60 protein-coding genes and 1 tRNA gene (1 of these 61 cut by a window edge) are annotated in these 55605 nt (G+C 64.6%); 39 read left to right on the top strand and 22 right to left on the bottom strand.

What is annotated here, in order from left to right; genetic code table 11:
* The 7 genes from ribD to NLM25_RS25980 form a co-directional block, all read left to right on the top strand.
* Positions 1-945, top strand: the 3' portion of a protein-coding gene (gene ribD, locus NLM25_RS26010) for a bifunctional diaminohydroxyphosphoribosylaminopyrimidine deaminase/5-amino-6-(5-phosphoribosylamino)uracil reductase RibD (RefSeq protein WP_254138885.1). Its footprint begins 204 nt before the window's first position; 945 of the gene's 1149 nt are visible here — the last part of the coding sequence; its start codon lies off the left edge, out of view; its stop codon occupies positions 943-945.
* The gene (locus NLM25_RS26005; RefSeq protein ID WP_254138884.1) at positions 945-1553 is read left to right on the top strand and encodes a riboflavin synthase; all 609 of its coding nucleotides are present in this window, start codon (positions 945-947) and stop codon (positions 1551-1553) included. The genes ribD and NLM25_RS26005 overlap by 1 nt, the downstream gene beginning before the upstream one ends.
* Before the next feature lie 90 nt (positions 1554-1643).
* Positions 1644-2135, top strand: coding sequence for a 6,7-dimethyl-8-ribityllumazine synthase (ribH, locus tag NLM25_RS26000; RefSeq protein WP_254120216.1), 492 nt, complete (start codon positions 1644-1646; stop codon positions 2133-2135).
* Positions 2136-2138: 3 nt separating this feature from the next.
* On the top strand, positions 2139-2639 hold the full coding sequence (gene nusB, locus NLM25_RS25995; protein WP_254120215.1) for a transcription antitermination factor NusB: 501 nt from the start codon (positions 2139-2141) through the stop codon (positions 2637-2639).
* A 175-nt stretch (positions 2640-2814) separates the two neighbouring features.
* A complete protein-coding gene (thiL, locus tag NLM25_RS25990) occupies positions 2815-3813 on the top strand; it encodes a thiamine-phosphate kinase (RefSeq protein ID WP_254138883.1) in 999 nt (332 codons plus the stop codon).
* A gap of 87 nt (positions 3814-3900) precedes the next feature.
* Complete coding sequence (locus NLM25_RS25985) at positions 3901-4548, top strand: hypothetical protein (protein WP_254120213.1); 648 nt, start codon at positions 3901-3903, stop codon at positions 4546-4548.
* Between the two features lie 285 nt (positions 4549-4833).
* Positions 4834-6954 (top strand): sodium-translocating pyrophosphatase, encoded by a 2121-nt coding sequence (locus tag NLM25_RS25980; RefSeq protein ID WP_254120212.1) that lies wholly within the window; start codon positions 4834-4836, stop codon positions 6952-6954.
* Between the two features lie 108 nt (positions 6955-7062).
* Here the strand turns inward: NLM25_RS25980 and NLM25_RS25975 are convergent, their stop codons facing one another.
* The 4 genes from NLM25_RS25975 to NLM25_RS25960 all read right to left on the bottom strand — a co-directional run bounded on the left by NLM25_RS25975 (position 7063) and on the right by NLM25_RS25960 (position 9567).
* Positions 7063-7479, bottom strand: coding sequence for a carboxymuconolactone decarboxylase family protein (locus tag NLM25_RS25975; protein ID WP_254124406.1), 417 nt, complete (start codon positions 7477-7479; stop codon positions 7063-7065).
* Positions 7418-7846 (bottom strand): MerR family transcriptional regulator, encoded by a 429-nt coding sequence (locus tag NLM25_RS25970; RefSeq protein WP_254120211.1) that lies wholly within the window; start codon positions 7844-7846, stop codon positions 7418-7420. Before NLM25_RS25970 ends, NLM25_RS25975 begins: the two co-directional genes overlap by 62 nt.
* A 137-nt stretch (positions 7847-7983) precedes the next feature.
* The gene (locus NLM25_RS25965) at positions 7984-8985 is read right to left on the bottom strand and encodes a tripartite tricarboxylate transporter substrate binding protein (RefSeq protein ID WP_254120210.1); all 1002 of its coding nucleotides are present in this window, start codon (positions 8983-8985) and stop codon (positions 7984-7986) included.
* A 96-nt stretch (positions 8986-9081) separates the two neighbouring features.
* Positions 9082-9567 (bottom strand): outer membrane protein assembly factor BamE, encoded by a 486-nt coding sequence (locus NLM25_RS25960; RefSeq protein ID WP_254120209.1) that lies wholly within the window; start codon positions 9565-9567, stop codon positions 9082-9084.
* A 98-nt stretch (positions 9568-9665) separates the two neighbouring features.
* Between NLM25_RS25960 and NLM25_RS25955 the strand changes: the two genes are divergently transcribed.
* The 8 genes from NLM25_RS25955 (at position 9666) to NLM25_RS25920 (ending at position 15207) form a co-directional block, all read left to right on the top strand.
* Entirely contained in the window at positions 9666-10217 is a 552-nt protein-coding gene (locus NLM25_RS25955) for a ubiquinol-cytochrome C chaperone family protein (RefSeq protein WP_254138882.1), read from the top strand.
* On the top strand, positions 10214-10783 hold the full coding sequence (locus tag NLM25_RS25950; RefSeq protein ID WP_254120207.1) for a DUF177 domain-containing protein: 570 nt from the start codon (positions 10214-10216) through the stop codon (positions 10781-10783). Before NLM25_RS25955 ends, NLM25_RS25950 begins: the two co-directional genes overlap by 4 nt.
* A 296-nt stretch (positions 10784-11079) precedes the next feature.
* Positions 11080-12141: a phosphate acyltransferase PlsX gene (gene plsX / locus NLM25_RS25945; RefSeq protein ID WP_254138881.1), complete on the top strand. Its 1062-nt coding sequence runs from the start codon at positions 11080-11082 to the stop codon at positions 12139-12141.
* Positions 12138-13118, top strand: coding sequence for a beta-ketoacyl-ACP synthase III (locus NLM25_RS25940; protein ID WP_254120205.1), 981 nt, complete (start codon positions 12138-12140; stop codon positions 13116-13118). Before plsX ends, NLM25_RS25940 begins: the two co-directional genes overlap by 4 nt.
* A 132-nt stretch (positions 13119-13250) precedes the next feature.
* Entirely contained in the window at positions 13251-13592 is a 342-nt protein-coding gene (locus NLM25_RS25935) for an integration host factor subunit alpha (protein WP_028152484.1), read from the top strand.
* Positions 13593-13616: 24 nt separating this feature from the next.
* Entirely contained in the window at positions 13617-14198 is a 582-nt protein-coding gene (locus NLM25_RS25930; RefSeq protein WP_254138880.1) for a MerR family transcriptional regulator, read from the top strand.
* A 125-nt stretch (positions 14199-14323) separates the two neighbouring features.
* Positions 14324-14401 (top strand) — tRNA-Pro (locus NLM25_RS25925).
* Between the two features lie 632 nt (positions 14402-15033).
* Complete coding sequence (locus tag NLM25_RS25920) at positions 15034-15207, top strand: hypothetical protein (protein WP_254120182.1); 174 nt, start codon at positions 15034-15036, stop codon at positions 15205-15207.
* Positions 15208-15494: 287 nt separating this feature from the next.
* Here NLM25_RS25920 and NLM25_RS25915 read toward each other — a convergent pair whose 3' ends face one another.
* Entirely contained in the window at positions 15495-16118 is a 624-nt protein-coding gene (locus NLM25_RS25915) for a TetR/AcrR family transcriptional regulator (RefSeq protein ID WP_254120181.1), read from the bottom strand.
* Positions 16119-16240: 122 nt separating this feature from the next.
* On the opposite strand from NLM25_RS25915, the gene NLM25_RS25910 reads away from it, so the two are divergent.
* A complete protein-coding gene (locus tag NLM25_RS25910) occupies positions 16241-17215 on the top strand; it encodes an alpha/beta fold hydrolase (RefSeq protein ID WP_254138879.1) in 975 nt (324 codons plus the stop codon).
* Between the two features lie 136 nt (positions 17216-17351).
* Here NLM25_RS25910 and NLM25_RS25905 read toward each other — a convergent pair whose 3' ends face one another.
* Positions 17352-17591: a hypothetical protein gene (locus tag NLM25_RS25905; protein WP_014494790.1), complete on the bottom strand. Its 240-nt coding sequence runs from the start codon at positions 17589-17591 to the stop codon at positions 17352-17354.
* Positions 17592-17932: 341 nt separating this feature from the next.
* Here NLM25_RS25905 and NLM25_RS25900 point away from each other — a divergent pair, with 341 nt between their 5' ends.
* The 3 genes from NLM25_RS25900 (at position 17933) to NLM25_RS25890 (ending at position 21348) form a co-directional block, all read left to right on the top strand.
* On the top strand, positions 17933-18841 hold the full coding sequence (locus NLM25_RS25900; RefSeq protein WP_254138878.1) for a dihydrodipicolinate synthase family protein: 909 nt from the start codon (positions 17933-17935) through the stop codon (positions 18839-18841).
* A 145-nt stretch (positions 18842-18986) separates the two neighbouring features.
* Positions 18987-19958 (top strand): SDR family NAD(P)-dependent oxidoreductase, encoded by a 972-nt coding sequence (locus NLM25_RS25895; protein WP_254138877.1) that lies wholly within the window; start codon positions 18987-18989, stop codon positions 19956-19958.
* 271 nt (positions 19959-20229) lie between these two features.
* Positions 20230-21348, top strand: coding sequence for a dienelactone hydrolase (locus NLM25_RS25890; protein ID WP_254138876.1), 1119 nt, complete (start codon positions 20230-20232; stop codon positions 21346-21348).
* A gap of 9 nt (positions 21349-21357) precedes the next feature.
* Here the strand turns inward: NLM25_RS25890 and NLM25_RS25885 are convergent, their stop codons facing one another.
* A complete protein-coding gene (locus NLM25_RS25885; protein WP_254120176.1) occupies positions 21358-21864 on the bottom strand; it encodes a MarR family transcriptional regulator in 507 nt (168 codons plus the stop codon).
* A gap of 407 nt (positions 21865-22271) precedes the next feature.
* Here NLM25_RS25885 and NLM25_RS25880 point away from each other — a divergent pair, with 407 nt between their 5' ends.
* Positions 22272-23828, top strand: coding sequence for a porin (locus tag NLM25_RS25880; RefSeq protein ID WP_254120175.1), 1557 nt, complete (start codon positions 22272-22274; stop codon positions 23826-23828).
* A 326-nt stretch (positions 23829-24154) separates the two neighbouring features.
* On the opposite strand, the gene NLM25_RS25875 is transcribed toward NLM25_RS25880, so the two are convergent.
* The 3 genes from NLM25_RS25875 to NLM25_RS25865 form a co-directional block, all read right to left on the bottom strand.
* On the bottom strand, positions 24155-24634 hold the full coding sequence (locus NLM25_RS25875; RefSeq protein ID WP_254138875.1) for a GcrA family cell cycle regulator: 480 nt from the start codon (positions 24632-24634) through the stop codon (positions 24155-24157).
* Positions 24635-24706: 72 nt separating this feature from the next.
* Positions 24707-24904, bottom strand: a complete 198-nt coding sequence (locus tag NLM25_RS25870; RefSeq protein ID WP_007603456.1) for a hypothetical protein — start codon at positions 24902-24904, stop codon at positions 24707-24709.
* Between the two features lie 199 nt (positions 24905-25103).
* Positions 25104-26045, bottom strand: coding sequence for an acetamidase/formamidase family protein (locus tag NLM25_RS25865; protein ID WP_254138874.1), 942 nt, complete (start codon positions 26043-26045; stop codon positions 25104-25106).
* Between the two features lie 238 nt (positions 26046-26283).
* On the opposite strand from NLM25_RS25865, the gene NLM25_RS25860 reads away from it, so the two are divergent.
* From NLM25_RS25860 to NLM25_RS25850, 3 genes are read left to right on the top strand one after another with little or no spacing between them, the layout of a single operon-like run.
* Positions 26284-27000, top strand: a complete 717-nt coding sequence (locus tag NLM25_RS25860) for a YdcF family protein (RefSeq protein ID WP_254138873.1) — start codon at positions 26284-26286, stop codon at positions 26998-27000.
* Positions 27001-27060: 60 nt separating this feature from the next.
* Positions 27061-27843, top strand: a complete 783-nt coding sequence (locus NLM25_RS25855; protein ID WP_254138872.1) for a DUF169 domain-containing protein — start codon at positions 27061-27063, stop codon at positions 27841-27843.
* A gap of 9 nt (positions 27844-27852) precedes the next feature.
* Positions 27853-29031, top strand: a complete 1179-nt coding sequence (locus tag NLM25_RS25850; protein WP_254138871.1) for a trans-acting enoyl reductase family protein — start codon at positions 27853-27855, stop codon at positions 29029-29031.
* A gap of 159 nt (positions 29032-29190) precedes the next feature.
* Here the strand turns inward: NLM25_RS25850 and NLM25_RS25845 are convergent, their stop codons facing one another.
* The gene (locus tag NLM25_RS25845; protein WP_254138870.1) at positions 29191-30387 is read right to left on the bottom strand and encodes an FAD-dependent monooxygenase; all 1197 of its coding nucleotides are present in this window, start codon (positions 30385-30387) and stop codon (positions 29191-29193) included.
* Positions 30388-30534: 147 nt separating this feature from the next.
* On the opposite strand from NLM25_RS25845, the gene NLM25_RS25840 reads away from it, so the two are divergent.
* The gene (locus NLM25_RS25840) at positions 30535-31005 is read left to right on the top strand and encodes a MarR family transcriptional regulator (RefSeq protein WP_254141265.1); all 471 of its coding nucleotides are present in this window, start codon (positions 30535-30537) and stop codon (positions 31003-31005) included.
* A 65-nt stretch (positions 31006-31070) separates the two neighbouring features.
* Here the strand turns inward: NLM25_RS25840 and NLM25_RS25835 are convergent, their stop codons facing one another.
* The 3 genes from NLM25_RS25835 to NLM25_RS25825 form a co-directional block, all read right to left on the bottom strand.
* Entirely contained in the window at positions 31071-32330 is a 1260-nt protein-coding gene (locus tag NLM25_RS25835) for an O-antigen ligase (protein ID WP_254138869.1), read from the bottom strand.
* 155 nt (positions 32331-32485) lie between these two features.
* Complete coding sequence (locus tag NLM25_RS25830) at positions 32486-34036, bottom strand: undecaprenyl-phosphate glucose phosphotransferase (protein WP_254138868.1); 1551 nt, start codon at positions 34034-34036, stop codon at positions 32486-32488.
* A gap of 117 nt (positions 34037-34153) precedes the next feature.
* Positions 34154-35287: a glycosyltransferase family 4 protein gene (locus NLM25_RS25825; RefSeq protein ID WP_254138867.1), complete on the bottom strand. Its 1134-nt coding sequence runs from the start codon at positions 35285-35287 to the stop codon at positions 34154-34156.
* A gap of 202 nt (positions 35288-35489) precedes the next feature.
* Between NLM25_RS25825 and NLM25_RS25820 the strand changes: the two genes are divergently transcribed.
* Positions 35490-37784, top strand: coding sequence for an exopolysaccharide transport family protein (locus NLM25_RS25820; RefSeq protein WP_254138866.1), 2295 nt, complete (start codon positions 35490-35492; stop codon positions 37782-37784).
* A 202-nt stretch (positions 37785-37986) separates the two neighbouring features.
* Here the strand turns inward: NLM25_RS25820 and NLM25_RS25815 are convergent, their stop codons facing one another.
* The gene (locus tag NLM25_RS25815; protein ID WP_254138865.1) at positions 37987-39168 is read right to left on the bottom strand and encodes a GNAT family N-acetyltransferase; all 1182 of its coding nucleotides are present in this window, start codon (positions 39166-39168) and stop codon (positions 37987-37989) included.
* A gap of 111 nt (positions 39169-39279) precedes the next feature.
* On the opposite strand from NLM25_RS25815, the gene NLM25_RS25810 reads away from it, so the two are divergent.
* A complete protein-coding gene (locus NLM25_RS25810) occupies positions 39280-40323 on the top strand; it encodes a polysaccharide deacetylase family protein (RefSeq protein ID WP_254138864.1) in 1044 nt (347 codons plus the stop codon).
* Here the strand turns inward: NLM25_RS25810 and NLM25_RS25805 are convergent.
* Complete coding sequence (locus NLM25_RS25805) at positions 40313-40534, bottom strand: DUF2842 domain-containing protein (protein WP_027529931.1); 222 nt, start codon at positions 40532-40534, stop codon at positions 40313-40315. The two genes, NLM25_RS25810 and NLM25_RS25805, sit on opposite strands and share 11 nt — an antisense overlap.
* Before the next feature lie 94 nt (positions 40535-40628).
* On the opposite strand from NLM25_RS25805, the gene NLM25_RS25800 reads away from it, so the two are divergent.
* Positions 40629-41711: a COX15/CtaA family protein gene (locus tag NLM25_RS25800; RefSeq protein ID WP_254138863.1), complete on the top strand. Its 1083-nt coding sequence runs from the start codon at positions 40629-40631 to the stop codon at positions 41709-41711.
* On the opposite strand, the gene NLM25_RS25795 is transcribed toward NLM25_RS25800, so the two are convergent.
* Positions 41712-42056, bottom strand: a complete 345-nt coding sequence (locus NLM25_RS25795; RefSeq protein WP_254120160.1) for a hypothetical protein — start codon at positions 42054-42056, stop codon at positions 41712-41714.
* A gap of 218 nt (positions 42057-42274) precedes the next feature.
* Positions 42275-43555: an O-acetylhomoserine aminocarboxypropyltransferase gene (locus NLM25_RS25790; RefSeq protein ID WP_254120159.1), complete on the bottom strand. Its 1281-nt coding sequence runs from the start codon at positions 43553-43555 to the stop codon at positions 42275-42277.
* Here NLM25_RS25790 and NLM25_RS43935 point away from each other — a divergent pair.
* The gene (locus NLM25_RS43935) at positions 43555-43677 is read left to right on the top strand and encodes a hypothetical protein (RefSeq protein ID WP_256565492.1); all 123 of its coding nucleotides are present in this window, start codon (positions 43555-43557) and stop codon (positions 43675-43677) included. The two genes, NLM25_RS25790 and NLM25_RS43935, sit on opposite strands and share 1 nt — an antisense overlap.
* 16 nt (positions 43678-43693) lie before the next feature.
* Here NLM25_RS43935 and NLM25_RS25785 read toward each other — a convergent pair whose 3' ends face one another.
* Positions 43694-44278, bottom strand: a complete 585-nt coding sequence (locus NLM25_RS25785; RefSeq protein ID WP_254120158.1) for a CoA-binding protein — start codon at positions 44276-44278, stop codon at positions 43694-43696.
* A 127-nt stretch (positions 44279-44405) separates the two neighbouring features.
* Positions 44406-45230 (bottom strand): enoyl-CoA hydratase, encoded by an 825-nt coding sequence (locus NLM25_RS25780; protein WP_254138862.1) that lies wholly within the window; start codon positions 45228-45230, stop codon positions 44406-44408.
* A gap of 86 nt (positions 45231-45316) precedes the next feature.
* Between NLM25_RS25780 and NLM25_RS25775 the strand changes: the two genes are divergently transcribed.
* From NLM25_RS25775 to NLM25_RS25750, 6 genes are all read left to right on the top strand, one after another.
* Complete coding sequence (locus NLM25_RS25775; protein ID WP_254120156.1) at positions 45317-45745, top strand: PaaI family thioesterase; 429 nt, start codon at positions 45317-45319, stop codon at positions 45743-45745.
* Between the two features lie 158 nt (positions 45746-45903).
* Positions 45904-46368 carry a 50S ribosomal protein L13 gene (rplM, locus tag NLM25_RS25770; protein WP_008137961.1) on the top strand — a complete coding sequence of 155 codons (465 nt, stop codon included), beginning with the start codon at positions 45904-45906 and terminating at the stop codon, positions 46366-46368.
* Positions 46369-46370: 2 nt separating this feature from the next.
* Positions 46371-46850: a 30S ribosomal protein S9 gene (gene rpsI, locus NLM25_RS25765; protein WP_007611021.1), complete on the top strand. Its 480-nt coding sequence runs from the start codon at positions 46371-46373 to the stop codon at positions 46848-46850.
* 229 nt (positions 46851-47079) lie between these two features.
* Positions 47080-48300 carry a GGDEF domain-containing protein gene (locus NLM25_RS25760; protein ID WP_254138861.1) on the top strand — a complete coding sequence of 407 codons (1221 nt, stop codon included), beginning with the start codon at positions 47080-47082 and terminating at the stop codon, positions 48298-48300.
* Positions 48301-48358: 58 nt separating this feature from the next.
* Positions 48359-48595, top strand: a complete 237-nt coding sequence (locus tag NLM25_RS25755; RefSeq protein ID WP_254120154.1) for a hypothetical protein — start codon at positions 48359-48361, stop codon at positions 48593-48595.
* Positions 48596-48696: 101 nt separating this feature from the next.
* A complete protein-coding gene (locus tag NLM25_RS25750) occupies positions 48697-48993 on the top strand; it encodes an antibiotic biosynthesis monooxygenase (RefSeq protein WP_254120153.1) in 297 nt (98 codons plus the stop codon).
* A 16-nt stretch (positions 48994-49009) separates the two neighbouring features.
* On the opposite strand, the gene NLM25_RS25745 is transcribed toward NLM25_RS25750, so the two are convergent.
* On the bottom strand, positions 49010-50146 hold the full coding sequence (locus NLM25_RS25745) for an AI-2E family transporter (protein ID WP_254138860.1): 1137 nt from the start codon (positions 50144-50146) through the stop codon (positions 49010-49012).
* A 135-nt stretch (positions 50147-50281) separates the two neighbouring features.
* Between NLM25_RS25745 and NLM25_RS25740 the strand changes: the two genes are divergently transcribed.
* From NLM25_RS25740 to NLM25_RS25725, 4 genes are all read left to right on the top strand, one after another.
* A complete protein-coding gene (locus NLM25_RS25740) occupies positions 50282-50986 on the top strand; it encodes a hypothetical protein (protein WP_254138859.1) in 705 nt (234 codons plus the stop codon).
* Between the two features lie 90 nt (positions 50987-51076).
* Positions 51077-51850 (top strand): gamma-glutamyl-gamma-aminobutyrate hydrolase family protein, encoded by a 774-nt coding sequence (locus tag NLM25_RS25735; RefSeq protein ID WP_254120150.1) that lies wholly within the window; start codon positions 51077-51079, stop codon positions 51848-51850.
* A gap of 211 nt (positions 51851-52061) precedes the next feature.
* Positions 52062-52673, top strand: coding sequence for a hypothetical protein (locus NLM25_RS25730; RefSeq protein WP_254138858.1), 612 nt, complete (start codon positions 52062-52064; stop codon positions 52671-52673).
* Positions 52674-52746: 73 nt separating this feature from the next.
* Entirely contained in the window at positions 52747-53280 is a 534-nt protein-coding gene (locus NLM25_RS25725) for a transposase (RefSeq protein ID WP_254138857.1), read from the top strand.
* 350 nt (positions 53281-53630) lie between these two features.
* On the opposite strand, the gene NLM25_RS25720 is transcribed toward NLM25_RS25725, so the two are convergent.
* On the bottom strand, positions 53631-54401 hold the full coding sequence (locus NLM25_RS25720) for an alpha/beta hydrolase (protein ID WP_254138856.1): 771 nt from the start codon (positions 54399-54401) through the stop codon (positions 53631-53633).
* Between the two features lie 216 nt (positions 54402-54617).
* Here NLM25_RS25720 and NLM25_RS25715 point away from each other — a divergent pair, with 216 nt between their 5' ends.
* Positions 54618-55580 (top strand): AraC family transcriptional regulator, encoded by a 963-nt coding sequence (locus NLM25_RS25715; protein WP_254138855.1) that lies wholly within the window; start codon positions 54618-54620, stop codon positions 55578-55580.
* The last annotated feature ends 25 nt before the right edge of the window (positions 55581-55605 follow it).

Raw genomic sequence — 55605 nt, 5'->3', positions numbered from 1 at the left:
GGCGAGCCCGAAGCGCTGCGGCGCGCAGGCGAGGCCGCGCGCGGCGCCACGCTCTACGTCACGCTTGAGCCATGCTCGCATTTCGGCAAGTCGCCGCCTTGCGCAGACGCGGTGATCGCCGCCGGCATCACGCGGGTGGTTGCGGCGATCGAGGATCCCAATCCTGAAGTCGCGGGCCAAGGTCATGCGCGCTTGCGCGCCGCCGGCATCACGGTGGATGTGGGTCTGTGCGCGGCGGAGGCCGCGTTCGACCACGCCGGGCATTTTCGCCGCATCCGTGACAAGCGCCCGCATGTGATCCTGAAGCTCGCGGTCTCGCCTGACGGCAAGATCGGTGCGGCTGGCGGCAAGCCGCTTGCGATCACGGGCGAGGCTGTGCGCAACCGCGTGCATTTGCTCCGCGCACAGAGCGACGCCATCCTGGTCGGCATCGGCACGGTGCTGGCGGATGATCCGCAGCTCAACTGTCGCCTGCCGGGCATGGAAGCACGTTTTCCCGTACGCGTCGTGCTCGACCAGAATCTGCGTATTCCGGCCGCGAGCCAGCTTGGTCGTTCCGCGCGGGAGACGCCGCTCTGGGTGATCGGCTCCGAGCTTGCGGAAGCCGCGGCCGCCACGCGGCTCGGGGCGGCCGGCATTCAGATCATCCGCATACCGCCAGGAAGCGCTTCCGGGTTCGATCTTTCGGCCGTGCTGCACACGCTGGCCGAGAGGGGCATCTCACGGCTGCTGGTCGAAGGCGGCAGCCGCGTTGCGGCGTCCTTCATCGCGGCCGACCTCGCCGACGAGATCTGGCTGTTCCGCGGCGCGGAAGAGGTCGGCCCCGGCGGCGTCGATGCGCTCGATGCATTGCCCCTGTCGAAAATCACGCAGTCGCAGGCCTATAAGGTTCATGCTAGCGAGACATTCGACAGGGATACTCTCACCATCTACGAGCGCTCGTAATGTTCACTGGCATTGTCACCGATATCGGCGAGATCGTCGGCTTCACGCCAACGGCGCAGGGCCAGTTGCATCGGTTGCGCATCGCCTGCCGCTACGATCAGACCACGATCGCCGACGGCGCCTCGATCGCCTGCAACGGCGTCTGCCTGACGGTGGTCGCTTCCGGCGTCGAAGCCGGCAGAACCTGGTTCGACGTCGATGCCGCCGCCGAGACGCTGGCGTTGACGACGGCAAGGCACTGGAAGGTCGGGACCAGGCTCAATCTCGAGCGTGCGCTGAAGATCGGCGACGAGCTCGGCGGCCATATCGTCGCCGGCCACGCCGACGGCATTGCGACCCTGGTCAGCCGCGAGGATCTGCCTGATATGGCGCGGTTCGAGCTCTCGACCACGCGGGAGCTCGCGCGATTCATCGCCACCAAGGGCTCGATCACGCTCGACGGCGTCTCGCTGACGGTCAATACGGTGAAGGACGTGATCTTTTCGGTCTTGATCATCCCGCACACGCTGACGGTCACGACGATCGGCGGCTGGAAGGCGGGTGCCGAGGTCAATATCGAGGTCGACCTGATGGCCCGCTACGCAGCGCGGCTGACGGAAATGAAGTGACCGGCGAGGCCGGAACGACAGTTTAAAACTTGGCTTACCAGCCTGCGGCGACTACATAACGCGCCGACCTCTGTAGAACGGATTTTGACGATGGCAGACGCGCGACGCGCACCCCTGAAGGACCAGACCGACATTTCCGGCGCACGCGCGCTGATTGTCGAGGCGCGGTTCTATGACGATCTCCAGGATGCGCTTCTGGACGGCGCGGTGACCGAGCTGAAGGCGGCCGGTCTGACGCATGACGTCATCACGGTTCCCGGCGCGCTGGAAATCCCGGCGGCGATCGCCATCGCGATCGACGCGGCTGCGGCAAACGGCAAGCCCTATGACGCGGTGATCGCGCTCGGCTGCGTGATCCGCGGCGACACCATCCATTTCGAGATCGTCTCGCAGGAATCCTCGCGCGCGCTGATGGATCTCGCGGTGGCGCGGAAGCTGCCGCTCGGCAACGGCATCCTCACCGTCAACAATGAGGACCAGGCCTGGGCGCGGGCGCGCGCCAGCGAGCTCAACAAGGGCGGCGATGCCGCGCGCGCGGCGCTTGCCATGCTGCGCATCAAACGCCGCCTGGCGCGGGCCTGAGCGATGGCCGACAACAACAAAAAACCGGCGGCGGGCGCTCCGGAGAAGAAGGCGAACCGGCGCGGCGCGGCGCGGCTCGCGGCCGTCCAGGCGCTGTACCAGATGGACATCGCCGGCGCCGGCATCAACGACATTTTTGCGGAGTTCGAAAGCCACTGGCTCGGCAACGAGGTCGAGGGCGACACCTATTTGCCGGCGGAAGCCGCGTTCTTCCGCGACGTCGTCTCCGGCGTCGTGCGCGACCAGAAGAAGCTGGATCCCCTGATCGACGAGGCGCTGTCGACGGGCTGGCCGCTGAAGCGCATCGAGGCCATCCTGCGCGCTGTGCTGCGGGCAGGGGCCTACGAGCTCCAGCATCGCAAGGACGTGCCGGGCCGCGTCGTCGTGTCCGAATATGTCGACGTCGCCAACGCCTTCGTCGATCGCGAGGAGACCGGCATGGTCAACGCAGTGCTCGACCAGATCGGCCGCCAGTTTCGTGGCGACGAGTTCGGGCGAGGGTAGACATTCGCGAGGGCGGTGAAGTGATGCAACGCGGCTGCCCCACGCTCCCCTGTCATGCCCCGCGAAGGCGGGGCATCCAGTACGCCGCGACCTATCGATTTCAAACGACTGTCTCTGGAATACTGGATCGCCCGGTCAAGCCGGGCGATGACGGCGAGGGGTGAGGCTGGCGTTGATGGCAAACCCGCACAACCCCTCCGCCGAAGACTCCCTCATCGCGCGCTATTTCAAGCCGCTGGCGACTGACCCCGGCGCGTTCGGGCTGGTCGACGATGCCGCAGTTCTGTCCGCATCCGGCGACGACATCGTCGTCACCACCGACGCCGTCGTCGAGGGCGTGCATTATCTTGCCACCGACCCGCCCGACACGATCGCGCGAAAAGCGCTGCGGGTGAACCTGTCCGATCTCGCCGCGAAGGGCGCAACGCCGGCCGGCTTCGTGCTGACGCTGGCGCTGCGCAGCAAGGAGGATGCCTGGCTCAGGCCGTTCGCTGATGCGCTTGGCGAGGACGCAAAAACCTTCGCGTGCCCGCTGCTCGGCGGCGACACGGTGTCGACGCCGGGGCCGCAGATGATCTCGATCACCGCCTTCGGCCGCGTGCCGAAGGGACGGATGGTCGGCCGGACCGGCGCGCGGCCGGGCGACCGCATCCTGGTGACCGGAACGATCGGCGATGCCGCGCTCGGCCTCGACGTGCTCACGGGCGGCGCGGTGGCCGGGGCGCTCGCGTCCGAGCAGGAAGCAAAGGAGATGCTGGTCTCGCGCTATCGCGTCCCGCAGCCGCGCAATGTGCTGGCGCAGGCCGTGCGTGACCATGCGTCGGCCGCGATGGATGTCTCCGACGGGCTCGCCGGCGACCTGACGAAACTCTGTGCAGCGTCCGGCGTCTCGGGCACGATCGACGTCGCGAACGTGCCGCTCTCGGCTGCTGCGGCCGGCCTGATCGCGGGCAACGTCGTTTGCGTTGAGACGCTGCTCGCCGGGGGCGACGACTACGAGGTGCTGTGCACCGTGCCGCCAGCACAGAGCGATGCGCTGATTGCCGCAGGTCAGGCGGCAGGCGTGGCCGTCACGGCGATCGGCACGATCGTCGCAGGCCATGAGCGGCCGCGCTTTCTGGACGGGCAGGGCCAGGAACTGGCCTTGACGCGCCTGTCCTACAGCCACTTCTGAATTCAGGTCCGCCTCGAACCCGATCTATCCGCCGGTCTTTCCGGCCGCCGCTTGCCGCAACCTCGGCGAAAGCAAGCGGATGTATCGATGTCCATTGATGCGAAAGCAGCCAATGGATGCGATTCGATGACGGCGGCCGTTTCGAGTGTGAGCAACACGCAGACTGTTCCAGGCAGGGAGTGCGGAAGCTGCACGCTCTGTTGCAAGGTTTACAACGTGGTCGAGCTCGGCAAGGCCGCCGGCAAATGGTGCTCGCATTGCAAGCCCGGCCGGGGCTGCACGATCCACGACAGCCTGCCCAGTGAGTGCGCGGCGTTCAATTGTCTCTGGAAAACCATGCCGTCGATGTCGATGCAATGGAAGCCCGATCAGTCGAAGATGGTGCTGACCTTGCACCCTGGAACCAACAACATTCATGCCGTGGTCGATCCCGGCCAACCATCGGCATGGACCCGGGAGCCTTATCACGGCCAGTTGCGCTTGTTGTCGAAGACCAACATGACGAAAGGCCATCTTGTGGTGGTGTTGGTCAATGAGCAGGCGACGCTCATCCTGCCCGATCAGGATGTGCCGCTCGGCGTCCTCAAGCCCGAGCAGGTTATTTCGGTGACGCTGGAGGCTGGCCCCAATGGCAGCGTCTACGACGTCAAGATCTTCAGCCGGCGCATGACAGCGGACGGGCAGACCTTGGAAATGGCCTCGACATCCCGTCATCCCGTGAGGTCGGCGGCCTAGGCGTGGCCGCGGCACCAAGCCGCGCCCGGTTCGGAGGTCGTCTCCCGGCGCGGCACCAAGCCGGCGGCCAAGCGCTCAGGATTAGGTCTAATTACCTGCCGAGATCGGCTTTTTCGGCCTTATCCGGCGTTGCACCCTCAATTTGATTTTGGCAAGCTTGTGACCGAGCAGGGCCACACCTTCGCGCGAGGGGCGGCCCTGTTCAACATAAGGGCGCCGCACCGCATGACGGAAAAACAAAAGGCGCCGGGGGTACGTACATCAAGGATCTGAGGCAAAAATCACATGACAGCATTATGGTTGATAGTGCTCTGCGGAGTGCTTTCCGTCGTCTACGCGATTTGGGCGACGTCTTCGGTGTTGAGTGCGGATGCGGGGTCACCGCGCATGCAGGAGATCGCGGGAGCGGTGCGTGAAGGCGCACAGGCGTATCTCCGGCGCCAGTACACCACGATCGGCATCGTCGGCATCGTCATCTTCGTGCTGCTTGCCTATTTCCTCGGGCTCTATGTTGCGATCGGTTTCGCCATCGGTGCCATCCTGTCGGGGGCGGCCGGTTTCATCGGCATGAACGTCTCGGTTCGGGCCAATGTGCGCACCGCCCAGGCTGCGACCACGTCGCTGGCCGGCGGCCTCGAGCTCGCCTTCAAGGCGGGCGCGATCACCGGCATGCTGGTAGCGGGTCTCGCGCTGCTCGGCGTGACGCTCTATTTCGGCTTCCTGGTCCATTCGCTGAAGCTCGCACCCGACAGCCGAACCGTGGTCGACGCCATGGTGGCGCTCGGCTTCGGTGCCTCGCTGATCTCGATCTTCGCCCGTCTCGGCGGCGGCATCTTCACCAAGGGTGCGGACGTCGGCGGCGACCTTGTCGGCAAGGTCGAGGCCGGCATCCCCGAGGACGACCCACGCAACCCGGCCACCATCGCCGACAACGTCGGTGACAACGTCGGCGACTGCGCCGGCATGGCCGCCGACCTGTTCGAGACCTATGCGGTGACCGCGGTCGCCACCATGGTGCTCGCGGCGATCTTCTTCGCCAAGACGCCGATCCTCGCCAACATGATGACGCTGCCGCTCGCCATCGGCGGCATCTGCATCATCACCTCGATCATCGGCACGTTCTTCGTGAAGCTCGGGCCGAGCCAGTCGATCATGGGCGCGCTCTACAAGGGCCTGATCGCAACCGGCATCCTGTCGCTGGTCGGCATCGCCGGGGTGATCTACTCCCTGATCGGCTTCGGCAAGCTCGACGGCGTCGACTATACCGGCATGGCGCTGTTCGAATGCGGCGTGGTCGGCCTCATCGTCACCGCGCTGATCATCTGGATCACCGAGTACTACACCGGCACGGACTATCGTCCGGTGAAGTCGATCGCGCAGGCCTCGGTGACCGGTCACGGCACCAACGTGATCCAGGGTCTCGCCGTCTCGATGGAAGCGACCGCGCTGCCCGCGATCGTCATCATCGCCGGCATCCTGGTCACCTACAGCCTGGCCGGCCTGTTCGGCATCGCGATCGCGACCGCCACCATGCTGGCGCTGGCCGGCATGGTCGTCGCGCTCGACGCCTTCGGCCCGGTCACCGACAACGCCGGCGGCATCGCCGAGATGGCGGGCCTGCCGAAGGAGGTGCGCAAGTCGACCGACGCGCTCGACGCGGTCGGCAACACCACCAAGGCGGTGACCAAGGGCTACGCGATCGGCTCCGCCGGTCTCGGCGCGCTGGTGCTGTTCGCAGCCTACAACCAGGACCTCAAGTTCTTCGTTGCGGACTCTGCGCGCCACACCTACTTCGCCGGCGTCAATCCGGACTTCTCGCTCAACAACCCGTATGTGGTGGTTGGCCTGTTGTTCGGCGGCCTGCTGCCGTATTTGTTCGGCGCGATGGGCATGACGGCCGTGGGCCGTGCGGCCAGCGCGATCGTCGAGGAGGTGCGGCGCCAGTTCCGCGAGAAGCCGGGCATCATGCAGGGCACCGACAAGCCGGACTACGGCAAGGCGGTCGACCTGCTCACCCGTGCGGCGATCAAGGAGATGATCATCCCCTCGCTGCTCCCGGTCCTGTCGCCGATCGTCGTCTACTTCCTGATCTACGCGATCGCGGGCGGCGGCGCGGCGGGCAAGTCGGCGGCGTTCTCGGCGGTCGGCGCGATGCTGCTCGGCGTGATCGTGACCGGCCTGTTCGTCGCGATCTCGATGACCTCGGGCGGCGGCGCCTGGGACAACGCGAAGAAGTACATCGAGGACGGTCACTTTGGCGGCAAGGGCTCTGACGCCCACAAGTCGGCGGTGACCGGCGACACCGTCGGCGATCCCTACAAGGATACGGCGGGACCGGCGGTGAACCCGATGATCAAGATCACCAACATCGTGGCGTTGCTGTTGCTGGCGATCCTGGCGCACTGAGCGGCCTCGACGACCCCAAGACAAAACCCCGCGGCGCGAGCCGCGGGGCTTCTTGTCAGGGGCAGCGCAGTCCGGCCGCACGGCAAAACAGGGTTCGACGGTCGAGCTTCAGGCTTTCGGCTCCGATCCGTCCTCGGCTCTTTGCGCAAATACTTCCTTCGCTGCGAACAGGCCGTTGAGGGCAGCCGGGAAGCCGGCATAGACGGCCATCTGTATGAGGATCTCGACAATCTCCTCTCGGCCGAGCCCGACATTCAGGCCAGCCTCGATATGCACCTTGAGCTGAGGTGTGGCGTTCCCCATGGCCGCGAGCGCTGCGATCGTTGCGATTTCGCGCGACCGGATGTCGAGCCCGGGCCGCGAGTAGATGTCACCGAATGGAAACTCGAAGACATAGGTGGCAAAGTCTGGGGCGATGTCATCAAGCGCCGCCACGACCTTATGGCCGGCCTCTCCGTCGATCTCAGCGAGCGCGCGGCGACCGCGCTCCAACCGGCTTTCGCCGGCGTTCGGGAAGTGTTGCATCATAATACTTCATCCTCTGTTCCGTTTCGGCATAACCGCCGATCTTGGTGTCGAGGACGAGAAGACAGGCATTCAGTTCGTCGACGTGGGCACGCACGCTTTCACGGTGCCGCTCCAGCAGCGCGCGCCGCTCGGCCTCGGTGCCGCTGCCTCGATCCCGGAGTTCCGCGTAAAGCAGCATGTCCCGGATCGGCATGCCGGTTGTCTTCAGGCGGCCGAGAAACTCGATCCATGCAAGGATCGAGGCGTCGTAGTCACGTCGGCTGGATCGATCCCGGTCAGCGTAAGGCAACAGCCCGATCCGCTCGTAGTAGCGGATCGTGTGGGCCGTCAGTCCGGAACGCTTCGCGAGTTCGCCGATCTTCATGCCTGTCTCTCATCACGACGCACGGAAACTACGAGTTCGAGTGCGCTCTAAGTCAAGAGACATTCTGGCCCAGACTGTACGAGCGTCGCGCCGTTGGCGGTCGGCGGTCCGGTCGGGCCATGTGGCGAGCCAGCGGCCTACTGCACGTCCATCTGCAGCCCTTCCTTCTGGATGATGCCGGCGAACTTCTTCGTTTCGGCATCCACGAAGGCGGAGAACTGCTCTGGCGTGCCGTAGTCGGCGCGGGCACCCATGGCGGCGATGTTCTTCTTGACGTCGTCGCGCTCCAGCATCGCCTTCACCTGGAGATTGAGCGCCTCGAGCACGGCGGGCTGAACGCCCTTGGGCAGGAACACCGAGAACCAGGACGACACGTCGAAAGCAGCCAGCTCCGGCGCGCTCTCGCGCATCGTTGGCAGGTTCGGCGCAAGGTCGCTGCGCTCGGTCGTGGTGACGCAGAGGCCGTTGAGCGTGCCGTTCTGCACCTGCGGCAGGCTCGGATAGAGGTTGTCGAACAGGATCTGGATGTCGCCGGCGAGCGCGGCCTGGAGCGCGGGACCGGCACCGCGGAACGGGATGTGCGTCATCTTCAGCCCGGTGAGCTGCAGGAACCAGGCGCCGGTGAGGTGAGGGCTCTGGCCGACGCCGGACGAGGCGTAGCTGAGCTTGTCGGGATTGGCCTTCAGATACGCGATCAGCTCGGCCACCGACTTGATGCCGGTCTTCGGATGCGCCGAGACGATGTTCGGGATCCGGATCATGTTGGTAACAGGCTGGAGCTGGTCCGGCTTGTAGGTGAGGTTCTTGAAAATGCTGTAGGCGATCGCGTTCGGCCCCGGGTTGCCGATCAGGATGGTGTGTCCGTCGGGCTTGGCGCGGACAACCTCCGCCGTTCCGATCGTGCCGCCGCCGCCGGAGCGGTTTTCCACGACGGCCGACTGGCCCCAGGCGGTTTGCAGATGGGCGGCCAGGAGCCGGCCCATGACGTCGGTCGAGCCGCCGGCCGCAGCCGGCACGACGATGCGGACGTTTTCGGTGGGCTTCCAGTCCGCCAGGCTCGATCGCGGCAGGATCGCCGCGGCCGAGAGGCCGGCGGCACCGGCGAGCACGCGGCGGCGGGACAGAAATTTATTGGGCACGAATCCACTCCCTGCTTCTTGTTTTGCAGGGAGCGTAGGGAACCCGACGCGCAACGGCAAGCCGTGCGAGGCGGCACGACGCCGCAGGCTAAAGGCTCAGTTAAAGCTGAGCAGTTTGAAGATCGGCGTGAGGTAACTCATCTCCTGGCCCGACGTCGGTGTCGTGCGGCTGATGAAGTCGAAGATCTTGCCGTCTTGGAGACCGTAATTCGCCAGCCGGCGCACGCGCCGGTTCTTGTCGAAATAGACGGCGATCACGCGCTGGTCGACCACCCTCTGGTTCATGAAGGCGACGATACGCTCCGAGCGCTGCGAGATGTAGTAAAACACCTCACCGTCGAGGGTCGCGACCGTGGAGGGCGTGCCCATCACGATCAGCACCTGGTCCTGGCTCGCGCCGATCGGAATCTGCTCCAGCGCGCCGGGCGGCAGGATGTAACCCTTCTGGAACTGCTCACCGGTGCAGCCGGCAAGGGCGGCCCCGACCAGAGCGACGGCCGCGAGCATGCGCAGGCCGCGCCAGCGTGCATGAATGCCGCGCCGCTTGTCCGCGCGCAGGCTGGTCTCGTTCGTTATCGTCATAGCGGAACTGATTCCGTCCCCTTGCGTCGCGCGAGGCGCTGAAGTACCGGGCGGAGGCTGCAATTGCAACACGCGCACGCCCGCTTGCGGAACCCACAATGGTTTGGCCGTTCAATCACTTCAGGAAACCCCGGCAAGCCCCGCGCGGCACCATTGAAGCCATCTATGGCATGATCGTGACGCAGGCGCGAGAACCCATGTTTTACCGCGACTTGGGCGTGCCCGATACGGTTAACGGGCGATTCGACCTGTTGCTGCTGCATCTCTGGCTGCTGCTGCGCCGCCTGCGCACGGTCCAGGGCGCCACCGAGCTGTCCCAGGCGCTGTTCGACCGCTTCTGCGAGGACATGGACGACAATCTGCGCGAGATGGGGATCGGCGACCAGACCGTGCCGAAGCGGATGCGGGCCTTCGGCGAGGCGTTTTACGGGCGCGTCCAGGCCTATGACCAGGCCATCGAAGGCGGCGGCGAGGCGCTGGCCGCGGCCATCTGCAAGAATATCCTGAATGGGACCGGCATGGACCAGGCGCGGCAACTCGCGGCCTACGCGCGGGCCACGGAGGCCGATCTCGGCCGGACCGACGAGACGGCGCTGCTGGGGGCGTCCTTCAAGTTTCCTCCAGCGCTCAGCGAGGACATCACGCCATGAACCGACCGAACGCAGAATCGAAGCCCGATCCCTGGCGGTCCCCGGTCATCGTCGCGCAGATTCCCGACACCGGACTGCATCGCAAGCTTGAGGCATCAGCCGCCGAACGGCAGGCCATGGCCGAGCTCGCGGGCATCCGCGAGGTCCTTTCCGCCCAGGCCGACCTCGAAATCGTGCCGAAAAGCGGCGGCCGTTACGAGGTCACGGGCCTCGTTCGCGCCCGGATCGGCCAGACTTGTGTGGTCACGCTCGACCCGATCGAGAACGAGATCGAGGAGGAGGTAGACCTGATGTTCGCGCCTGAGGCCGAGGCGCGGCGGCTCGCCGACCTGATCGAGGAGGGGCAGGACGACGCGGAGCCGCCGGAGGTCGTCGATCCGCCGGAGGCCATCATGAACGGCACCATCGACCTCGGCCGGATTGCCACCGATGCGCTGTTCCTGGCGATCGACCCCTATCCGCGCAAGCCGGGCGTCGTGTTCGAGGCCGAGGTCACCGCGCCTGACCCCGAGGACCATCCCTTTGCCGTGCTGAAGGCGCTCCAGGACAAGAAGAAAGACAAATAGCTGGGCATTCCCGGTGAGGATCGCTTTGCGAGGTGGGTGAGCCGCCTGTCTGGATGGTTTGAAGGGTGTTCCTATCTTGTTGATTGCAATGTGCTTATTGTGAATTTCCGCTGCCGCCCACGGATCGCCCCGAATGCAAAAGGCTGGGGGCAAGAGGTTGTTTCGGGATAGCAAAACGCTATTGTCGCGCCCCGGTCCGGGCGCGGCGTGGCGCTAGGCCGGTCGCCATGTCCATGGCGAAGCCATTCTGCGGCCCCGCTCGTTCAAGACCGCACCAGACCAGGTTTCCAGGACTTATGCTAAGCAAGGTGCGCATCGCGCTTGACGCCATGGGAGGCGATGTCGGCCCGGCCGTGGTCATTCCGGGCGCCGCGATCTCGCTTCAGAGGCATCGCGAGATTGAATTCCTGCTGGTCGGGGACCGCGCCAGGATCGACCCTGAGCTGGAGAAGCATCCCGCCCTCAAGGCCGCTTCGAAGATCATCCATACCGATGTGGCCGTCGGCATGGATGACAAGCCGAGCCAGGCGCTGCGGCGCGGCCGCAGGACCTCCTCGATGTGGCTCGCCATCGATGCGGTGAAGAAGGCCGAGGCGGACGTCGCGATCTCCGCCGGGAATACCGGCGCGCTGATGGCGATGGCGCGCTTCCACCTGCGCACGCTGCCGGGCATCGATCGCCCGGCGATCACAGGGATATGGCCGACCAGGCGCGGCGAGTCCGTCGTGCTCGACCTCGGCGCCACCATCGGCGGTGACGCGCACCATCTGGTATCGCTGGCGCTCATGGGGGCTGCCACGGCAAGCGTGCTGTTCGACAAGAAGCGGCCCACGGTAGGGCTCCTCAATATCGGAACCGAAGAGATCAAGGGCCACGAGGAGATCCGCGAGGCCGGAGAAATCCTGCGGGCGCGGAACCTGCCGGAACTCGACTATATCGGTTTCGTCGAGGGTGACGGCATCGGCAAGGGGCTGGCCGACGTCATCGTCACCGAAGGTTTCAGCGGCAACATCGCGCTCAAGGCCGCCGAGGGAACCGCGCGGCAGATGGCGGAATTACTCCGCAACGAGATGCAGCGGAGCTGGCTGTCCAAGCTCGGCTATCTCTTTGCCCGCAGCGCCTTCCAGGCCCTGCGCGACAAGATGGACCCGAACAAGTCCAATGGCGGCGTGTTCCTGGGTCTGAAAGGACTGGTTGTCAAAAGCCACGGCGGAATCAGCGCCGAAGGCTTTGCCTATGCGATCGATGTTGGCTATGAGATGGCTCACTACGATCTCCTGAACAAGATCAATCAGATGCTCAACCGCGAGGGTAGTGCACTCAATTCCGTGCAGGCCGCGCAGGAGGCTGTTTCGTGACTCAAATTCGTTCGGTCGTGCTCGGCTGCGGCTCTTATCTGCCGGAGCAGGTGGTGACCAACGCCCAATTGGCGGCTCGCATCGACACGTCCGACGAATGGATCGTGCAGCGCACCGGCATTCGCGAGCGGCATATTGCGGCCGAGGGCGAGTTCACCTCGCACTTGGCGGTCAGGGCGGCGCAGGCTGCCCTCAGCGACGCCGGCGTGGACGCCCAGTCGATCGAGCTGATCGTGCTGGCGACCTCGACGCCCGATAACACCTTCCCCGCAACCGCGGTCGCCGTGCAGCACGCGCTCGGCATCAACCATGGCGCGGCGTTCGATCTGCAGGCGGTGTGCTCCGGCTTCGTGTTCGCGCTCGCCACCGCCGACAATTTCCTGCGCACCGGCGCCTACAAGCGCGCGCTGGTGATCGGCGCCGAGACCTTCTCGCGCATCCTCGACTGGAACGATCGCGGTACCTGCGTGCTGTTCGGCGACGGCGCCGGCGCGGTGGTGCTGGAGGCGCAGGAGCAGCCCGGCAATGCGGCGACCGACCGTGGCATCGTGACCACCCACCTGCGCTCCGACGGCCGCCACAAGGCAAAGCTGTTCGTCGATGGCGGTCCGTCCTCGACCCAGACCGTCGGCCATTTGCGCATGGAGGGCCGCGAGGTCTTCAAGCACGCGGTCGGCATGATCACCGACGTGATCGTCGACGCCTTCCAGACGACCGGGCTCAATGCCGACAGCATCGACTGGTTCGTGCCGCATCAGGCCAACAAGCGAATCATCGACGCGTCCGCGCACAAGCTCCACATCGCGCCGGAGAAGGTGGTGCTGACGGTGGACCGTCACGGCAACACTTCGGCGGCCTCGATTCCGCTGGCGCTGTCGGTGGCGCGCAAGGACGGGCGCATCAAGCGCGGCGACATGGTCCTGCTGGAAGCGATGGGCGGCGGCTTCACCTGGGGCTCCGCGCTGGTGCGCTGGTAGTCACAGTCGATAAAATTTTGCCGGAATCAGCGCTCATTATCGATGCGTCTGCATTGATGAGCGCTGTTGACCCGCGTATCGTAACCTCATAATTTCAGACAACAATTGTTCGCCGTGATGTGGGGCAGGGCGATGACCGATCAAAGTAAAACCGTAACGCGTGTCGATCTCTGCGAGGCCGTCTACCAGAAGGTGGGCCTGTCGCGGACGGAATCGTCCGCCTTCGTGGAACTCGTGCTGAAGGAGATCACCGACTGCCTCGAGAAGGGCGAGACGGTGAAATTGTCCTCGTTCGGCTCCTTCATGGTCCGCAAGAAGGGGCAGCGTATCGGCCGTAATCCGAAGACGGGAACCGAGGTGCCGATCTCACCGCGCCGGGTGATGGTGTTCAAGCCGTCGGCGATCCTGAAGCAGCGGATCAACACCCAGCATCGCGGCAATGGCGACGCCAGCAAGGCTCAACCCGAGGCGTAATCGCCCTTCGGAAAGGATTGGCATTTGGACAAGGCGCCGGATGCGTTCCGAACCATCAGCGAAGTAGCGCAGGAACTCGACATTCCGCAGCACGTGCTGCGGTTCTGGGAGACCCGATTCTCCCAGATCAAGCCGATGAAGCGCAGCGGCGGCCGCCGCTATTACCGTCCCGACGACGTCGACCTTCTCAAGGGCATCCGCCGTCTCCTCTACGGGGAGGGCTATACCATCCGCGGGGTGCAGCGGATCCTGAAAGAGCACGGCGTCAAATCGGTGCAGGGCCTCGCCGACGGCGCGGCCGCGGTCTCGTTCGGAGCCATCGAGGACGCCATCGGCGCGAGCCTGATGGAGCCCGACGACGAAGAGGCGCCCATCAAGGGCATCACCGATGCCGACGATGACGACTACCAGGGCGACGAGGAGGAAGGCATCGACTTCCGCTTCACGGAGGTCGACGACGAGGACATCCTCACCACCTTCCGCAAGGGCGGCACTCCCGCCGCGCCCGCCGGCCCCAGCGCGCTGGACCGGGAGCGGCTCGGACGGGCGCTCGCCGATCTCGTCGCCTGCCGGGACATGCTGGATCAGGCAATGAAGGACGGCTAGGGCGGATCGGCCGGCTTTGCGGGCAGTTCCGGGTGCTTTCGGCACCGGCCCTCTTCAGGAGAGGCGCCAAAATGGTGTGACCTCGCCTTGCGCAAAGCAGCGATCCTAGCTAATGGAACGACGTTCGGAGCGTGGCGCAGCCCGGTTAGCGCACTAGTCTGGGAGACTAGGGGTCGGAGGTTCAAATCCTCTCGCTCCGACCATTATTCCAAATCATCTGTCGGGTGGATTGATCGGGGCGTGGAGTTCGCTCCCGCCGGCGGCGCTTGCGCGACCATCGGTAGCGGACGGCTGCTTCGGGGCGGGTGCGGCAAATCAAAATGCCGAAAACAACCCCATGCACAGTAGCGATGTCATTGGCAGAATGATGTTTTTCCGAAGCGATTTGACCCGTCGGGCAAAACAGGGGCATGATGTCATCGTGCCAGCCTTGTAGGACGGGGCTCATGGCCAGCAAATTGCGCCGACACGTCAGACATTGTCCCGCCTCAGGGCGTCCGGATTTCTCTCGCGAGTTCGCTCGACCCATCAAGTCAGCAATGCTGTCGGTTAAGCGCCCGCGCCCTCCGTCGCCATCCAATGCGCGCTAACGATCGACAACGACAGACCTACGCGCGGCGTAGGTTGTCGATTTGTCCACGGGCCCTTCCACTTGAAGTCTTTCAACTTGTCTTTGCGGGCATGCCAAGCGTTGGCACCGTTGTTCATGCGTAAAAGTGCGCGATTTGAAGACTAGGCGCCATTTCTCAATCCGCGCATGCAAACATTTTTAATTCAGTTGGAACAAAATCCATCCACGCTAGTCTCTAGTCCGTCACACGTCATGGTGAGTTGCATGCGAGATGACCAGCTAGCTCTTCAAGCCGTCAGCGATGCGCAGCGGATTCTTGAAGAGTATTTGAAGCCTCAGCCGCGCAACAACGAGCGCGTCATTCTTGATCAGTTGGTTGAAGTTCTTGAACGGCCCGACCTGATCGTGGCTGTCAGTCGGATGCGGCGCGAGGACTAGCGCGATTAGGAAGCTGTTGCGCGAGCGCTTGCCACTCATCCGCAAGGGCCAGCCAAGCTGCCTCATCAGGCGCCCATCGCGCCTCCGACGCGTGCGCGCGGCAATCTTCGGCGAGCGCAAGATACCTCGCAACTTCACTGATCGTTTCTGAATTGCGCTGCATCCGTTGATCATTGCGGCCATTGGCGATCAACGCAATCGGACTCACGCGTGCAGAGGCAGGAACCGAATCAGTGTGCCGAAACTGCAACGGTTTCGAGGATACCGTTCCATCCGCAGTTACGCCGTTACCTCAAATACCCCACCACCATCCGCGTCGTCTCATCCACCAGCGTCCTCACCATCTTCTCCGACAGCATCTCGGCCTGGTTCAGCACTGTGTTGTGCGCGACGGCTTCGATCGCGCTGACGCAGATGAAGGCTGCGAGCCCTGGATCGATCTTGCGCATTTCCTTGCGGCGGCTTTCGAGATAGGCGCGCACGAGGGCGTGGACCTCGTGGTTGAAGGCTTCGACCTCGGCGAGCCGGCCCGAACGCGGGATCTGCTCGGCGAGCACGCGGTGCAGGTTCGGGTCGATGTGATGGGCCTCGATCGCGACGGTGACGAGTTTCCGCACGGCCTTCTCGATCGGCATATCGGCGACCTCGACGAATGCTGCGCGGACGATCGTCATGATCTCCTCGTTGTGACGGTCGATCACGGCGGCGACGAGCGCCTCCTTGCTGGGAAAATACTGGTAGAGCGAGCCGACGCTGACGCCGGCGATTTCGGCGATCCGGTTGGTGCTGGTCTTCTCAAAACCTTCGCGGACCAGAATGCGAGCAGTTGCCTCGACCAGCGCATCGACGGTGGCGCGGGATCGCGCCTGCGAGGCATTTTTCCGGGGTTTTGTCGGAGGTTTGCGCGCCATGAGATCTGCGATCCGAATGCGAGTATGAAAAGCGAGCGAATGCTCGCATTATATCCGCATGTGGCGGCGGTTGAACAAGCCTTTTCGTCGCCACGCAGAGCCTGGTCTGGCGGAGACGTCACATGAGCGTTGCAAGGATCGCATCGGCCTTTCAGTTTTGTCCGGGCGGCCGATTGTTGGGGATGCGGCCACCCGCCGATCCCGCGCCGAGCTTGCAAAGCCGATGCTTCAACGCGCTGCTGCGGCGGCTTCCCTACAAGCAGCAGCTCGCGTCCGCCGAGGCCGTGCAGGCGCATGTGCAGAAGCTTGCATTGGCGCCAGCCTCGTATGAGCCGACGGGACTTGGCCGCGGCGTCGAGGCGACGCTGACCAAGATGGGCGGATGGCCGGTCTATTACACCGCGCCGTCGTCGGGCCATGAGGGCTGCAACCACGTCATGTTTCTGCATGGCGGCGGCTACATCAACGAGATCGTGCCGGCGCATTGGCGCTTCGTCGGACAGATGACGCGCAAGGCGAGAGTCGTGTGCGTGGTGCCGATCTATCCGCTCGCGCCGCGCGCCACTGCGAAGGACGTCGTGCCGGTGACGGCCGAGCTGCTGCGGATGCTGCTCGAAGACGCGGGGCCCGCAAAGGTCACGGTGGTCGGCAATTCGGCCGGTGCGGGGCTTGCGCTCGCCGCCTGCCAATGGCTGCGCGATCGCGGCCATCGGCAGCCGAACCGGCTGGTGCTGATCTCGCCCGCGGCCGATGCGTCGGTCAGCCGCCCGGAGCAGGTCGAGATCGCAGGCCGCGATCCGATCCAGGATATTCCGGGGATCATCGAGGCGGCGCGGCTCTATGCCGGCGAGCTCGATATCGGCCATCCCTTCGTCAGCCCGCTCAACGGCGCCTTCCGCGCGCTGGCGCCGATGACGATCTTCGCAGGGACGCGCGATCTGCTTTACCCCGACAGCGTCGATCTCGCGGAGCGGGCGAGGGCGGTGGGCGTGCCGGTCGAGCTGCATCTGCGCCGTGACCAGCCGCACAATTACGCGCTGATGCCGACGCCGGAAGGGCGGCAGGCGCGTGCGATCATCCTGCGTGCGGTGGCCTGAGGGGAAGCTGTGATCGTCGTCACAAGGCGCGCGCCGCCGCAATGGCGTCTGGCGCTGGCAGTGCCGCGCGGAGAGACCAGACGGCCTCCGGGCGTTTCCTCATCCGTCGTCTTGGTATCAGTAGTTTTGCGGGACCTTAGGCGTGGCCCTTGATCTCGTAGTGACCCGGCACGCATTTGTAGCGCTCGAGGCGCCAGTTGGCGTGATAGATCGGATGCTCGCCCATCCATTTTGCAAGCGGTGCCTGTGCACCGATCGCGCATTGCATCATCGATATCTCGGGCGTCATGTTGCTGTCGGTCACGATTTCCTCGATGCAACTGCCTGAGCTGGCTGCGCTCAGCCGGCAGAGCACGGCAACGACGGTCACGAACATTCCTGTCACCTCATCGGTAGTTTCTGACCACGAAGAGGATGCAAGCGGAGTGCCAGAGCCTGTGACGGAAACAACACGCTGGCCTGGCCGACTCGACCCAGCGTCCACCCTCATTTGATGATTCGGATTGTAAAAAAATTGCCCCTAAACCGAAGCCGGGCAAATACGGGGAACCCACAAGGAATCACTGCAGGAATGGCTGCAGGAATGATTGATTGTGGGGGCTGTGCCGCGCGGACGGCCCTTCACAGAGGCTGCACAGGCGATACGCTTCGAGGCGTGCGGATACTCGTCAAAAGAGCGGGACCGGCACAGGACCAAAGGAAACGCGAGGGCAGACCATGAAGGTACGACCGACCGGCGTGATCCCGCCGATGACGACGCCGTTCCGCAAAGACGGCGAGATTGACTACACGCTGGTGGCGCCCCAGGTCGACTGGATGATCGGCGCCGGCGCGCATGGCGTTGCGGCCGGCGGCTCGACCGGCGAGGGCCACACGCTCGATCACGAGGAATATCGCGACCTGATGGAAGCGACGGTGGAGGCGGTGAAGGGCCGCATTCCCGTGATCGCCGGCATCATCGTGGACTCCACACGCGATGCGATCCGCCGCGGCAAGCTGGTGCGCGACATGAATGTCGCCGCCCTCCAGGTCACGCCGGTGCATTACCTGTTCAAGCCGGACGACGAAGCCATGGTGGCGCACTTCCGCGCCATGGCGGACGAGACCGGCATGCCCATCATCATCTACAACGTGGTGCCGTGGTCGTACCTCTCGCCGGCGCTGCTGACGCGGATCATGACCGAGGTGCCGCTGGTGATCGGCGTCAAGCAGAGCGCGGGCGATCTCAAGCTGTTCGCGGATCTCATGATGATGGCGCCGGACAAGCTGATCTACAGCGCGGTCGATGCCCTCATGTATCCGTCCTACACGCTCGGGGCCCACGGCTCGATCGCCGCGATCCTGACCGCGGCGCCGCATGCCTCCGTCGCGCTGTGGGATGCGGTGAAGGCGGGCGACCATCCGCGCGCGCTCGACCTGCACAAGAAGCTGCTGACGCTGTGGAACGCTGTGATCGCCGACAATCTGCCGGCCTGCACGCGCTACGCGCAGACGCTCCAGGGCCTGCCGAAGACGTATCCGCGCGCGCCGATGCCGGAGGCTACGCCCGCGCAGCAGGCCGCAACTCGCAAGGCGCTGGAGGCGCTCGGCGCATTGGGCGGTCAACGCGTCGAAGCGGCCGAATAGTCCGCGCGCCGAAATAATCGATGTCGAACAGCAGCGCCGATCCGCTTTTACCTGCGGATGCGGCGCTGCTACATTTTGCGCGCGCTCGCGCGAACAGCGCAGCGATGAAAGAAACATACCGACAAGGGGAGGGGCCGAAAGTCCCATGAAGGATTTTGCAGGAAAGATCGCCGTCATCACCGGCGGCGGCACGGGAATGGGACGCGAGCTCGCGCGGCAGCTCGTCGCCGAGGGCTGCAATGTCGCGATGTGCGACGTCTCGGAGGCCGCGATGGCCGAGACCAAACGGCTCTGCGAGGTCGAGAAGCTGCCGCAGGGCCTGCGCGTCACGACGCATGTCGCCGACGTCTCGATCGAGGATCACCTGAAGCGTTTTCGCGATGAGCTCGCCGAGCAGCAGAAGACGGACAAGATCCATCTGCTGTTCAACAACGCCGGCATCGGGGGCGGCGGCAGCCTGTTCACCAACACGCGCGAGCAGTGGGAGCGCACCTTCAACATCTGTTGGGGCGGCGTCTATCTCGGCGTCCGTACCTTCCTGCCGATGCTGGTGGCGGCGGACGAGGCCCACATCGTCAACACCGCCAGCGTCAACGGCTTCTGGGCGTCGATCGGCATGGGGCAGGCGCACACCGCCTACAGCTCGGCGAAGTTCGCCGTGAAGGGATTTACCGAAGCGCTGATCAACGACCTTCGCCTGCACGCGCCGCACGTCAAATGCTCGGTGGTGATGCCCGGCCATATCGGCACCTCGATCGTCTCCAATTCGCGCAAGGTGCAGAGCGCCGACGGGTCGGAGCGACTCAATCCCGACGAGGTCGCGCTGACCCGCAAGCGCATGGTCGCGGCCGGCGTGCCGGACGCCGACAAGATGTCGGACGAGGACATCCAGGCGGTGTTCGCCGAGCGCGCCCGCAGCTTCCTCGAGGACGCGCCCACGACCGCGGCGCAAGCCGCGAAGATGATCCTGGATGGCGTGAGGGCGGAGCGGTGGCGCATTCTTGTGGGTGAGGACGCAAAGCGTCTTGACGAGCGCGTACGCGCGACTCCGGAGCAAGCCTACGACCGCGCCTTCTACGAAAGCTTTACGCAGGAGGTCGGCTGGAAGCTCGGCTGATTTGTTTGGCTGCGACTGTCAACGAGCGTGCGCCGATATAGGTATGACGGCCATCATGGCAAGAGGTGCGCGGCTAAGAATCAGTGCCACCTCTTGCCAGTTTCCGCCTTATGACGAATTGGAATGTCATGCATGCAACATATTCCCGCGATCAAGCGATGTTCAAGCGATGGTGATGTTAAAGGGCTCTCATTCGGCGCACCGCAGCTTGGTTGGTGAACCAAAATAGTTTACTCAAACAGGGGTAACGCCATCATGAAGCGTAGCTCCGATGATACCCGCATGCCTCTCCGACGACTGGATCCTCTGCCCGGAGAGAGAGGACATCTCCGCTGAATTCACGCGGCTCCTCACCGCGGCACAGGAGGGCGGCGCCACTATCGCAGAATGCCTGATGATCGCGCGCCAGCTCAAGCAGGACGGCGAGCAGTCCTGGCATCGCGAGTGGAAGAAGCTGGCGCAGGCCAACCGTCATCGTGCCGAGGCGGCCTTCGTGGAAGGCCACATGGCGACCGCGCAACGCAACTGGCTGCGGGCTCTGAACTACTACGGCGCGGCCGCGATGCCGCTGGACCCGGCGGACGAGCGCCGCTGGGTCGCGGTGCTGGCGATGCAGGAATGCGCGCGGCGCTTCCTCGCGGCGCGCAGTCCGGCCGGCGAGGTCGTCACGATTCCCTGGGCCGACGACGGGCACGCCTTGCAGGGCTATTTCCTGCCTGCGCCATCGGCGGGCAAGCGGGCTCCGACGGTGATCTGCATCGGCGAGCCCGGGCACCGCAAGGAAGAATTCCTGTTCAAGCTCGCGCCGCATGCGCGCGAGCGCGGATTGTCGATGCTCGCGCTGGACCTGCTCGGCGACCAGCGCGACGATTATACCGACACGCTCTTGCAGCGCCGCGACCTCGAGAGCTCGATCGCCAGCGCCATGGATTACCTGGAGACGCGCGGCGACGTCGATTTCGATCGCGTCGCCATCGTGGCCGACGGGTGGGGCTCTTCCTTCGTCGCGCGCGCGGTGTTGCAGGAGCCGCGGCTCGCTGCGGCCGTCTGCGACGGCGGCCTGTGGGACCTGCACGAGCGATCCTTCTTCGCCAGCCGCTTTGCGATGAGCGACCTCAGCATCGTCCCGGTGCCGCATTCGCCGCTGATGGCCTCCAGCGCCGACTGTCCGGTGCTGATCACGCTCGGCGAGGACGGCTGGCTCAAGGCCGACCGGGCGCGCCAGATCGTGCAGACGTCGCGGCTCGGCAGCTCCGATATCGTGCTGAAGGTGTTCACCGCGGCCGAGACCGGCGCGGCGCAGGCCCATGCGGACAATCCGAGCCTTGCCAACGAATACATCTTCGACTGGCTGGAATCGCAGCTCGGCGCCGCCGGCCGCCGGATCTGAGCGGCAGCCTCAGAAGTCGAGCGAGATCCTGACGCAGGCCTTTTCGAGCCGGGTCTTCAGCGTCGCGAGCTTGCCGGTGAATTCGGTCAGTTCGTTCTCGTCGAACTCCTGGAAGACGAATTCGCGAATCGTCTTGTACTGCTCGTTGAGACTCGCGATGTGCTTCTGCGTCTTCTCGACCAGCGAGAGCCGCACCACGCGGGCGTCGGTCGGCGAGGGCCGCCGGCGCAGCAGGCCCTTCTTCTCCAGCAGCTTGGACTGGGTGGTGACGAAAGACGGATCAACGTGGAGCAGCTTGGAGACCACGTTGACGGGCACGCCGTCGTCCTTGTCGAGGTCGGAGATCGCCATCAGGATCAGCCATTGCGGACCGCTGATGCCCAGCGTTCTCGCCCAGAACTGACGCAGCTCCTCCAGATACATGTTGATCGACGATATCTCCCAGGTGAAACGCCTGATGATATCCAGATTGCCGATGGAGCGGAGGCGCGCCCCTTCTTTCCTCGTCGCTGACACAGCGTCACTCCCGTGATCAGATTCTTTCCGGCCGGTATCTTGCAAGGCAATAGTCCACGCAAGTCTGCCCTGACGCAAGTGCAGAGCAGGGTAATTTTGTCACTAAAACTACAAAGATGATCAACTCAGCATTTTGCCTCACCCCGCGGTGTTGCGCGCGGGGCACAGGCCTAGGGAAACAAGAAAGCTGAGCAAATAAACTATTTTGATTAGCGAACGGCGCAGGCATATTGACCCGTGACGGTGGGGGGTTCTCGATCGTCCCGTTGCAGGTGGTTCGCTCACGTCCCTCGCGTCTCAGGCGGGTGTGTCCGAAAGCGCGAAGCGGCCGAGCGGATTTGAAGAGACGGGGATGGGGGGGCCTCACGGTCCGGTCTCCGCAAAATGAGCAACTTGGAGGTTTTTAAATGAAAGTGGTGAAGAGCCTTTTGCTCGGCACTGCGGCGGGTCTGATCGCCGTCGGTGGAGCCCAGGCGGCCGATCTTCCGGTCAAGGCCAAGGCGGTCGAGTACGTCAAGATCTGCACGCTCTACGGCGCGGGCTTCTACTACATCCCCGGCACCGACACCTGCATCAAGCTCGGCGGCTATCTGCGTGCTGAAGTCGCGCTCAATGCCGGCGGCAACTACAGCGCCCAGTACAACGGCGTGTTTGCGGCGAACAACCGCCTGACCAACTACTACTCGATGCGCGCTCGTGAAGATCTCAACATCGACACGCGCACCGCGACCGAGTACGGCGTGGTCCGCACCTACTTCGATGCGGTCTTCACCTGGACGACCGGCAACTATACCGGCACCGGTTCGGCCACGGGCGGGACCCAGTACAGCGGCACGATCGGCCTCAACGCGGCCGGCACCGGCCTCACCGGCTCGAGCGGCGGCGCGGTCAACGGCACCGACGGCGGCATCTCGGGCGGTGCGCTCGGCGTCTACTACGCCTTCATCCAGTTCGCCGGCTTCACCCTGGGTAAGGCCGTGTCGCAGTTCGACGCGCCCTGGATCAACTATCCCGGCAACAACTTCGATCAGCTGGTCGGCGGCAGCGGCTCCACCAACGGCGTCGCCCAGATCACCTACACCGCTGACTTCGGTCAGGGCATCACGGCGACGTTCTCGGCGCAGGACCAGACGCAGGTCTTCCAGACCGCCCTCTGGAACACTGCCGGCATGTCCACCACCGGCGTCCTCGGCGGTGCCTACGGCTCGAACAATCTCGGCGGCAGCCGCGCGCCCGACCTCGTCGGTCAGGTCCGTGTCGACCAGGCCTGGGGTCTCTTCCAGGCGTCGGTCGCCGCGCACGACAACCATGTCGGCTACTACGGTGCGACCGAAGTCACCGGTCATCCCGAAGACAAGTGGGGCTGGGCCGTTCAGCTCGCTCTGCAGATCAAGAACATCCCGACCGGCGCAGGCGACGTGATCAACATCTCGGGCGTCTACACCGACGGCGCAAGCCGCTACAACTTCCAGGAGCTGGCCGCGACCAGCTACTCGATGTTCGGCAGCTCGAACGCCGCGTATCAGAGCATCGGCTTTGCCGGCGTGTCTGATGCGGTGTTCGGTCCCGGCGGCGGCCTCGAGCTGACCAAGACCTACGGCTTCCGTGGCGCCTACACCCACAACTGGAGCCCGTACTGGAACACGGCGCTCTACGGCGCGTGGGCTGCGGTCAACTACAGCGGCACGGCCAAGGGCCTGATCTGCGGCAGCGCCGCGTTCGCGACCCTGACCGGCACCTGCAACCCGGACTTCAACATCGGCCAGGTCGGTGTCATCACCCGCTGGACGCCGGTCAAGAACCTGACCTTCTCGGCTGACTTCACCTACAGCCATCTCGACCAGAAGTACTCGGGCGCGATCACGACCGCTGCGCTGACGGGCGTCGCCAAGCCGGCGGCGACCTACGAGCTGAAGGACCAGGACACCTACAGCCTGCTGCTGCGCGCCCAGCGCAACTGGTAAGCTTCAGGACGTTCCGATCTGATAGAGCCCCGGCGGGATACCGCCGGGGCTTTTCTTTGGGGTTCGTAGCTTTTCGGAAAAACCGGCCGCCCGTGCAGGCAACGAAGACAAGCTATGCGATTCGATCGCCAGCAAATTTATTTACTTACCTGAGTTAATCAGCTATATGGTCTTCAGTGGTTACGAAAGTAGCGCTCTTAGCTTGATGCTAAGCCTCCAGAAACCTCCGGTAGTGCCCTGCCGGAGGTTTTTCGTTGTGGGATTGCATAGCGTTTTCAAGCGAAGTGGATACCGGTTCGCGTAAAGAAAACGCGTCAAACAAGAATTCAGCCGCGCATCATGCGGGCGCGCGAATTCGGCCGGTAGGCGAGGCGGCTGTGGCCGGCGCAGTAGGACTGGCCGTCGGGCGCAACATTGCCGCAGAAGCAGAAATCCTCCGCGCCCGGGGTCGAGATCGGCCAGCGGCAGCGGTTCTCGGCAAGCTCCAGCAGCGAGCAGCGATTGGCGTCGTCGATGGGACCTGCGACCATAGGTCCGTCGGTCTCGCCGTAGATCGTGGCGAGCATCTCATATTGCAGTCGCGGCACGGCTCTCCGCGCGCGCGCCGGCGCATGGCCCCTGTCCTGAACCTTGCGATCGTCGAGCGTCCGGCCGCGCGTGAGATTGAGGCGCGACAGCTTGCCGATCACCGCGTTGCGGCTGACACCGATGTCGGCAGCGATCTCGCTGCAGGAGAGGCCGGCCTCGAAGTGCTGCTTCAGAATTTCGATTCGTTCGTCGGTCCAGGTCGGTGAGAGAACAGGCATTTGTGACGATCCCAGGTTGCAGATGTCGGCCATCCGCCAGCGAGATCCATCCGCTTCACATTCAGCGCGCGCTCACGTCCTGCCATTGTCGCGGATCGACAAAAGCCCGTCCTTGATGGCGAGACGGATGCCTTCCTCGATCAGTGTGCGAGCGACGCCGGGAACGCTGGTGCCGTGGGTGCCCTGTCTCACCAGCTTCTCCAGGTAGGTGATGGTCGAGAGCGCCAAGGTTACGGGAATGCGGTCAGTCTCGGCTTTTTCGGTGGCCATGCCTAAACGCTAGCCTCTTACGCAGGTACATAAAAGTAACGATTAAGACTCTATTTAGGTTCGGGGGTGGGAGTCAAATCCAGATTGAAGCGGTGGGGCAGGCCATTGGAATCATTTGGAAAATCGGGCATGCGGCGACGCGCCGCGCGAAATGTCGGGCGGCGTTGCGGCGTCAACAGGTCGGGAAAGGCGGTCCCGGCTAGCCGTGCACGATCGCCTTTTCGATCATGCAATGGATGCCCTTGCAGCCGTTGACGGTCTGGGTCACCCGCAGATCGGCCGCCAGGCTGCACAGCGTGTAGGCATCCTCGCGCGACAGGTTTCGCGTCTCGCCGAGCAGCACAATCATGTCGCGCAGCGCGCGCACCACGCACTGGTCGAGGTCGGGGTCCATGGCCATGGTCATGTAATGCGTCGCCGTCTCGGCGCGGGGATAATCGAACCTGAGGTCCTTGCGCAGCGTCAGGCGGAAGCGGCCCTGGAGCGCGGTCTCGATCGCGGTGACGCAGACCTCGCCGTCGCCCTGCACGCCGTGGCCGTCGCCGCAGGAGAACATTGCGCCCGGGACGAACACGGGCAGATACAGCGTCGCACCGGCACCTAACTCCTTGTTGTCGAGATTGCCGCCCATCGCGCGCGGAACGAGCGAGGAGATGCGGCCCCAGGCCGGTGGCGGCGAGACGCCCATCACGCCGAAGAACGGTTTTAGCGGCAGATCGAGGCCCCAGGGCATGCGGCCGACCATCCGCGACCGGTCCAGCGGGATGTTGAGGATGCGCGTCTCGTGGAAATCGTCGGGCAGGGTACCCGACAGCGGCTTGATCATGTTCCATCCCCAATCCTGCCGGAGCTGGACGTCGAGGATCTCGACCGCGAGCACGTCGCCGGGCGCGGCGCCTTCGACGGCGATCGGGCCGGTGAGGATGTGGCCGGGCAGCATGCGCTCGTTCTTGGCATGAACCTCGTGCATTTCCGGTGGAATGTGAAACTTGTCGCGGTCGGGCAGCATGTCGGGCCCGCCGCTGATGGTGTCGACCGTCACCTCGTCGCCACTCTTGATGGTGAGGACGGGCTTGAGCGCAGCTTCGAAGAAGCCCCAATGGCAGGTTTCGGGACTTGAATGCAGGTGGTGGTGGGTCATTTGCCGCGTCCGTTCGGTTTGATCAGAACTCGTCATGAGAACTTGTTATGCCCGGGCTTGACCGGGCGATCGATCCTCTTTCAAGAAGATTTCTGAAGACGGACGGGCCGGTCAAGCCCGCGCATGGCACGATCATTCCAGCGAGGCTCCCCTGTATTTCGTTCTTTCCAAGACCCTCGGCACCGCTCTGCTGCCGATCAATCTCCTGGTCGAGCTCGGAATCCTGTCGCTGCTGCTGATGGCGACGCGCTTTGCCGCGCTCGGTCGCAAGCTTGCCGTGACCACCCTGGTCCTGCTGGCAGTTTGTGCATTTTCGCCACTCGGCAATCTCTTGATTTATCCGCTGGAGTCGCGCTTTCCGGCGTGGGATCCGTCGCGGGGGGCGCCCGACGGCATCATCGTGCTCGGCGGCTCCGTCGACACCGATCTGTCGGCCGCGCACCACATGCCGGTGGTCTCGCATGCGGCCGATCGCATGTTTGCGCCGGCGGAGCTTGCGCGCCGCTATCCGAAGGCACGCATCGTCTTCACCGGCGGCACGGCGAACCTGGTCGCGACGGAGGCGAGGGAAGCCGACTATTCCGCGCCGATCCTGGAAAGCCTGGGAATTCCGAAGGAGCGCCTGATCCTCGAGCGCGACTCCCGCAACACCTGGGAGAACGCGATCTTCACCAAGCAGCTGGTGACGCCGAAGCCGGGCGAACGCTGGCTTCTGGTCACCTCGGCTTTCCACATGCCGCGCTCGATGGGGATTTTTCGCAAGGCCGGATTTGATGTCGAAGCCTATCCGGTGGATTGGCGGATGGGCGGGCGCGACGAGCTCTTCGCCTTCACCCGGAACGGGGCCGATGGTCTCGGCAAGACCGACCTTGCGGTGCGCGAATGGATCGGCCTCCTGACGTATCGCATCCTGGGGCGAACCGGCGAGTTGCTTCCGGGACCGGGCAAGGACTAAAACGGGAGCCGTAAAACAAGAACACAATACCGGCGCGCGATCGCCGGTCGGGAGGACGCCATGCAACAGCAGAGCGCAGACAGGATCGATCTTGCCGGTCTCGTCGCCGATCTCAACAGCCTGCTGCGGCTGAAAACGACCGTGATCGGCATGAAGCTGTTCGCGCATGCCGCCGACATGGAAGCGATCCCGAAGATCCGGCGCCCGAACGCGGTCCACACCACCGACCAGATCGTCAGCATGGCTGCACGTTTGGGCTGGACGGTCGGCATCACCGCCGATGATCTTGTCGGTGCGCAGTGCCGCGCGGTGATCGGGCTTGCGCCGCAGGATGAAAAATGGCTCGCCGGCGAAAACTATGTCGGGGTCTGGCACGGCACCGCCGAGGACGCGCGCAAACGCCAGGAGGCGCTCGACGTGGTTCCGTTCGGGCGGTATCAGGCGCTTGCGGTCAGTCCGCTCGCGAGCGGCCGGCTCGATCCGCCCGATATCTGCCTCGTCTATGCAACGCCAGGGCAGATGATCATCCTGATCAACGGGCTGCAATATACCGGCTACAAGAAATTCGAATGGGGCGTCGTCGGTGAGACCGCCTGTGCGGATTCCTGGGGGCGGGCGCTCAAGTCCGGGGAGCCCAGCCTGTCCTTGCCATGCTATGCCGAACGGCGCTATGGCGGCGTGCCGGACGAGGAGATGCTGATGGCCTTGAAGCCCTCGCATCTCGCCAAGGCGATCGAGGGCATGAAGGCGCTGGCCAAAAACGGCCTGCGCTATCCGATCCCGCCCTATGGTATTCAAAGCGACGTCCGCGCCGGCATGGGCGTGAGTTACGCGAAGAAGTAAAGGCCGACCATGAGCTCTGCGAAATTCGACATCGTTGTCTACGGCGCGACCGGTTTCACCGGCCAGCTCGTCGCCGAGTATCTGACGGCGCATTACAAGAGCGACAAACAGCTCAAATGGGCGATGGCGGGCCGTAGTCTCGGCAAGCTGAAGGCGGTGCGCGATGCGATCGGCGCGCCAGGGAATACGCCGCTGATCGTGGCGGATGCGTCCGACGCGGCCTCGCTGAAGGCGATGGCGGAGCAGACGATGTCGGTGATCACGACGGTCGGTCCGTATCAGCTCTACGGCGAGGAACTGCTTGCGGCCTGCGTCGCCACCGGGACCGATTATTTCGATCTCTGCGGCGAGCCGATCTGGATGCGGCAGATGATCGACAAGTACGAGGCCGCGGCCAAGGAGAGCGGTGCGCGCATCGTGTTCTCGTGCGGTTTCGATTCCGTGCCGTTCGAGCTTGGTGCGTTCTTCGTGCAGGAAGAGGCCAAGCGTGTGTTCGGCGCGCCGGCCGCGCGCGTAAAGGGCCGCGTGCGCGACATGCGCGGCACGCTGTCGGGCGGCACCGCCGCGAGCGCGAAGGCAACCTTCGATGCGGTCGCCAAGGACATCAGCCTCGTTGCGATCCTGAACGATCCGTTCGCGCTGACGCCGGGCTTCACTGGTCCGAAGCAGCCGAAGGGCAACAGGTCGGTGCTCGAGGAAGACCTGCAATCCTGGGCCGCGCCGTTCATGATGGCGCTGATCAACACCCGCAACGTCCATCGCTCCAACATGCTGATGGGCTTTCCCTACGGCCAGGACTTCGTCTACGACGAGATGGTGTTGACCGGTCCCGGCGAGAAGGGCGAGGCCAACGCGAAGCGCGTGATGGCGGCCAATTCCGAGAAGACCGGTCCGAGCGCGCCGAAGCCGGGCGAGGGGCCCTCGAAGGAAGAGCGGGAGAACGGGCTCTTCAATCTGCTCTATGTCGCGATCGCGCCCGACGGCCGTGCGGTCCGCGCCGGTGTCACCGGCGACCGCGATCCCGGCTACGGCTCGACCTCGAAGATGATCTCCGAATGCGCGATCTGCATGCTGCGCGACGTGACGGATGTCGCCGCAGGATTCTGGACGCCGGGCGCAGCGATGCAGCACAAGCTGATCAAGCGGCTGCGGGAGAATGCAGGGCTGACGTTCGCGGTGGAAGGCTAGGCGCTTTCTTCGCCTCGCCCCGCTTGCGGGGAGAGGCCGACGCGCGAAGTGCGGCGGGTGAGGGGGACTCTCCGCGAGTCACACTCTCACTTTTTTTGCGGAAGCAGCGCCTCACCCCGACCCTCTCCCCGTAAGAACGGGGAGAGGGAGAAAAGGAAGCTACGCCGCCCGCGCATCATACGCGTACATGAAATCCATGCCCTTTGCGCCGAGCGGCAACAGCCATTTTATCATCTGATTGCGGACCCATGCGCCGGTGGCGCTGAATTCGCGCTTGCTGTTGCCATTGCGGCGCGCGATGGCGACGATCTTCTCGGCGCGCGGGCGCCGCTCGGCCTCGAAGGCCTGGAAGGTAGCGCCGAGCTCCCGGCCCTCCTGCATCAGCCGTGCGAGCCGCATCGCATCCTCGAGCGCGAGCGAAGCGCCCTGGCCCGCGTGGGGACTGGTCGCATGCGCGGCATCGCCGATCAGCAGCGAACGCTTGCGCGACCAGGTCGGCAAGGTTGCGACGTCGAGCGTGTCGGTGACCACGATGTTCTCGGCCGCTTCGATGATATCGGGGATCGGATCGTGCCAGCCGCGATGAAAACCGCGCAGATGCTGCTTCAGCGTCGCGTGGTCGAGGGCGCGGAACGTCGCCGCGTCCATGCCGCGCGCGGGCTGCGTGCTCCACCACATCACGCCGTCGTTCGGATCCGGGCTGCAATAGCCGTAGCCGAAGAAGCCGCTCTTGCCGAACGTGGTCTCGACGTGCCGGCCGATCGGCCGGCCGTCGAGGACGGCGTGCGGCACGAAGCCGCCGAACCCGATCAGTCCGGTGTCGAACGGTTGCGGACCGTCCGGCACGACCTGGCGGCGCACGACCGAGTGCACGCCGTCGGCGCCGATCAGGAAGTCGCCCTCGGCGGTGGTGCCGTCGGCGAAGTAAGCGATGATCTGCTGGTCGCCGCGGTCCTCGATCTTGATCAGGCGCTTTTCGAAATAGAGCGAGACGCAGGCGCACCAGGCCTTGTCGATCAGGATCTCATTCAGCGTGGCGCGGCAGACGTTGACGGCCGGCTGGCCGAAGCGCCGCGCCATGTCGCGGTTGATCGAGCCGAGCCGCTCGCCGCCCTGCGAATAGAAGTCGAAGGACTCCGCGATCGAGCCGCGGCTGATCAGCTCGTTCGCAAGACCGATCTCGTCCAGCACATGCATGCCGTTCGGCGCGATCTGCAGACCGCCGCCGATTCCCTTCGAATAGGGCCAGGCCTCGTAGATCGCGGACTCGATGCCGGCGCGGCGCAGCAGGATCGCGGTGACGGGCCCGGCGATGCCGGCGCCGATGATCAGGGCCTTGCGGGGACGGTAGGACATGGCTTGCTCCCGACGTTTCCGTGGTGCTAGGAGAAATTACGGTCGCTAAATCTCTTAGTGACTAAGATATATATCGACTAAGATATGAGGTGAGCCTTGTCAAGGACGAAGGCACGCACGGCGTTGCTGGGCGAATTGGAAGAGGCGATGCGCAGGTCGTCTGCGCAGGGCGTGCTCTATGGCCAGACCGTTGCGAACGTTGCCGGAATTGCCAATTCCGACCTCGAATGCATGGACATCCTCTATCTCGAGGGCCGCGTCACCGCGGGCCGGCTTGCCGAGGTCACGGGGCTGACGACGGGCGCGATCACCGGCGTGGTCGACCGGCTCGAGAAGGCTGGCCTCGTGCGCCGCGAGCGCGACGAGAAAGACCGCCGCAAGGTCTTCATTTCCGTCGTGCCGGAGCAGGCGATGAAGATCGGCCAGCTCTACGTGCCGATGCAGCAGGCGATGGAGAAGGTGTTTGGCGCCTATTCCGACCAGGAGCTGCGCCTGCTGCTGCGCTTCGCGACCGAGGGCTACAAGGGGGTGCTTGCCGCGACCGAGGCGCTGAAGGGCCTGCTCGACACGCCGCCGGAGAAACGTCCCGATCTCAAGCTGAAGAAGCTTCGTCGCTAGAGCGTTTTCAAGCGAAGTGGATACCGGTTCGCGTCAAGAAAACGCGTCAAGACAAGAACCAGACATTACCGTTCCGATTCCATCGGAACGGTAATGTCTGTCTTGTAGATTTGCGCGGCTGCGATCATGCCCCACATCGCGCCCAGCATCATCCAGAAGTGGCGCCAGTGATCGGTGTCGATCACGAAGCTCTCGCCGACGGTGCCGACGAAGGCGGAGAAGATCGCGAGATAGGCGCGCTGCCAGGGCACGCGGACGAAGATGTGCCGGAAGCCCATGATGACGGTGGTGAAGACCAGCGCGGGGTAGCACATGCCGGAGAGCCAGCCGCCGGACATGAAGGCGTTGAGGTAGGAGTTGTGGGTGTCCTCGGGGAAGTAGCGATGAAACTGCAAGGGGCCGATCCCGAACGGCAGGTCGAGCGCCATCTCGGCGCCGAGGATGTGCCGGCCGAAGCGGCCGAAGCGGCCTTCGTCATAGCTCTGGTCGAAGCTGGCGCGCTGCTTGAACATCTCGGCGGTGGAATCGAATGACAGCAGCACCGCGATCAGCGCCAATCCCAGCACGGCGGCGACGATCGCCATGATGACGATGCGCGAGCGCTGCGCGTTGGTGCGGCTGGTCAGCACCATCAGCACCAGCATGAAAGCCGATGTCAGCACCAGCCCGCCCCAGGCGGCGCGGGAAAAGGCGAGCAGGATCGCCAGCGACATGATGCCGAAGGCGATGACGTTGCGGAAAGCCTTGGCCAGCTTGTCCGAGACCACGCTCTGGAGCGCGAACAGCGCCGGCAGGATCAGGAAGGCGCCGAGCACGTTCGGGTCCTTGAATGTGCCGCGTGCGCGTCCGTACAGCGTGAGCAGGTCGTTTCCGCCGGGAACCAGGTGGAAGTAGCCGGCGACCGCCGACAGTGAGGCGACCATCGCGCCGGCCACGAGGCCGCGGCGGAGCATGTCGAGCCGGGCCGCGGTGTCCTCGGACGTGACCATGGCGAAGAAAACCACGGTGATCGCCATGTACCAGGAGGTCGCGATCCAGCTCACCACCTCGGACTGTTCGAACAGCGGGACCGCGCTGATGGTGTAGCCGACATTGAGCAGGACCAGCATCAGGATCAGCGGCATCAGCACGAGCCGCAGGCGCAGGCCGGTCGCGAAGAAGGTGACGGCGGCCAGCAGTGTCACGATCTCGTAGGGGCTCGGCTCGATGAAGACGATGGCGCCGGAGGCGCCGACCAGCCACACCAGCGCGCGCTGGATGGCCAGCACGCCGGGCGCAGCCGGCGCGGCAACGTTCACTCCACCGGCTGTCGCCGCATACGCCATCACACGCTCACGCTACTCGTACGCTACAAACACCGCTGTCATCGCCCGGCTTGATCGGGCGATCCAGTATTCCGCGGCGCGCGTTGCGGAAAACGGCAGCCGCTGCGGAGTACTGGATGCCCCGGTCAAGCCGGGGCATGACGGAGAAACTCAACTCAATACGCGTTCTCGTTCTTGGTCAGCAGCGAGATCGGCGTCTGCAGGAGAATGACGAGGTCGAACAGCACCGACCAGTTCTCGATGTAGTAGAGGTCGAACTCGACGCGCTTCTGGATCTTCTCTTCATTATCGATCTCACCGCGCCAGCCGTTGATCTGGGCCCAGCCGGTGATGCCGGGCTTGACGCGGTGGCGGGCGAAGTAGCCGTCGACGGCTTCGTCGAACAGGCGGCTCTGGAGCTTGCCCTGCACGGCGTGCGGACGCGGGCCGACCAGGGACAGGTTGCCGGAGAACACCACGTTGAAGAGCTGCGGCAGCTCGTCGAGGCTGGTCTTGCGGATGAAGCGGCCGACGCGGGTGACGCGCGGATCGTTCTTGGTCACGACCTTGGAGGCGGTCGGGTCGGCCTGGTGGTGGTACATCGAACGGAATTTGTAGACGTCGATGCGCTCGTTGTTGAAGCCGAAACGCTTTTGGCGGAACAGCACGGGGCCGGGGCTGTCGAGCTTCACCGCCAGCGCCACCAATCCCATCACCGGCAGGGCTGCGAGCAGCGCAAGGCCGCCGACGATGCGGTCGAACAGCCACTTCATCACCAGGTCCCAGTCGGTGATCGGCGCCTCGAACACGTCGAGCGTCGGCACCTCGCCGAGATAGGAATAGGAGCGGGGACGGAAACGCAGCTTGTTGGTATGCGCGGACAGGCGGATGTCGACCGGCAGCACCCAGAGCTTCTTCAGCATCTCCAGGATGCGCGTCTCCGCCGAAATTGGCAGCGCGAACAGCACCAGATCGACCCGGGTGCGGCGGGCGAATTCGACGATGTCGTCGACCTTGCCGAGCTTGCGCGCGCCGGCGCAGGTATCGAGCGCGCGGCTGTCGTTGCGGTCGTCGAACACGCCGAGCACATGGATGTCGGAATCCTCCTGGGCGTTCAGCGCCTCGACCAGCTGCTCGCCATTGCTGTCGGAGCCGACGATGATGGTGCGGCGGTCGAGCCGGCCCTGGCGTGCCCAGGCGCGCACCAGCGAGCGCAGTACCAGACGTTCGAAGATGAGCGCGGCGAGCCCGAGGAAGTAGAAGGCGGCAAGCCACAGCCGCGACATTTCGCTGCCGAACTTGGCGAAGAAGGATGCGCCGATGAACAGCAGGAAGACGAACGACCAGGACGAGATCATCCGCGTCATCTGCCGGAGCTGGCCGCGGAACAGCTGCACCTGATACATGTCGGCGGCCTGGAAGCAGACCACGGCGGCGCCCGCGACGGCGACGATTTCCGCGGGGTAAACCCAGCTGAAGGAGCCGGCCCGCGGCATGACATAGCCGACATAGAGCGCGATGCCGACGAAGCTCAGCAGCGCGAAATCGGCCAGGCGGACGAAGCCCGCGATGACGATCGGCGAATAGGCGCGGGCGACCTTCTGGTTGACGACTTCGAGCGCGGCGGGCGAGAGCCGGCGACGGCGCTCCACAAAGGGTTGGTCAGCCGGCTTCGCCGCGGCGCTTGTCGCGGCATCCAGCATCGAGCGTGCGTTGAGCGGTTCCACGGGCGTCCACGTCCATTCCAAATAACCCGCGGCGCAGCGTTGCGCCCGGGCGAGCATCCCCTGGCACCTCGACTATCGGACAAATCGGAAGATTCTCTAAAGCGGTCTTAAGGATGGTTAATGATTGGCAAATGCGTCGCGATAACCAGCGAGCACGCCGTCAACCATCGCCTGCTGGGAGAAATGTGCGGAAATGCGCTCGCGCAAGGAGACGGCGCGCTGCGCGGTGCCTTGCGGATCGTCGAGTGCTGCCGCGATCGCTTCTGCCATGGCCTCAGCGTTGCTCGCCGCAAACAGTGCCGGGCTCTCAGGCCCGAAAATCTCGGGGATGCCGCCGACGCGGGCCGCGATCATGGGAATGCCGGCAGCTCCCGCCTCGATCACGACATAGGGCATGGAATCGCCGCGCGAAGGCACGACCAGCAGCCGCCCCTTGGAGAAGCCGTAACGCGCCTTGACGTGACCGATGAAGCGGATCGCGTTCGAGAGGCCGAGCTTCTCGACCTGCGCCTTCAGCGCCGCGGTCTCCTCGCCGTCGCCGCCGAGCGTGAGCGTGACCTTCTTGCCGCCCTCGTGCAGGCGCGCCACCGCATCGACCAGCAGATCTGCGCCCTTGATGTGCCTGAACTCGCCGACATAGGCGAGATCGGTGGCATCGTCGGCGAGAACGACCGGCTCGAACTCTTCCGGCGTCACGCCGTTGAAGACGCAGTGCACCACGCCCTTGGGCGTTCCGACGATGCGCTGATAGGTGTCGCGGGCAAATGCGCTCTCGAACAGGAACAGGTCCGTCGCGTCCATCAAAGTGCGTTCGAGCCGGGCGTAGAACTCGCCCTTGAGCGTGTTGAGCGGGTAGTGCAGCGAGCCGCCATGCGGAGTGTAGATGCGGATGGTGTCGTCGGAGCGCCGCCGCATGCGGACAAAAGCGCCGGCTTTGGCGCCGTGGCCGTGCATGACGTCAGGTTTGAGCTCGCCGATCAGGCGCCGCATCCGCAGCCACACCAGGACATCGTCCGGCGAGGGTTCGCGGCGGATCGCGAGGCGATGCACGCCGAGCTTCAGCCGCGGTGCGAGCTCGGCCAGCGCCTTGTCCGCGCGCTCGCCGCCGGTGAGGCTGTCGGCGAGAATCCCGACATGATGACCGCGATCGACCTGGCCGTTGGCGAGATCGAGGATGTGGCGGAAGATGCCACCGACGGGCGCGCGCACGGCGTGCAGGATGCGGAGCGGCCGGTCGGGAGAGGGGGGCATGATCAGAACCAGCGCTCGACGGCGAATGCTCGAACAATTCTCGAAATATCGAGATGGATTAAGAAGCCCTCGTGGTTAACAAACGGTGACGAGCGCGCGCGCGCCGATCGCCGCACGGCGCGATTAACCCAGCGGCAACCTTAATGGAGTGTAATCGCCCCGGTTGAGGTAGAGTCGCAGCGTTGCCCTGCGGGAGTGTTCGATGCGTTTAGCGTTCTGGCGTGCCGGCAAGGACAAGGCTGTGATCGAGCGGGCGGTGTCGAAGCCCAAAGCCGAAGCCAAGGTGGCCGAGGCTGCTCCCAAGGTTGAAGCAAAGCCTGCGCCCGTTGCCCCGAAGCAGGCACCGGTTGAATCCGGCGATATCGATCTTCATGCGCTCGGCGGCGCGCTTGCGCACAAGCGCGGCTGGATCATCGTGCCGACGGTGCTCGCGCTCGTTGCCTCCATCGCCGTCGTCAATTTCATCACGCCGCGCTACAAGTCTGAATCCCGCATCCTGATCGACGGCCGCGAGAACGTGTTCCTGCGGCCGAGCAGCGACCGCAGCACCGAAGAACGGCAGGCGCTCGACCCCGAGGCTGTGACGAGCCAGGTCCAGCTCGTGCTGTCGCGCGATCTCGCGCGCGAGATCATCAAGAAGAACAAGCTTGCGGAGCGGCCCGAGTTCGATCCGGTTCTGCAAGGCATTTCGCCGCTGAAGTCACTGGCGGCGCTGATCGGCATCGGCCGCGATCCGTTCTCGATGACGCCGGAAGAACGCGTGCTGGACGCCTATTACGAGCGCCTCCAGGCCTACGCTGTCGACAAGTCGCGCGTCATCGTCGTCGAATTCCAGTCTGCCGATCCGGACCTGGCCGCGCGCGTTGCCAATTCGATCGCCGACGGCTATCTCGTGCTCCAGCAGAGCGCACGCCAGGAGCAGGCCAAGAACGCCAGCCAGTGGCTCGCGGGAGAGATCGAGAGCCTGCGCAAGAAGGTTTCCGACGCCGAAGCCAAGGTCGAGGATTTCCGTTCCAAATCGAGCCTGTTCATCGGCACCAACAACACCACGCTGTCGAACCAGCAGATGGGCGAGGTCAACACCCAGCTCAACAATGCACGCTCGATGAAGGCCGACGCGGAGTCCAGGGCCCGGTTGATCCGCGAGATGCTCCAGAGCGGCAAGCCGATCGAAGCGTCCGAGGTGGTGAATTCCGAACTGATGCGGCGGCTGTCCGAGCAGCGGGTGACGTTGCGGGCGCAGCTCGCCGAACAGTCGTCCACGCTGCTCGGCAATCACCCGCGGATCAAGGAGCTGAAGGCGCAGCTTGGCGACCTCGACAACCAAATTCGCGACGAAGCGGCCAAGATCTCGCGCTCGCTCGAAAGCGATGCGCGGATCGCCAGTGGCCGGGTCGACGGCCTGACGGCGAGCCTCGATCAGCTCAAGAAGCAGGCGACCTCGACCAACGGTCAGGACGTCCAGCTCCGCGCGCTCGAGCGCGAAGCCAAGGCCCAGCGCGATCTGCTCGAGACCTATCTTGGGAAATATCGCGAGGCCAGCACCCGCGAGAGCATTGATACGGCGCCGACAGAGGGCCGCATCATCTCGCGCGCCGTCGTCTCGAACACGCCGGCCTATCCAAAGAAGCTGCCGATCGTGCTGATCGCGACGATCGCGACGCTGCTGCTCTCGTCGGGCGTCGTCGTCACCGGCGAGCTGCTGCGCCAGACCGCGCCGCGCGCGGTGGCTGCGTTCACGCCGGCGCAAACGCGGGCGCCGGTGCGCCAAGACCCGATAGTCGAGCCGGTGGTCCAGCCGGCGGTTCAGCCGGCGGTCGAACCGATGGTGGACCCGGTCGTGGATGACGCCACGCCGCTTCAGCCCGAGATGGCGGCCGATGCCGACGTTACCGAATTCGCCGAGATCGAGCGTCTCGCTGACAGCCTGCGCGCTGCGGGACCAGCGGCCAAGAAGGTCACGGTGCTCGGCACCGCAGCCGGTGAAGCCATCACGCTGTCGACGCTGACGCTGGCCCGGCACCTGGCGCGCGATGCGCGCGTCGTTGTGGTCGATCTCGCGGCGTCCTCGCCGACCATTGCCGCGGTGTCCGTCGATGCTTCGGCTCCCGGCATTGCCGAGCTGATGCAGGGCGAGGCGTCCTTTGCGCAAGTCATCACCCGGGACAGGCTCTCGCGGCTGCACCTGGTCATGGCCGGCCGTCCCGGCTTCGATCGCAGCCTGCTGCAATCGCCGCGGGTGACGCTCGCGATCGACGCGTTGCTCCGCGCCTACGACCACGTGCTGCTGGATGCCGGCAGCGCCTCGGATCTTCCGGCGGAGCTGTTGACGGCGAATGCCCGCGCCGTCGTGGTGCCCGATGCGTCGATGGCCGCGGATGCACGCGCGCTGATGTGCGAGCAGCTGAGGGCCGTCGGCTTCAGCGAGGTGACCATGCTGAGCAGGCCGGTGCAGCCGTCGAATGCGGCGGAACCGCCGCGCGTCGTGGCGGCGTGATCTCTCTTACCCTCTCCCCTTGTGGGAGAGGGTGGCTCGCCGCATAGCGGCGAGACGGGTGAGGGTATCTCTCCGCGAGTCCCATTCGCATGAGTGCACGCGGATAAATACCCCTCATCCGGCGCTTCGCGCCACCTTCTCCCACAAGGGGAGAAGGGAAGAGCGTCGCAAGTGGATAGAGAGAGCTAAAGAGCTTGTAGGGCTACCCGAACGCCTGTCGCAGCCGGCGCGCCAGGTCGAACAGCATCTGGTTCTGCTTCACCAGCCGTTTGCCGTGGCTCAGCGAGGACATCGCCATCGCCGCGAGTTTTCCGCGCGCGGTCAGGGGCACGAAGCTGTCGAAAATGTCGTCGTCGTCCTTGCAGAACATGCGCTTGTAATCGTCGGAGCCGATGCCGAGGTCGAGCGAGCGGTAGCCGCCTTCGGCATAGCGGTCGATGATGTAGCGCATCAGGATCAGCCCGGGGCTGTAGCGGGCGTGCTCGGACATCGTGTAGGTGTTGAACATCATCGAGAAGCGCTGGCCGTCGGCGACGCCGGCGAAGATCGCGATGACCTCGTCGTCGCATTCGAGCGCATGGATGTCGATGACGCGGCCTTCGCCGCGCGGCGCAAGGCACGCGCTGCGGATAAACGCTTCGACGCCAGGCTCGGCAAAGACGTTGGGCAGTTTCTGTTCGGCCATCCGCGCCGGCTTGACGCGGAAGAACCAGTCGAGCAGGCGGGTGACGTCCGCATCCGTCGTGGCAAGGTGATAGCGATAGCCGGCAAGCGCCTGGAGCTTCTTCTCCTTGCTCTTGAGGCGGCGGCGGAAGGAGTTGCTGATCCGCGATGTGGGCGGCCCGCCCGGCTCCATCGCCAGAAGCGGGCAGCCGTTGATCGCACTCTGCCGCGGCAGTAGCGCGAACGGGTTGTTCTGGTCGTGCCAGCGCAGCGGCTGCTGCGTCAGCGAGAGCACGTCGGCATGCTCGCGCAGCGGCGCAATCAGCGCGTCGAGATCGGCGATGGTGGTCTGTGCCGCGAACCCGGCGTTCCACAGACCCATGTTGAAGGTGGTGTGCTTGCCGCCCATGAAGCAGGCGGTGCGGACGCCGTGAGCCTGGCGCAGCGAGAGCGGCAGCAGCAGGAGCGGCTGGCGCTCGGCGTCGCGGGCAATGACGATGAAGGGCTGAGCGCCTTCATGATTGCCGACGAGCCGTTGCCACGGGCTGAGCAGATCGAAGCGCTGATATGGCGTGAAGAGGTGGCCGCTCTCCTCGAACGCGCGCCAGACCGCCTCGGCCTCGGCCAGATCGGTGACGATATCGACATGCGCGATACGGTTCGGTTTCGACCGCGCTGGCGATTCTGCCGTCCGGCTTTGCATCGCCGCAGCCATGGTCATTCGCGAAACCTGTCGAGAAACGAAAATATGCGTAATTCGGCCTGTGGCCGACCTTTGCAAAGAAATGTCAACAAAGGGTAATGACAATAGGGCGAACGCGAAGGTGGGATATTGGCATCCGACGACAGATGGCTGGAGCGGTTGCGGCTCGAACTGGCCTGGTTCACCGGCCAGGCCGTGCTGCGCAGCCGCGGTGCCGGCGCCATCCTGCGTTTTCAACGCGTGCGGCCAAAGCGGCGCGGCGCGTTCCAGCCACTGCGTGAAGGCGAGATCAGTCCGCAATTTCTCGACCGCGCGATCCGCGCGCTGAAGCAGTGGCAGTATGAATTCCTCGGCATGGACGAGGTTTGCCGGCGCGCGGTCACGCTGCCGGATCAGCGGCGCTTCGTGGCGCTCACTTTCGACGGTGCGAACAAGGACCTGATCAGCTTTGCCTATCCGGTGCTTGCGCGTCACGCCGTGCCCTTCACGGTCTACGTGCCCACCGCGTTTCCCGACGGAGTCGGGGAGGCCTGGTGGCTCGGGCTCGAGCAGGTGATCGCGCGCGAGAGCCGCATCAGCCTGATGATGGGCGAGAAGGAGCAGCGCTTCACCGTCACCGGCAATGCCGAGAAGCAGGCGCTGTTCTCGCATCTCGAGGGCTGGCTGCGTTCGCTGCCGCCGGCGGAGCTGTCGGCCGCGATCGCCGATCTCTGCACGCGCTACCGGGTCGATCTCGCCGCGCTCTCGCGCGAAGCGTCGATGGATTGGGAGGATCTGGCAAGGCTGGCCGCCGATCCGCTCGTCACGATCGGCAGTGCGACCGTGAACTATCCCGTTCTCGCCAACATGAAAGATGCCGCCGCGCTGCGCGAGATGACGATGGGCAAGGCGGTGGCGGAATCGGCCTTCGATCGCGAGATCAGGCATCTGGCCTTTCCGTTCGGCGATCGCTCTTCGTTCCGGCGCAGCCACGTCGTCATGGCAGAGGAGGCCGGCTTCGCCAGCGCTGTCTCGACGATCCCGGGCATCGTGGATGCGGAGGGGCGCACCAATCTGCGGGCGCTGCCGCGGATTTCGTGGGACGGCCGGGTCCGCTCGCTGCGCATGCTGCGCGTGCTGGTGTCGGGTGTTGCCTTTGCGCCGGTGAAACCGACGGGCAGCGCTACGAACTAGATTTGGCGCGGTCGGGCCGCTGCATCCAGCTCACGATCGGCATCGCCGGCAGCACCCAGCCCATCCCGACCACCACGTAATAGATCGCCTGCCGCCAGCCGGATTCGGCGATCCAGGGCATCTGCGCCAGCGCCATGCCGAGCAGGGCCCAGACGGTGGCCAGCACCAGGAGCAGGATGGCACCGAGGAACTTGCGAGTGCGGATCGTCATGGCGGAATACTGCGGCTTTCGCGTAACTTGCGCGGCGGGAGCGGGGGACTATAAGGGGCACGCAGTCCGGTTCAAGCCCTGGTTTTGTTCTGAGATGACAATGATTTCCGCCCCGTCCGAGCCGCATCGCGCCGTGCGCTGGTGGCTGCTCTCCGTGGCCGCGCTGATTGCGCTGATGGTGCTGGTCGGCGGTGCGACGCGGCTGACGGAATCCGGCCTCTCGATCGTCGAATGGAAGCCGGTCACGGGCAGCGTTCCGCCGCTCTCGGAGACCCAGTGGACTGAGGCGTTCGAGGCCTACAAGAAGATCCCTCAATATCGCGAGCTCAATGCGGGCATGAGCCTGTCGGAGTTCAAGGAGATTTTCTGGTGGGAATGGAGCCACCGATTTCTCGGCCGATTCATCGGCGTGGCCTATCTCCTGCCGTTCCTGTTCTTCCTGTGGCGCGGCGGCCTGTCGGGTGAGTTGAAGCGGCGGCTGTGGCTGCTGTTCGCGCTCGGCGGTCTCCAGGGCGCTGTCGGCTGGTGGATGGTGGCCTCGGGCCTGACGGAACGCGTCGAGGTCTCGCAATATCGGTTGGCGACGCATCTGGTGCTGGCGCTCCTGATCTTCGCCGGCATCGTCTGGACGGTGCGGCGGCTCGCCGGGCGCTCGCAGGTCATTGCGCCCGCGCGGCTGCGGTTCACCAGCGTGCTGCTGCTCGTCGTGACCTTCGTCCAGATCTATTTCGGCGCGCTGGTCGCGGGCCTGCGTGCCGGGCGCGCCTACAACACCTGGCCGCAGATCGACGGTGCGTTCATTCCGTCGGCGGACCGGCTGTGGTTCGAGACGCCGTGGTGGCGCAACATGTTCGACAACGTGCTGACCGTGCAGTTCGAGCACCGCATGACGGCTTATGCGCTTTTCGTGCTGGCGGCGCTGCATGCGTTCGATGCTGTGCGTTCGCGTGCGGGGGCCGCGGTAAGCGGCGCGCTGTTGGTGCTAGGCGCGGTGAGCCTGCAGGCTGTGCTCGGCATCCTCACGCTGCTCAACCAGGTGCCGATTGATCTCGCGCTGGCGCATCAGGCGGTCGCGATCGTGGTGCTGGCGCTTGCGGTGATGCAGACGGAGCGGCTGGCTGCGCGGCAGCCGGCGGAAGCGCAGACGCGCGCGGTTCCGGTGAGCCAGCCCGGCTGATCAGCAATAGCCGTAGATGCCGCAGGCGTAGGGCAGTCGCCAGAAATAACCGACCTGCGGTCCGCCGTAATACGGGCCCTGATAGTCGTAGTCCCAGGGGCGGCCGTAATAGCCCGGCAGCGTGTTCGATCCCGGCAGCAGCGGTGTGCCCGGCAGGTTGCGGATGTAGCTGCCAATGCCATAGGCCGGCGAGATCAGCGCATCCGGATCGGTCTCGACATAGACTTGTGGCGGCTCCTGCGGCGGCGCAGCGGCCCGCCGCTTCGGCGTGGCCGGAAGGTCGGCGGCAACCGCAGCTGAGACCGTCAGCATCGCCGCAAGGGCAGGCACCATCCAGCGCAGCATCGTCGGCTCCGAATCAAGGGGTGATCCAGAGACGATGTATGCGGCAGATATGGTTAATGACTGTTAATTGCGGCCGCCCAAACAGCTGCTGTCATTCCGGGGCGGTCCGGCAGGACCGAACCCGGAATCTAGAGCTGACCAGACAATATCGAGGTTCCCCGGTGCGCAATTGCGCACCTGAGGTTCGGTGCTTCGCACCGCCCCGGAACGACGGGAAACTACGCCCCCAGCGCCTGTTCCAGGTCGGCGATCAGATCTTCCTTGTCCTCGATGCCGATTGAGAGCCGGACAACGTCGGGGCCGGCGCCGGACTTGACCTTCGCGGCGTCGTCGAGCTGGCTGTGCGTGGTCGAGGCCGGGTGGATCACCAGCGAGCGGGTGTCGCCGACATTGGCCAGATGCGAGAACAGCTGCAGTTTCGACACCAGGCTGACGCCGGCGTCATAGCCGCCCTTGAGGCTGAAGGTGAACACGGCGCCTGCGCCCTTCGGGGCGTATTTCCGCGCAAGCTGGTTGTACTTGTCGCTCGGCAGGCCCGCATAGCTCACCGAGGCCACCGCCGGATGGCCGGCGAGGAATTCGGCGATCGCTTTCGCGTTGTCGCAGTGCTTCTGCATGCGCAGTGGCAGCGTCTCGATGCCGGTGAGGATCATGAAGGCGTTGAACGGCGACAGCGCCGGTCCGAGGTCGCGCAGGCCCAGCACGCGGCAGGCGATCGCGAAGGCGAAATTGCCAAAGGTCTCCTGCAGGCGGATGCCGTGATATTCGGGCCGCGGCTCCGAGAGCATCGGGTATTTGCCGCCGGTGGACCAGTCGAAGGTGCCGGCATCGACGATGATGCCGCCGAGCGAATTGCCGTGGCCGCCCAGGAATTTCGTCAGCGAGTGCACGACGATGTCGGCGCCATGATCGATCGGGCGGATCAGATAGGGCGAGGCCAGCGTGTTGTCGACGATCAGCGGCACGCCCGCCTTGCGCGCGACCGTCGAGATCGCCTCGATGTCGGTGATGCTGCCGCCGGGATTGGCGATCGACTCGATGAAGATGGCCTTCGTGCGCGGCGTCACCGCGCGCTCGAAGCTTGCGATGTCGTCGGGATCGGCCCACACCACGTTCCAGCCAAAGCTCTTGAACGCATGCGTGAACTGGTTGATCGAGCCGCCGTAGAGCTTGCGCGCGGCGATGAACTCGTCGCCGGGCTGGAGCAATTGCTGCAATATCACGACCTGCGCGGCGTGGCCCGAGGCGACCGCAAGCGCGGCGGTGCCACCTTCGAGCGCGGCAACGCGCTCTTCAAGCACGGCGTTGGTGGGATTGCCGATGCGGGTATAGATGTTGCCGAACGCCTGCAGGCCGAACAGCGAGGCGGCGTGGTCGGCGTCGTTGAAGACGAAAGACGTGGTTTGATAAATCGGAGTCGCGCGCGCACCGGTGGTGGGATCGGGCTGTGCACCGGCATGCACGGCGAGGGTTGAAAATCCCGGAAGGCGATCGCTCATTGAGGCGTCCTGTTCTCGTTTGTCTGAAATCGCGCGGCATGCTGATCGGCGCCGCGCCCGCCGTCAAGGCGCCGCGTCACATCGGAACGATCGTGCTGCGCATTGTCGCGTCGGCGAAATGAATCCTTCGCGATTGCGTCAGCTTTGCTCGGTCTTGTTTTTGGCAGCGCGGTCGGAGGCCGCGGTGTCGCCGCCGCCGACACTCATCCGATTGAGGGATAGACGCATGCCTTGCGTCGGCGCCGGCGGGCGCTTGGAGCTCAAGGTGCGCGAATTGACGCCCATCCAGGAGATCTCGGACGACAGGCGGCCATATTCGATCTTGGGGCAGCGGTTCATGACGACCTTGATACCGACCGATTCCGCTTTCGCCGCCGCCGCGTCATCGCGGGCGCCAAGCTGCATCCAGATCACCTTCGGCAGCGGATCGAGCGTCAGGGCTTCCTCGACCACCGGCATGATGTGGCTGGAATTGCGAAAGATGTCGATCATGTCGATGGGATGACCGATGTCGGAGAGCGAGGCCACAAACGGCTTTCCGAGCAGGTCCTTGCCGACATGGCCGGGATTGACCGGGATCATGTCATAGCCGCGCTGCGCCAGATATTTGAACGCAAAATAGCTCGGCCGCACATTGACGGGCGAGGCGCCGACCATTGCGATCGACTTCACGCTGTTGAGGATGCCGCGGATGTAATTGTCGGGATAGGCGTCGTGGTTCATCGTTTTCTTTCGTTCGTCATTCCGGGGCGATGCGTAGCATCGAACCCGGAATCTCGAGATTCCGGGTTCGGCTCTGCGAGCCGCCCCGGAATGACGGTGTCATAAATACAATCTACTCATCCCGTCATTACTCGTCCCGCCATGTCGGCGTGCGCTTCTCGATGAAGGCGCCGATGCCTTCCTCGGCGTCGCGCGCCATCATGTTCTCGGTCATCACCTCTGCCGCATAGCGATAGGCGTCCGCAAGGCTCATCTCGGCCTGGCGGTAGAAGGCCTCCTTGCCGAGCTTGACGGTGTAGGCCGACTTCAGCGCGACCTTTTCGGCCAGCGCGATCGCGGCGGCGCGCTCGGTGCCCGCTGCAACCACGTGATTGACGAGCCCGATCTCGCGGGCGCGCGCGGCCGGAATCGGCTCGCCCGTCAGCAGCATTTCCATCGCCTGCTTGCGCGGCACGTTGCGCGACAACGCCACCATCGGTGTCGAGCAGAACAGGCCGATGTCGACGCCGGGCGTCGCGAAGCTCGCCGCTTCCGACGCGATCGCGAGATCGCAGCTTGCCACGATCTGGCAGCCGGCCGCGGTCGCGATGCCCTGGACGGAGGCGACCACGGGCTTCGGCAGGCGCACGATCGCCTGCATCATCGCGCTGCAGGCGGTCATCATCTCGGCGAAGAAGGCGCGGCCGCGATCCGGGTCGGTGCGGCGCGCGGTCAGTTCCTTCATGTCGTGGCCGGCGGAGAAGGCAGGGCCGTTGGCGGCGATCACGACGCCGCGGACCGCCTTGTCGTCGCGGATCGCATCGAGCTCGGCATGCAGGCCTGCGATCATCGCCTCAGACAGGCTGTTGCGCGCGGCCGGTCGGTTCAGCGTCAGGACCGCGATACTGCCGACGGTCTCGCGCAGCAGGTTCGGCGGTTGCGGGGAGGGGGCGCGGGCGGCCTGGGCGGACATCGAAGCGTTTCCGGTTGAATTATTGCAATTGGATGACCCAGATAACTTAATGTAACAGGGGACGTGAAGCGAGGGTGAGGCGAAGCATGGCGTTAGCGAAAATGAGCGTGGCGGAGGTCGAGCAGTTTCTCCGTGACGAGTTTCCCCAGGCCTTCAGCGGCGACGACATCACGATCGAGAGCGCGGACGGGCAGACCTGCCTTTTGCGCCAGCGCTACAGCGAAAGGATGCTGCGGCCGGGTGGAACCGTGTCCGGCCCGACGCTGATGGCGCTCGCCGATTTCGCGATGTACGTGGTGCTTCTGTCCGCGATCGGGCCGATCGGGCTCGCAGTCACCACCAATCTCAACATCAACTTCCTGCGCAAGGGCCAGCCCGGGCAGGACGTGCTGGCGGAGGCCCGGCTTCTCAAGCTCGGCAAACGCCTGGCGGTCGGGGAGGTGAAGCTGCTGTCCGGCACCTCGCCCGATCCGATCGCCCATGTCACCTCGACCTATTCCATTCCAAATGCTTGAACTTTCGGCGGGTATCTTAATACCATATTTTTAAGCATTTGATTTTGCTTATCTAAATTCCGTCTTCGGGCATTGACCGTTGCGCGTCTCTTCTCTAGAAAACCGCGCAGTCCGGTGCGGTGTTCGCGCCGATGCTCCCCGTCCACGGAAACTCTGACATGAAAACCTTTTCGGCAAAGCCGGCTGAGGTGACGAAGAAGTGGGTGTTGATCGACGCCAAGGGTCTGGTCGTCGGCCGTCTCGCCACCATCGTCGCCATGCGCCTGCGCGGCAAGCACCTCCCGACCTACACCCCGCACGTTGATTGCGGCGACAACGTCATCATCATCAACGCGCAGCATGCGGTCCTCACCGGCCGCAAGCGCGAGCAGAAGACCTACTACAAGCACACCGGTTACGTCGGCCACGTCAAGGAGCGCACCGCGCGCCAGATCCTCGAGGGCAAGCATCCTGAGCGCGTGCTCGAGAAGGCCGTCGAGCGCATGATCCCCCGTGGTCCGCTCGGTCGCGTGCAGATGGGCAACCTCCGTGTCTACGGTGGCGCCGATCATCCGCACGAGGCCCAGACGCCCGAGAAGATCGATATCGCCAAGTTGAACCGCAAGAACACGAGGGCCGCATAATCATGGCCGAATCCATCCAGTCGCTCGACCAGCTCTCGCAGCTCAAGACGGCGGCGGCGCCCGACGCGCCCAAGCACGAGAAGAAGGTCGACAAGTTCAACCGCGCCTATGCCACCGGCAAGCGCAAGGACGCGGTCGCCCGTGTCTGGATCAAGCCGGGCGCCGGCAAGGTCACCGTCAATTCGCGCGAGGTCGAGGTCTATTTCGCCCGTCCCGTGCTGCGCATGATGATCGAGCAGCCGTTCTCGGTGGCCGCTCGTTCCGGCCAGTACGACGTGATCTGCACCGTCGCCGGCGGCGGTCTGTCCGGCCAGGCCGGCGCGGTCCGTCACGGCATCTCCAAGGCGCTCACCTATTTCGAGCCGGAGCTGCGCACGGTCCTCAAGAAGGGCGGCTTCCTCACCCGCGACTCCCGCGTGGTCGAGCGCAAGAAGTACGGCAAGGCCAAGGCCCGCCGGTCCTTCCAGTTCTCGAAGCGTTAATCGCTTCGGTCACATTCGCTGCGAAAGCGGCTTCAATGAGATGCAAAAGGGCGCTGATTTCAGCGCCCTTTTTGTTGTTCGTTTGTATGCAAATTGATGGCGTGTTTCAGGAAAACTTGGCCTCGCGTGAAAACCTGAATGGAACCCGCGGGACATAGCGTCGCATCTGGAAGGGCGCGCAAGTCGGCTGGGCCGATCGCGTAACTGCTATGTTTTCAAGGGGGCCGACATGATGTCGCTCGATAGCATCACGCTCTATTTGGTTGCCACCATGGTTGCCGCACTGCTCGGCGCCATGATGGTGTTTTTCGGCAAGCAGGAAAACAGTCCTGCACTGAAATGGTGGGGCACCGCGTATCTGCTGGGTGCGGCTTCGGTCGCGCTGTGGACTGCGGCCGGCGACAAGCTCGGCCCGCATCTTTACCTTGCGCTGAACGCGGTCGGCTTCGTGGCCTGCGGCATGGTGTGGAATGCGGCGCGCGTCTTCCACGGCCGCAAGCCGAACTGGCCGGGTCTCCTCGTCGGCGCGCTCGCCTGGGCCGCTGCCGCCTCGCTGCTCGATCCCGCAGCGTCGATGCTGCGCATGATCGTCGGCGCCGGCATCGTCTCGGTCTATGCCGCGCTGACCGCGAGCGAGCTCTGGGTCGAGCGTCGCAAGAGCCTGCAACGGCGCTGGCCGGCCTTCGTGGTGCCGGTGATGCACGGCTGCGTGTTGATGCTGCCGATCCTGCTCGGCAGCTTCCTGCGTCCCAACGATGCCGGCTTCTCCGGCAGCATCTGGGTCACGGTGTTCGCCGTCGAGCTGATCCTGTATGCCGTCGGCACCGTGTTCGTGATCTTCATGCTGGTGTCCGAGCGCACGGTGACTGCGCACCGGACCGCCGCGTCCACCGATCCGCTGACCGGCATGCTCAACCGCCGCGGCTTCTCGGAAGCCTGCGGACGCGTGATCGAGCGCGAGGCCAAGGCCGGGCGTCCCGTGACCGTGATGATCTTCGACATCGACCACTTCAAGTCGATCAACGACCGCTTCGGCCATCCCGCCGGTGACGAGATGCTGAAGCTCTTCTCCACCGTCGTCGTCAGCAACCTGCGCATGACCGACATGTCGGGCCGTATCGGCGGCGAGGAATTTGCGGCGCTGCTGCCGTGCTCGCTGGAGGAGGGGGTGCTGGTTGCCGAACGCGTGCGCGAAGCGTTCGAGACCTCCGGCATCGTGGTCGATGAAGGTCCGGTCGACACCACCGTCAGCATCGGCGTTGCCGGTGGTCCCGCCGGCACCGAGCTCGAGGTGTTGCTGGCCTCGGCCGATACCGCGCTCTACCAGGCCAAGCGCGGCGGCCGTAACCGCGTCGAGGCGGCCGAGGAGCTGCCGCTGTCGCTGGAGAACTGGCGCCGCCAGAGCGCCGCGCGGGTCGGCGCGACGCCGGCGCGTCCGGCCACCGCCTGAGCCATCGGAAGCCTCGCGGTAATGCTCTGTTTACCATTCGATCCCTACCATCGCGGTCATGGAATCGATCCGTCGACAGAATCCGCAGGCTGCCCTGATGTCGCTTGAAGCCGCTGCCGCCTCGGCACGCGGCGGCTTCGCCTGCCTGTTCTCGACTGCAGACGAATACGAGCGCGCGCTGATCACCGAGCGCCGCGCCCAGGGGCGCTATGCGCAGGGCCGCAACTACTGGCCGCTCGCGCTGTTCATCGGTTGCGCGCTGATCGTCGCCGGCACAGCGCTGCTGTTCGCCTGAGAGCGACCGCATTTTTGACCGGTCAGGGCGCCGTTTCGGCGCCTTTTTCTTTGTCCGCGGCTGCGCTAGACACGCCCATCGAGCAAAAAAGGTGGAAACCGATGATCACCGAGATCGCGCAAATCGACGTCAAGCCGGGCAGCGAGAAGGACTTTGAGGCCGCCGTCGCCAAGGCCAAGGCCGCTTTCGGCCGCTCCAAGGGCTTTCATCGCTTCGAGCTGCACAAGTCGATCGAGAAACCGCAGCGCTACCGGCTGATGGTGAAATGGGAAACGCTGGAGAACCACACCGTCGATTTCCGCGGCTCGGAGAATTTCACCGAATGGCGCGGCCTCGTCGGCCAGTATTTTGCCTCGCCCCCCGAGGTCGAGCACACCGAGACCGTGCTGACGACCTGATCTGCTTCATGATGTATTACGCTGCCTCGGCCAGGGGCGGCGCCTCATACGTCTTGAAATGGTCGATCATGACCTTGGCGATGGCGACCAGTGGCAGCGCCAGCGCCAGGCCCCAGATGCCGAACACGACACCGAGCAGGATCTGGAACGCGAACAGCGTCGCCGGCGGGATGTCCAGCGCCTGGCGCTGCAGGATCGGCGTCAGCACATAGCTCTCCATGGCGTGCACGCCCATGAAGAGCAGGAAGGCCGACAGCGCCGCGACCCAGCCCGAGGCGAGGCTCGCCAGCACCACGACGACGCCGGCAATGATGGCGCCGACGGTCGGGATGAAGGCGAGCAGGCCCGCCTGGATCCCCAGGATGAACGAGCCGGGGATGCCGATGATGGCAAGCCCGATCCAGGTCACGAGGCCGACCGCGATCATCACGACGATCTGCGCGATCAGCCAGCGCTCCAGCGTTTCGCTGATGCGGTCGATGATGAGGGTGACGCGGCTGCGATGCTTCGCCGGCGCGAGGAACAGCAGGCCGTCGTGATAGACGCTTGGCTGGGCGGCGAAGGCGAGCCCCAGGAACAGCACGATGAAGATGTTGCCGACGGCGCTGATCGCGCCGAGCAGCACCTTGAAGGTCTGGCTGACGATCGCCCCGCCGCTCGAGGCGAGCGCGCCTGCGCCGCCCGGCAATCCGCCGTGCGGGGCCGGGCTCGGGACGGGCGCTGTGCTGTCCTCGCTGGAGGTGGCGGGCGATGCGTTGCCGAGATCGAACACGCTGGTGTCGATGCCGTGGTTCTCGAGGAAGGACCGGACATTGCTGATCTGCGACTTGATGGTCTTGCTCAGCACCGAGGCCTGCTCGGCGATGGTGGCGCCGCCGAGATAAGCGACGCCGGCGAGCAGCGCCGCAAGCACGATGCAGACGATCGCGAGCCGGATCGCATGGGGCAGATGCACACGCCTCCCGAGCGCGTTGGTCAGCGCATTGAGGCCGACGCCGAGCAGCATGCCGGTGAAGATCAGGAGAAGGGTGGCGGCAAAATACCAGGTGAAGACCAGCGCGGCCGTGAACAGCACGACGCCGATGCCGCCGACCGAGATAGCCCAGGCCAGATCGGTGCGCGTCCGGGGTCGTTCATCTCTCGAAATGCTCACATCGGGTCCTTTTCAGCGTGCCGCGAGCCGCACTCTTTCGACAAACGCGCTTCCAATCAAGGCCGCGTCAACGCGCTGGTTTGACGCTGCCGCGCGAACGGTGCAGAGCGATGAGAGAAAACAGGTGGGGGGCGCTTGAGTTTCATCAGCAAATGGGCCGGTCTGCTCGGGCTTCTGGCCGTGCTCGTGATCGGCGACCAGATCCGGATCAACCGCCCCGGCCATAAGTATCGCCTCACGGTCGAGGTGACGACGCCTGACGGGATCAGGACCGCATCGGGCATTCTGGCCGTCGTTCCCGACCGCAACTACAACCGGGGCGGCCGCACCACGATGCGCGGGGAGGCCGTGTTCGTCGACCTTGGTCAAGGCAAGAACCTGGTGGCATTGCTGGCGCATCAGCAGGGCGGCAAGCTCGACCTCGACGACATCAACTATGTCGCGCTCCGCGCCTATGGCGCCGCGCGGAGCAACCGCGTCTCGTTCAACGACATCAACCGGCAGACCGGCATTGTCCCGGTGCAGGGGGAGCTGATCCCCGTGCTCGTGAGCCTTGGCGATCCCAAGGATCCGGCGACAGCGCGCCTCGTCGCCGGAGATCATGCAGAGGCGGTTCTGGGCGACGGCTATGCCGTCCGCGGCCTTACCGCCGAGGTGGTACCCAACGGGTTCTGGCCGATCGATTTCGGGGGCGTGCTCGGCGAGCCCGTCACGCGCGGAATCGAGGCGAAACTGCCCTGGCTGGCCGCGCCGGGCGAGGCGGCGGCAACCGCGCTGAAGGCCGCCGGCCTGCCTGTCGGGGGCGCGATCGACGCCCGGGAGGCATTTGCGCGAAAATAGCATTGCCGTCCCGCGATCCCTTCTGTTGAATTTGTTCCATCCGGGGGGCATGTTTGGAGAATCTTCTTACGGGGGAGGTCGGAACGGGAGATGAGAAAGCCGGTCGTCGGCGTGATCGGGAACGCCCATCGCGTCGAAAATCGATTTCAGGTCCAGATGGTCGGCGAGCGAAATTTGCGCGCCGTGGCCGAGGTCTCGGGCGGCTTGCCGATGATGTTTGCGGGAGCACCCGACATCACCGATATCGGTGCGCTTCTCGACCTGGTCGACGGGATCGTGCTCACCGGCGCCCGCGCCAACGTCCATCCGACCCGCTTCAATGTCGACCCGTGTGAGCGGCACGAGCCCTACGACATCCACCGCGACGAGGTGGCGCTGGCGCTTTCGGTCGCCTGCGTCGCCCGCGGCATCCCGCTGTTCGGCATCTGCCGCGGCCTGCAGGAGATGAACGTCGCCTTCGGCGGCTCGCTGCATCCCGAGATCCGTGAAATCCCCGGCCGCATGAACCATCGGATGCCCCGGCTCGAGAACGGCGAGATCCATCCCGATCCGACCGTGGTGTTCGCCGACCGTCACGATGTGGACCTGACGCCGGGCGGGGCGTTCGCGACGCTGCTCGGCTGCGAGAAGATCAGGGTCAATTCGCTGCACGGCCAGGGCATCCTCGATCCCGGCAAGCGCGTGCTGATCGAGGGCATTGCCGAGGACGGCACCATCGAGGCGATCCGCATCGCGGAAGCCCCGACCTTCGCGCTCGGCGTGCAATGGCACGCCGAATACGACCCGCAGCGCAATCCGATCAACCGCAAGCTGTTCGAGGCGTTTGGCGAAGCCATGGTGGCGAAGCAGAAGGCGGCGGCGTAGGGGGCTGCAAGCTCGGTCATTTTAGGCACACTCCGGCCACATCGTCATTGCGAGCGCAGCGATGCAATCCAGAGTCTTTCCGCGGAGACGGTCTGGATTGCATCGCTGCGCACGCAATGACGAGGAGGCGGCACGGTCGCGCTTTCGAGTTGTGCCGGATCAGCCGCGCGCGGTACCTTCCAGCTTATTTTCGAGATTGGAATTGCACACGATGATCCGCGCCTCGGCCGCCACATTCCTTGTCCTTTTCGCATCCCCCGCACTCGCCCAGACCGCGCCGCCCCAGGAAGGGCCGATCACCTGCGCTTCACCCGTGGCGCCTGACGACACCGAACGAAGCCTGAAGCAGCGCTTCGGCAAAGACGCCGTGGTGCAGGGCCTGCCGGGCGCCGAGGGCGAGCAATACAAGGGTATCGTGCTGTTTCCGAAAGCGAGAGACCGCCGCATCGAGGTCGCCTTCACCGACGACAAGGGCAAACGCGCCTCCGGCTTGACCTTGCGCGACGCTGGCAAGCCCAGTCTCTGGAACGTCAATGGAGTCACGATCGGATCGAGCCTGGCCGACGTGCAGAAAGCCAACGGCAAGCCGTTCCTCGTCAGCGGCTTTGAGTGGGATTACGGCGGCTTCGTTACCGACTGGAAAGGCGGCGCGCTCAGCCGTCCGCTGGATGGCGGCTGCATCGTCACGATCCGCTTCGGCAAGAAAGCGAGTGCGCCCAAATCGTTGTCGGGTGACGGCGTGAAGGCGGCCTCCGACAGTGCGGCGTTGGTGAAGTTTGCGCCGGTGGTGACGGAGATCGGGGTGAACTTTCCCGACAAGTGACGATGCGCATCGTTGCGTAAGGCGGATTAGCCGAAGGCGTAATCCGCCATCTTGATGTGGCTAGGCGGCTTCAATGCCAAACTATCGCCGTGCATTTGTTCCGGGTGGTTGCTGGTTCTTCACGGTCAATCTGCTCGACCGGAAGCAGAGGCTGCTCGTCGAGCACATCGCGGCGCTGCGCGCGGCCGTTGCAGAGACACGCCGGGATTATCCTTTGACGATCGATGCGTTTGTCGTTCTTCCGAACCACCTCCTCGCAGTCTGGACGCTTCCGGACGGCGACGCTGATTTTTCCGTGCGATGGAGACTGATCAAGACGCGCTTCGCGAAGACCTTGCCGAAGACCGAGCCTTTAACTGCGGTGCAGATCGCGGGACATGAGCGTGGCGTATGGCAGAATCGATTCTGGGAGCATCTCATCCGCGATGAGACCGACTACGCGCGCCATGTCGAGTATTGCTACATCAATCCCGTGAAACATGGGTATGTGAGCCGCGTGCTGGATTGGCCGCATTCGTCATTCCACCGAGACGTACAGGCCGGATTGTTTCCCGGTGATTGGGCGGGAGATAGCAGCGCGGACGGTGAATTTGGCGAACGCGCGTGATCGTCGCTGGCAGTCGGCGGATTACGCCTTCGGCTAATCCGCCCTACGACGACTTCGCTCGTGACGGGAAGGCTGCCGAGGACTGCGCCACGTATTCAAGGTGCACTCCAAAATCTGGGCGAGATAAACGAATCAGTAGGAATTGGCCCGCGCCAATTTTTGCGGCTCTGATTTGTTCTTCGAGAACGAAGTGGAGTCAGATGCAGAACGAAAGCTGACGGCTTCGAGGTGCCTCACGCCGCCCGCTCCATCCGTCGCGCGCGATAGGCCCGCGGCGCATCACGGTCCGTTTCGCATTCTGCTGAGCGAGCAGGCGCGCTCCCGGCGCGAAAGCGCCGGGAGCGGCACCCTCACTTCGCGAGCGCTGCCTTTTCGATGACTTCAGCGACTTGCTTCGCATGAACGACGAGCGAGGCATGGCTGCCGGCGACTTCCGTTGTCTGAGCCTTGATCCTGGCTGCGAACGACTTCTGGGCCTCGGGCGCGAGGACTTTGTCCTTCGTGCTGATGACATAGAACGTCGGCTTGTCACGCCAGGCCGCAATGGTTACGGGGGCCTCGAACGCGACGTGATTCAGCGGAAGCTGCGAGTGAGCCAGGTGCTCGGCGATCTCCGGAGGAAGGTCCGCCGCGACAGCCGACGGAAACACCTTGGGATCGATGTACAGATTGCCCCTCGCGTCGGGATGGATCGCGTTGCCGCCTTCGGTCGGCGGGCCGGCCTTTGCCAGCGCCGCCAAGGATTCACCGACCTCCGGTGCAAAGGCGGAAACATAAACCAGTGCCGAAACCTTGGGATCGTTGCCGGCTTGCGTGATCATCACGCCGCCCCATGAGTGGCCGACCAGAACGGTCCTGCCGTCCTGCTTCGCGAGCGCTTGCTTGGTGGCATCAACATCAGCAGCAAGGGAGGTGAGCGGATTTTCGACGAGCGTGACGTTGTAGCCTTTCTTTGTGAGAATATCGGCAACGGGCTGCCAGCTCGTCTGGTCCACGAAAGCGCCGTGCACGAGCACGATGTTGTGGGCTGCTCCCTTGGGCAGTTCGGCGGAACGGACGGAGCCGACCAATGTCGACCCGGCCAGGAGTACAGCGGCAGCTGAGAGGAGAATATTTCGCATTGAATGTTCCTGTAGGCATGTCGGACGAACCCAGTCCGGGGGGAGTGGACAGGCGTTTCCAGTGAGGTCGCGGTTCTTCCATCTGCGGTTGGCGAAATGGTTGCCGCACGTAACGTCGGCCCGCCGCGGCATGACCTATTGCGCAGACCTTCCGGACGATAGGGATCAATCGTCCGGATGTTGTGTCTGATCGTCCATCGGATTAGCTTGGGTGGCATGGATATCCTCACCCAGGTGCTCGATCGCGTGCGTCTCGGCGGGACGCTGCTTTTTCATTTCGAGCTTGGACATCCCTGGCATCTCGAGTTGCCGCAGCGTCCCTACGCCCTGTTTCACTATCTCAGCCAGGGCTCCGCGACCCTCGCGCTCGAACAGGGGCAGGAAATCCAGATGACCGAGGGCGATTTCGTCGTCATCACACGCGGAGAGCCGCATGTGTTTTATTCGGATCGCCGGACCAAGCCTTTGCGGATCATGGACATCGATCGATCGTCCCCGCGTCTTGGCGTCGTTCGTCATGGCAGCCGTGCAAAGCCGCTCTCGACCATGATCTGCGGCAATTTCACGGTGTCACGGCCGTTGTTTGGCAGCGTGCTGGAGCTACTTCCGCCCGTGCTCCTGTTGAAGCCGACGGCGGACGGTGGCTGGTTTGAAGCAATCCTGCGCCGCATGGTCAGCGAGTCCGCGCTCGAACGTCCTGGCCAAAGCGTCGCGCTTTCACGACTGACGGAAGTGCTCTTCGTCGAGGTGCTTCGGAGCTGGATCGCGTCTCTCAGTCCCGGACAAGGTGGCTGGCTCGGGGCCATATCCGACCCGCACATCGGACCGGCCCTCAAGCTGATTCACGAAAACCCGGAGCGGCCCTGGGCGCTGAGCGACCTCGGCCAACGCGTGGGACTCGGCCGCTCGGTATTTTCGGCGCGCTTTACCAAGCTCGTCGGCCAGTCCATGCATCGCTATGTGATCGAGCGCCGCATGGCGGAAGCGGCGTTCCTGCTGGAAACCAGCGATGAGCCCATTGCACGGATTGCCAGCCGGGTCGGTTACGAGACAGCAGCGGCATTTTCGAAGCTGTTCCATCGATGTCACGGCCTATCGCCTGGCAGGTACCGAGCCGCTCGACGCTCTGACAGTGGCGAAGGGAAAGCTCAGAAGGCACAAGTAGCCGATCGACTTTGACCAGCTGAAGTCGTGCCGCTTCTTG

Source organism: Bradyrhizobium sp. CCGB01 (assembly GCF_024199795.1).
In the GTDB taxonomy this organism is placed as follows: Bacteria; Pseudomonadota; Alphaproteobacteria; order Rhizobiales; family Xanthobacteraceae; genus Bradyrhizobium.
This window is presented reverse-complemented; position numbering and strand designations above follow the sequence as displayed.

Coding starts and splice junctions, on each gene's coding strand:
- NLM25_RS25870 (WP_007603456.1), bottom strand. CDS start 24,904: ATGGCCACCGAAAAAGCCGAGACTGACCGCATTCCCGTAACCTTGGCG.
- NLM25_RS25780 (WP_254138862.1), bottom strand. CDS start 45,230: ATGTCCGCCCAGGCCGCCCGCGCCCCCTCCCCGCAACCGCCGAACCTG.
- NLM25_RS25775 (WP_254120156.1), top strand. CDS start 45,317: ATGGCGTTAGCGAAAATGAGCGTGGCGGAGGTCGAGCAGTTTCTCCGT.
- NLM25_RS25755 (WP_254120154.1), top strand. CDS start 48,359: ATGGAATCGATCCGTCGACAGAATCCGCAGGCTGCCCTGATGTCGCTT.
- NLM25_RS25860 (WP_254138873.1), top strand. CDS start 26,284: ATGGCGACGCGCTTTGCCGCGCTCGGTCGCAAGCTTGCCGTGACCACC.
- NLM25_RS25720 (WP_254138856.1), bottom strand. CDS start 54,401: ATGCGAAATATTCTCCTCTCAGCTGCCGCTGTACTCCTGGCCGGGTCG.
- NLM25_RS25970 (WP_254120211.1), bottom strand. CDS start 7,846: ATGAAGATCGGCGAACTCGCGAAGCGTTCCGGACTGACGGCCCACACG.
- NLM25_RS25845 (WP_254138870.1), bottom strand. CDS start 30,387: ATGTCCTACCGTCCCCGCAAGGCCCTGATCATCGGCGCCGGCATCGCC.
- NLM25_RS25920 (WP_254120182.1), top strand. CDS start 15,034: ATGCGAGATGACCAGCTAGCTCTTCAAGCCGTCAGCGATGCGCAGCGG.
- nusB (WP_254120215.1), top strand. CDS start 2,139: ATGGCCGACAACAACAAAAAACCGGCGGCGGGCGCTCCGGAGAAGAAG.
- NLM25_RS25725 (WP_254138857.1), top strand. CDS start 52,747: ATGCCAAACTATCGCCGTGCATTTGTTCCGGGTGGTTGCTGGTTCTTC.
- NLM25_RS25785 (WP_254120158.1), bottom strand. CDS start 44,278: ATGAACCACGACGCCTATCCCGACAATTACATCCGCGGCATCCTCAAC.
- NLM25_RS25975 (WP_254124406.1), bottom strand. CDS start 7,479: ATGCAACACTTCCCGAACGCCGGCGAAAGCCGGTTGGAGCGCGGTCGC.
- NLM25_RS25890 (WP_254138876.1), top strand. CDS start 20,230: ATGATACCCGCATGCCTCTCCGACGACTGGATCCTCTGCCCGGAGAGA.
- rpsI (WP_007611021.1), top strand. CDS start 46,371: ATGGCCGAATCCATCCAGTCGCTCGACCAGCTCTCGCAGCTCAAGACG.
- ribH (WP_254120216.1), top strand. CDS start 1,644: ATGGCAGACGCGCGACGCGCACCCCTGAAGGACCAGACCGACATTTCC.
- NLM25_RS25950 (WP_254120207.1), top strand. CDS start 10,214: ATGAACCGACCGAACGCAGAATCGAAGCCCGATCCCTGGCGGTCCCCG.
- NLM25_RS25910 (WP_254138879.1), top strand. CDS start 16,241: ATGAGCGTTGCAAGGATCGCATCGGCCTTTCAGTTTTGTCCGGGCGGC.
- NLM25_RS25855 (WP_254138872.1), top strand. CDS start 27,061: ATGCAACAGCAGAGCGCAGACAGGATCGATCTTGCCGGTCTCGTCGCC.
- NLM25_RS25805 (WP_027529931.1), bottom strand. CDS start 40,534: ATGACGATCCGCACTCGCAAGTTCCTCGGTGCCATCCTGCTCCTGGTG.
- NLM25_RS25815 (WP_254138865.1), bottom strand. CDS start 39,168: ATGACCATGGCTGCGGCGATGCAAAGCCGGACGGCAGAATCGCCAGCG.
- NLM25_RS26005 (WP_254138884.1), top strand. CDS start 945: ATGTTCACTGGCATTGTCACCGATATCGGCGAGATCGTCGGCTTCACG.
- NLM25_RS25795 (WP_254120160.1), bottom strand. CDS start 42,056: ATGCTGCGCTGGATGGTGCCTGCCCTTGCGGCGATGCTGACGGTCTCA.
- NLM25_RS25985 (WP_254120213.1), top strand. CDS start 3,901: ATGTCCATTGATGCGAAAGCAGCCAATGGATGCGATTCGATGACGGCG.
- NLM25_RS25935 (WP_028152484.1), top strand. CDS start 13,251: ATGACCGATCAAAGTAAAACCGTAACGCGTGTCGATCTCTGCGAGGCC.
- NLM25_RS25895 (WP_254138877.1), top strand. CDS start 18,987: ATGAAGGATTTTGCAGGAAAGATCGCCGTCATCACCGGCGGCGGCACG.
- NLM25_RS25955 (WP_254138882.1), top strand. CDS start 9,666: ATGGTTTGGCCGTTCAATCACTTCAGGAAACCCCGGCAAGCCCCGCGC.
- NLM25_RS25905 (WP_014494790.1), bottom strand. CDS start 17,591: ATGTTCGTGACCGTCGTTGCCGTGCTCTGCCGGCTGAGCGCAGCCAGC.
- NLM25_RS25960 (WP_254120209.1), bottom strand. CDS start 9,567: ATGACGATAACGAACGAGACCAGCCTGCGCGCGGACAAGCGGCGCGGC.
- NLM25_RS25735 (WP_254120150.1), top strand. CDS start 51,077: ATGAGAAAGCCGGTCGTCGGCGTGATCGGGAACGCCCATCGCGTCGAA.
- plsX (WP_254138881.1), top strand. CDS start 11,080: ATGCTAAGCAAGGTGCGCATCGCGCTTGACGCCATGGGAGGCGATGTC.
- NLM25_RS25850 (WP_254138871.1), top strand. CDS start 27,853: ATGAGCTCTGCGAAATTCGACATCGTTGTCTACGGCGCGACCGGTTTC.
- NLM25_RS25915 (WP_254120181.1), bottom strand. CDS start 16,118: ATGGCGCGCAAACCTCCGACAAAACCCCGGAAAAATGCCTCGCAGGCG.
- NLM25_RS25865 (WP_254138874.1), bottom strand. CDS start 26,045: ATGACCCACCACCACCTGCATTCAAGTCCCGAAACCTGCCATTGGGGC.
- NLM25_RS25730 (WP_254138858.1), top strand. CDS start 52,062: ATGATCCGCGCCTCGGCCGCCACATTCCTTGTCCTTTTCGCATCCCCC.
- NLM25_RS25820 (WP_254138866.1), top strand. CDS start 35,490: ATGCGTTTAGCGTTCTGGCGTGCCGGCAAGGACAAGGCTGTGATCGAG.
- NLM25_RS25875 (WP_254138875.1), bottom strand. CDS start 24,634: ATGCCTGTTCTCTCACCGACCTGGACCGACGAACGAATCGAAATTCTG.
- NLM25_RS25825 (WP_254138867.1), bottom strand. CDS start 35,287: ATGCCCCCCTCTCCCGACCGGCCGCTCCGCATCCTGCACGCCGTGCGC.
- NLM25_RS25835 (WP_254138869.1), bottom strand. CDS start 32,330: ATGGCGTATGCGGCGACAGCCGGTGGAGTGAACGTTGCCGCGCCGGCT.
- thiL (WP_254138883.1), top strand. CDS start 2,815: ATGGCAAACCCGCACAACCCCTCCGCCGAAGACTCCCTCATCGCGCGC.
- NLM25_RS25750 (WP_254120153.1), top strand. CDS start 48,697: ATGATCACCGAGATCGCGCAAATCGACGTCAAGCCGGGCAGCGAGAAG.
- NLM25_RS25790 (WP_254120159.1), bottom strand. CDS start 43,555: ATGAGCGATCGCCTTCCGGGATTTTCAACCCTCGCCGTGCATGCCGGT.
- NLM25_RS25800 (WP_254138863.1), top strand. CDS start 40,629: ATGACAATGATTTCCGCCCCGTCCGAGCCGCATCGCGCCGTGCGCTGG.
- NLM25_RS25840 (WP_254141265.1), top strand. CDS start 30,535: ATGCGCAGGTCGTCTGCGCAGGGCGTGCTCTATGGCCAGACCGTTGCG.
- NLM25_RS25880 (WP_254120175.1), top strand. CDS start 22,272: ATGAAAGTGGTGAAGAGCCTTTTGCTCGGCACTGCGGCGGGTCTGATC.
- NLM25_RS25900 (WP_254138878.1), top strand. CDS start 17,933: ATGAAGGTACGACCGACCGGCGTGATCCCGCCGATGACGACGCCGTTC.
- NLM25_RS25760 (WP_254138861.1), top strand. CDS start 47,080: ATGATGTCGCTCGATAGCATCACGCTCTATTTGGTTGCCACCATGGTT.
- rplM (WP_008137961.1), top strand. CDS start 45,904: ATGAAAACCTTTTCGGCAAAGCCGGCTGAGGTGACGAAGAAGTGGGTG.
- NLM25_RS25980 (WP_254120212.1), top strand. CDS start 4,834: ATGACAGCATTATGGTTGATAGTGCTCTGCGGAGTGCTTTCCGTCGTC.
- NLM25_RS25715 (WP_254138855.1), top strand. CDS start 54,618: ATGGATATCCTCACCCAGGTGCTCGATCGCGTGCGTCTCGGCGGGACG.